Annotated in this window: 55 protein-coding genes (2 of these 55 running past the window's edge); 31 read left to right on the top strand and 24 right to left on the bottom strand. The window is 56.2% G+C overall.

Features of this window, described 5'->3' with window-relative positions; translation table 11 throughout:
- On the bottom strand, window positions 1-405 hold the start of the coding sequence (gene nosZ / locus Q8O73_RS19830; RefSeq protein WP_305559942.1) for a TAT-dependent nitrous-oxide reductase. 1,548 nt of this gene lie to the left of the window's left edge; only the first 405 of its 1,953 coding nucleotides appear in the window; it begins with the start codon at window positions 403-405; its stop codon lies beyond the left edge, outside the window.
- Window positions 398-2,554, bottom strand: coding sequence for a NosR/NirI family protein (locus Q8O73_RS19825; RefSeq protein ID WP_305559941.1), 2,157 nt, complete (start codon window positions 2,552-2,554; stop codon window positions 398-400). The genes nosZ and Q8O73_RS19825 overlap by 8 nt, the downstream gene beginning before the upstream one ends.
- Here Q8O73_RS19825 and Q8O73_RS19820 point away from each other — a divergent pair.
- Window positions 2,553-2,933: a hypothetical protein gene (locus tag Q8O73_RS19820; RefSeq protein ID WP_305559940.1), complete on the top strand. Its 381-nt coding sequence runs from the start codon at window positions 2,553-2,555 to the stop codon at window positions 2,931-2,933. The two genes, Q8O73_RS19825 and Q8O73_RS19820, sit on opposite strands and share 2 nt — an antisense overlap.
- 181 nt (window positions 2,934-3,114) lie before the next feature.
- Here Q8O73_RS19820 and Q8O73_RS19815 read toward each other — a convergent pair whose 3' ends face one another.
- Entirely contained in the window at window positions 3,115-3,414 is a 300-nt protein-coding gene (locus Q8O73_RS19815; protein WP_305559939.1) for a hypothetical protein, read from the bottom strand.
- Window positions 3,415-3,876: 462 nt separating this feature from the next.
- Here Q8O73_RS19815 and Q8O73_RS19810 point away from each other — a divergent pair, with 462 nt between their 5' ends.
- From Q8O73_RS19810 to Q8O73_RS19800, 3 genes are all read left to right on the top strand, one after another.
- Window positions 3,877-4,902 (top strand): SPFH domain-containing protein, encoded by a 1,026-nt coding sequence (locus tag Q8O73_RS19810; protein ID WP_305559938.1) that lies wholly within the window; start codon window positions 3,877-3,879, stop codon window positions 4,900-4,902.
- 21 nt (window positions 4,903-4,923) lie between these two features.
- Entirely contained in the window at window positions 4,924-5,382 is a 459-nt protein-coding gene (locus tag Q8O73_RS19805; protein WP_305559937.1) for an NfeD family protein, read from the top strand.
- A 199-nt stretch (window positions 5,383-5,581) separates the two neighbouring features.
- Entirely contained in the window at window positions 5,582-7,285 is a 1,704-nt protein-coding gene (locus Q8O73_RS19800) for a methyl-accepting chemotaxis protein (protein ID WP_305559936.1), read from the top strand.
- A gap of 54 nt (window positions 7,286-7,339) precedes the next feature.
- Here Q8O73_RS19800 and Q8O73_RS19795 read toward each other — a convergent pair whose 3' ends face one another.
- Genes Q8O73_RS19795 through Q8O73_RS19780 form a run of 4 tightly spaced genes read right to left on the bottom strand, consistent with a single transcriptional unit; the run spans window position 7,340 to window position 8,982 of the window.
- Entirely contained in the window at window positions 7,340-7,537 is a 198-nt protein-coding gene (locus Q8O73_RS19795; protein ID WP_305559935.1) for a type II toxin-antitoxin system RelE/ParE family toxin, read from the bottom strand.
- 33 nt (window positions 7,538-7,570) lie between these two features.
- Window positions 7,571-7,843 (bottom strand): YlcI/YnfO family protein, encoded by a 273-nt coding sequence (locus Q8O73_RS19790; protein WP_305559934.1) that lies wholly within the window; start codon window positions 7,841-7,843, stop codon window positions 7,571-7,573.
- Between the two features lie 39 nt (window positions 7,844-7,882).
- Window positions 7,883-8,608: an LrgB family protein gene (locus Q8O73_RS19785; protein WP_305559933.1), complete on the bottom strand. Its 726-nt coding sequence runs from the start codon at window positions 8,606-8,608 to the stop codon at window positions 7,883-7,885.
- Window positions 8,608-8,982 carry a CidA/LrgA family protein gene (locus Q8O73_RS19780; RefSeq protein ID WP_305559932.1) on the bottom strand — a complete coding sequence of 125 codons (375 nt, stop codon included), beginning with the start codon at window positions 8,980-8,982 and terminating at the stop codon, window positions 8,608-8,610. The genes Q8O73_RS19785 and Q8O73_RS19780 overlap by 1 nt, the downstream gene beginning before the upstream one ends.
- A 293-nt stretch (window positions 8,983-9,275) precedes the next feature.
- Between Q8O73_RS19780 and Q8O73_RS19775 the strand changes: the two genes are divergently transcribed.
- Window positions 9,276-11,003: an ABC transporter ATP-binding protein gene (locus tag Q8O73_RS19775; RefSeq protein ID WP_305559931.1), complete on the top strand. Its 1,728-nt coding sequence runs from the start codon at window positions 9,276-9,278 to the stop codon at window positions 11,001-11,003.
- 11 nt (window positions 11,004-11,014) lie between these two features.
- Here the strand turns inward: Q8O73_RS19775 and Q8O73_RS19770 are convergent, their stop codons facing one another.
- From Q8O73_RS19770 to Q8O73_RS19760, 3 genes are read right to left on the bottom strand one after another with little or no spacing between them, the layout of a single operon-like run.
- Window positions 11,015-12,433 (bottom strand): efflux transporter outer membrane subunit, encoded by a 1,419-nt coding sequence (locus tag Q8O73_RS19770; protein ID WP_305559930.1) that lies wholly within the window; start codon window positions 12,431-12,433, stop codon window positions 11,015-11,017.
- A gap of 11 nt (window positions 12,434-12,444) precedes the next feature.
- Window positions 12,445-14,403, bottom strand: coding sequence for a MacB family efflux pump subunit (locus Q8O73_RS19765; protein ID WP_305559929.1), 1,959 nt, complete (start codon window positions 14,401-14,403; stop codon window positions 12,445-12,447).
- Window positions 14,403-15,593: an efflux RND transporter periplasmic adaptor subunit gene (locus Q8O73_RS19760; RefSeq protein WP_305559928.1), complete on the bottom strand. Its 1,191-nt coding sequence runs from the start codon at window positions 15,591-15,593 to the stop codon at window positions 14,403-14,405. Before Q8O73_RS19760 ends, Q8O73_RS19765 begins: the two co-directional genes overlap by 1 nt.
- A gap of 189 nt (window positions 15,594-15,782) precedes the next feature.
- Between Q8O73_RS19760 and Q8O73_RS19755 the strand changes: the two genes are divergently transcribed.
- The 13 genes from Q8O73_RS19755 (at window position 15,783) to Q8O73_RS19695 (ending at window position 28,007) form a co-directional block, all read left to right on the top strand.
- The gene (locus Q8O73_RS19755) at window positions 15,783-16,475 is read left to right on the top strand and encodes a response regulator transcription factor (RefSeq protein WP_305559927.1); all 693 of its coding nucleotides are present in this window, start codon (window positions 15,783-15,785) and stop codon (window positions 16,473-16,475) included.
- On the top strand, window positions 16,472-17,821 hold the full coding sequence (locus tag Q8O73_RS19750) for an ATP-binding protein (protein ID WP_305559926.1): 1,350 nt from the start codon (window positions 16,472-16,474) through the stop codon (window positions 17,819-17,821). The genes Q8O73_RS19755 and Q8O73_RS19750 overlap by 4 nt, the downstream gene beginning before the upstream one ends.
- A 153-nt stretch (window positions 17,822-17,974) precedes the next feature.
- Window positions 17,975-18,796 carry a flagellin gene (locus Q8O73_RS19745; RefSeq protein ID WP_305559925.1) on the top strand — a complete coding sequence of 274 codons (822 nt, stop codon included), beginning with the start codon at window positions 17,975-17,977 and terminating at the stop codon, window positions 18,794-18,796.
- Between the two features lie 69 nt (window positions 18,797-18,865).
- Window positions 18,866-20,557 (top strand): flagellar filament capping protein FliD, encoded by a 1,692-nt coding sequence (fliD, locus tag Q8O73_RS19740; RefSeq protein WP_305559924.1) that lies wholly within the window; start codon window positions 18,866-18,868, stop codon window positions 20,555-20,557.
- Complete coding sequence (locus tag Q8O73_RS19735) at window positions 20,550-21,023, top strand: flagellar protein FliS (RefSeq protein ID WP_305559923.1); 474 nt, start codon at window positions 20,550-20,552, stop codon at window positions 21,021-21,023. The genes fliD and Q8O73_RS19735 overlap by 8 nt, the downstream gene beginning before the upstream one ends.
- Window positions 21,024-21,055: 32 nt before the next feature.
- The gene (locus Q8O73_RS19730) at window positions 21,056-21,643 is read left to right on the top strand and encodes a sigma-70 family RNA polymerase sigma factor (protein WP_305559922.1); all 588 of its coding nucleotides are present in this window, start codon (window positions 21,056-21,058) and stop codon (window positions 21,641-21,643) included.
- A gap of 59 nt (window positions 21,644-21,702) precedes the next feature.
- Window positions 21,703-22,212, top strand: coding sequence for a hypothetical protein (locus Q8O73_RS19725; RefSeq protein WP_305559921.1), 510 nt, complete (start codon window positions 21,703-21,705; stop codon window positions 22,210-22,212).
- Window positions 22,209-22,736 carry a hypothetical protein gene (locus tag Q8O73_RS19720; protein ID WP_305559920.1) on the top strand — a complete coding sequence of 176 codons (528 nt, stop codon included), beginning with the start codon at window positions 22,209-22,211 and terminating at the stop codon, window positions 22,734-22,736. The genes Q8O73_RS19725 and Q8O73_RS19720 overlap by 4 nt, the downstream gene beginning before the upstream one ends.
- 156 nt (window positions 22,737-22,892) lie before the next feature.
- Complete coding sequence (locus Q8O73_RS19715; RefSeq protein ID WP_305559919.1) at window positions 22,893-23,591, top strand: flagellar hook assembly protein FlgD; 699 nt, start codon at window positions 22,893-22,895, stop codon at window positions 23,589-23,591.
- Window positions 23,592-23,608: 17 nt separating this feature from the next.
- Window positions 23,609-24,904, top strand: a complete 1,296-nt coding sequence (flgE, locus tag Q8O73_RS19710; protein WP_305559918.1) for a flagellar hook protein FlgE — start codon at window positions 23,609-23,611, stop codon at window positions 24,902-24,904.
- An 11-nt stretch (window positions 24,905-24,915) separates the two neighbouring features.
- Entirely contained in the window at window positions 24,916-25,329 is a 414-nt protein-coding gene (locus tag Q8O73_RS19705) for a hypothetical protein (RefSeq protein WP_305559917.1), read from the top strand.
- A 32-nt stretch (window positions 25,330-25,361) separates the two neighbouring features.
- Window positions 25,362-27,083, top strand: a complete 1,722-nt coding sequence (gene flgK, locus Q8O73_RS19700; RefSeq protein WP_305559916.1) for a flagellar hook-associated protein FlgK — start codon at window positions 25,362-25,364, stop codon at window positions 27,081-27,083.
- Window positions 27,084-27,095: 12 nt separating this feature from the next.
- Window positions 27,096-28,007 carry a flagellin gene (locus Q8O73_RS19695; protein ID WP_305559915.1) on the top strand — a complete coding sequence of 304 codons (912 nt, stop codon included), beginning with the start codon at window positions 27,096-27,098 and terminating at the stop codon, window positions 28,005-28,007.
- A gap of 16 nt (window positions 28,008-28,023) precedes the next feature.
- Here the strand turns inward: Q8O73_RS19695 and arsC are convergent, their stop codons facing one another.
- From arsC to Q8O73_RS19670, 5 genes are all read right to left on the bottom strand, one after another.
- Window positions 28,024-28,359: an arsenate reductase (glutaredoxin) gene (gene arsC / locus Q8O73_RS19690; RefSeq protein ID WP_305559914.1), complete on the bottom strand. Its 336-nt coding sequence runs from the start codon at window positions 28,357-28,359 to the stop codon at window positions 28,024-28,026.
- A 36-nt stretch (window positions 28,360-28,395) separates the two neighbouring features.
- Entirely contained in the window at window positions 28,396-29,370 is a 975-nt protein-coding gene (locus Q8O73_RS19685; RefSeq protein ID WP_305559913.1) for a LacI family DNA-binding transcriptional regulator, read from the bottom strand.
- Window positions 29,371-29,510: 140 nt separating this feature from the next.
- Window positions 29,511-31,007 carry a tripartite tricarboxylate transporter permease gene (locus Q8O73_RS19680; protein ID WP_305559912.1) on the bottom strand — a complete coding sequence of 499 codons (1,497 nt, stop codon included), beginning with the start codon at window positions 31,005-31,007 and terminating at the stop codon, window positions 29,511-29,513.
- 26 nt (window positions 31,008-31,033) lie between these two features.
- Window positions 31,034-31,459 (bottom strand): tripartite tricarboxylate transporter TctB family protein, encoded by a 426-nt coding sequence (locus tag Q8O73_RS19675; RefSeq protein WP_305559911.1) that lies wholly within the window; start codon window positions 31,457-31,459, stop codon window positions 31,034-31,036.
- Between the two features lie 103 nt (window positions 31,460-31,562).
- Window positions 31,563-32,609 (bottom strand): hypothetical protein, encoded by a 1,047-nt coding sequence (locus Q8O73_RS19670; RefSeq protein WP_305559910.1) that lies wholly within the window; start codon window positions 32,607-32,609, stop codon window positions 31,563-31,565.
- A 320-nt stretch (window positions 32,610-32,929) separates the two neighbouring features.
- Between Q8O73_RS19670 and araD the strand changes: the two genes are divergently transcribed.
- Genes araD through Q8O73_RS19655 form a run of 3 tightly spaced genes read left to right on the top strand, consistent with a single transcriptional unit; the run spans window position 32,930 to window position 36,351 of the window.
- Window positions 32,930-34,663, top strand: coding sequence for an L-arabinonate dehydratase (gene araD / locus Q8O73_RS19665; protein ID WP_305559909.1), 1,734 nt, complete (start codon window positions 32,930-32,932; stop codon window positions 34,661-34,663).
- A gap of 21 nt (window positions 34,664-34,684) precedes the next feature.
- Window positions 34,685-35,623 (top strand): dihydrodipicolinate synthase family protein, encoded by a 939-nt coding sequence (locus Q8O73_RS19660; RefSeq protein WP_305559908.1) that lies wholly within the window; start codon window positions 34,685-34,687, stop codon window positions 35,621-35,623.
- Between the two features lie 2 nt (window positions 35,624-35,625).
- A complete protein-coding gene (locus tag Q8O73_RS19655; RefSeq protein ID WP_305559907.1) occupies window positions 35,626-36,351 on the top strand; it encodes a ribonuclease activity regulator RraA in 726 nt (241 codons plus the stop codon).
- Between the two features lie 31 nt (window positions 36,352-36,382).
- On the opposite strand, the gene Q8O73_RS19650 is transcribed toward Q8O73_RS19655, so the two are convergent.
- Entirely contained in the window at window positions 36,383-37,063 is a 681-nt protein-coding gene (locus tag Q8O73_RS19650) for a regulatory protein RecX (RefSeq protein WP_305559906.1), read from the bottom strand.
- Window positions 37,064-37,135: 72 nt separating this feature from the next.
- On the opposite strand from Q8O73_RS19650, the gene Q8O73_RS19645 reads away from it, so the two are divergent.
- From Q8O73_RS19645 to Q8O73_RS19625, 5 genes are all read left to right on the top strand, one after another.
- On the top strand, window positions 37,136-37,930 hold the full coding sequence (locus tag Q8O73_RS19645) for an ABC transporter permease (protein WP_305559905.1): 795 nt from the start codon (window positions 37,136-37,138) through the stop codon (window positions 37,928-37,930).
- A gap of 220 nt (window positions 37,931-38,150) precedes the next feature.
- Window positions 38,151-39,308: an aspartate aminotransferase family protein gene (locus Q8O73_RS19640; RefSeq protein ID WP_305560001.1), complete on the top strand. Its 1,158-nt coding sequence runs from the start codon at window positions 38,151-38,153 to the stop codon at window positions 39,306-39,308.
- 10 nt (window positions 39,309-39,318) lie between these two features.
- The gene (gene argF, locus Q8O73_RS19635) at window positions 39,319-40,242 is read left to right on the top strand and encodes an ornithine carbamoyltransferase (protein ID WP_305559904.1); all 924 of its coding nucleotides are present in this window, start codon (window positions 39,319-39,321) and stop codon (window positions 40,240-40,242) included.
- Window positions 40,243-40,360: 118 nt separating this feature from the next.
- Complete coding sequence (locus tag Q8O73_RS19630; RefSeq protein ID WP_305559903.1) at window positions 40,361-41,335, top strand: Hsp33 family molecular chaperone HslO; 975 nt, start codon at window positions 40,361-40,363, stop codon at window positions 41,333-41,335.
- A gap of 112 nt (window positions 41,336-41,447) precedes the next feature.
- Complete coding sequence (locus tag Q8O73_RS19625; protein WP_305559902.1) at window positions 41,448-42,035, top strand: hypothetical protein; 588 nt, start codon at window positions 41,448-41,450, stop codon at window positions 42,033-42,035.
- 78 nt (window positions 42,036-42,113) lie between these two features.
- On the opposite strand, the gene Q8O73_RS19620 is transcribed toward Q8O73_RS19625, so the two are convergent.
- The 3 genes from Q8O73_RS19620 to acs form a co-directional block, all read right to left on the bottom strand.
- On the bottom strand, window positions 42,114-42,968 hold the full coding sequence (locus Q8O73_RS19620) for a universal stress protein (RefSeq protein ID WP_305559901.1): 855 nt from the start codon (window positions 42,966-42,968) through the stop codon (window positions 42,114-42,116).
- 13 nt (window positions 42,969-42,981) lie between these two features.
- Window positions 42,982-44,472 carry a SulP family inorganic anion transporter gene (locus tag Q8O73_RS19615; RefSeq protein WP_305559900.1) on the bottom strand — a complete coding sequence of 497 codons (1,491 nt, stop codon included), beginning with the start codon at window positions 44,470-44,472 and terminating at the stop codon, window positions 42,982-42,984.
- 357 nt (window positions 44,473-44,829) lie between these two features.
- Window positions 44,830-46,773 (bottom strand): acetate--CoA ligase, encoded by a 1,944-nt coding sequence (gene acs / locus Q8O73_RS19610; RefSeq protein ID WP_305559899.1) that lies wholly within the window; start codon window positions 46,771-46,773, stop codon window positions 44,830-44,832.
- Between the two features lie 477 nt (window positions 46,774-47,250).
- Between acs and rmuC the strand changes: the two genes are divergently transcribed.
- The 4 genes from rmuC (at window position 47,251) to Q8O73_RS19590 (ending at window position 50,908) form a co-directional block, all read left to right on the top strand.
- Window positions 47,251-48,810, top strand: coding sequence for a DNA recombination protein RmuC (gene rmuC / locus Q8O73_RS19605; RefSeq protein WP_305559898.1), 1,560 nt, complete (start codon window positions 47,251-47,253; stop codon window positions 48,808-48,810).
- Between the two features lie 104 nt (window positions 48,811-48,914).
- Complete coding sequence (gene def / locus Q8O73_RS19600; protein WP_305559897.1) at window positions 48,915-49,433, top strand: peptide deformylase; 519 nt, start codon at window positions 48,915-48,917, stop codon at window positions 49,431-49,433.
- A gap of 39 nt (window positions 49,434-49,472) precedes the next feature.
- Window positions 49,473-50,405 carry a methionyl-tRNA formyltransferase gene (gene fmt / locus Q8O73_RS19595; RefSeq protein WP_305559896.1) on the top strand — a complete coding sequence of 311 codons (933 nt, stop codon included), beginning with the start codon at window positions 49,473-49,475 and terminating at the stop codon, window positions 50,403-50,405.
- Window positions 50,402-50,908, top strand: a complete 507-nt coding sequence (locus Q8O73_RS19590; RefSeq protein WP_305559895.1) for a GNAT family N-acetyltransferase — start codon at window positions 50,402-50,404, stop codon at window positions 50,906-50,908. The genes fmt and Q8O73_RS19590 overlap by 4 nt, the downstream gene beginning before the upstream one ends.
- Here the strand turns inward: Q8O73_RS19590 and Q8O73_RS19585 are convergent.
- The gene (locus Q8O73_RS19585) at window positions 50,905-51,888 is read right to left on the bottom strand and encodes a LysR family transcriptional regulator (protein WP_305559894.1); all 984 of its coding nucleotides are present in this window, start codon (window positions 51,886-51,888) and stop codon (window positions 50,905-50,907) included. The two genes, Q8O73_RS19590 and Q8O73_RS19585, sit on opposite strands and share 4 nt — an antisense overlap.
- A 139-nt stretch (window positions 51,889-52,027) precedes the next feature.
- On the opposite strand from Q8O73_RS19585, the gene Q8O73_RS19580 reads away from it, so the two are divergent.
- Entirely contained in the window at window positions 52,028-52,219 is a 192-nt protein-coding gene (locus tag Q8O73_RS19580) for a hypothetical protein (protein ID WP_305559893.1), read from the top strand.
- Window positions 52,220-52,360: 141 nt separating this feature from the next.
- Here the strand turns inward: Q8O73_RS19580 and Q8O73_RS19575 are convergent, their stop codons facing one another.
- From Q8O73_RS19575 to Q8O73_RS19560, 4 genes are all read right to left on the bottom strand, one after another.
- Window positions 52,361-53,608, bottom strand: coding sequence for an MFS transporter (locus tag Q8O73_RS19575; RefSeq protein ID WP_305559892.1), 1,248 nt, complete (start codon window positions 53,606-53,608; stop codon window positions 52,361-52,363).
- Window positions 53,609-53,698: 90 nt separating this feature from the next.
- Window positions 53,699-54,058: a DUF1850 domain-containing protein gene (locus Q8O73_RS19570; protein ID WP_305559891.1), complete on the bottom strand. Its 360-nt coding sequence runs from the start codon at window positions 54,056-54,058 to the stop codon at window positions 53,699-53,701.
- 6 nt (window positions 54,059-54,064) lie between these two features.
- Window positions 54,065-56,173: a TRAP transporter permease gene (locus Q8O73_RS19565; protein WP_305559890.1), complete on the bottom strand. Its 2,109-nt coding sequence runs from the start codon at window positions 56,171-56,173 to the stop codon at window positions 54,065-54,067.
- 107 nt (window positions 56,174-56,280) lie between these two features.
- Window positions 56,281-57,039, bottom strand: the 3' portion of a protein-coding gene (locus Q8O73_RS19560) for a TAXI family TRAP transporter solute-binding subunit (protein ID WP_305559889.1). 192 nt of this gene lie beyond the right edge of the window; only the last 759 of its 951 coding nucleotides appear in the window; the start codon falls outside the window, past its right edge; the stop codon is at window positions 56,281-56,283.

Below are 57,039 nucleotides of genomic sequence, written 5' to 3'. Positions count from 1 at the left end.
TTTGCCATTGGCGGCCAGAAAGTTCCGGGTTCTGTCCGACATGTTTTCGGTCAGAATCTTGAGGCTTTCGTTGGTTTGCCCCCAACCGGTTGCCGAACAGCGGTTAAATACCGGAACGCGCATCAGTTCGCGCATCGACGGGATGCCCAGAATGCGCATTTCGCCACATTGGCCCGACGACCAGAAACCGTAATATTCATCCAGTTCGCCCGGTGCGAGATGCGCATTGGCGGTGGTGGTTGCGGCATTTGCGCCGCTGGTGGCGGCAAGGGTTGCAACACCGGTTGCACCGCCAACCATTGCCATGCGGGTCGCACCGGCCGCGCCGACGAGGGCAGCCCCGCTTGCCGCAGCACTGAGAAGATCGCGGCGACTGATGCCGGATTTGGGTGTCGTGTCAGACATTTCTATTCTCCTTGGGATTGGGATTTTTGGTCATGAACCGCTCCAGCGCTTCTGTTGCGCCTTTGGAACCGGCCAGGAGATTTTCCTGCCGTTTGAGCTTTTTGATGACGACCGGGCATTTGTGTTCGGATTGATACAGCACCTGACAATGAAGGCAGTAGAGACACTCGTTGGGGTTGATTTCTCCTGTTGGGTGGATGGCCTGCACCATGCATTCGTGGGCACAGGTCTGGCAGGGGCTGCCGCATTCCCGGTATCGTTTGAGCCAGTCAAACATCCGGATGCGCGCCGGAATCGCCAGTGCAGCGCCCAGCGGGCAGAGATATCGGCAGAAAAACCGTTCGACGAACAGCCCGATGCCCAGCAACACCAGCGCATAGAGGACAAAGGGCCAGGCGCGGTCGAATTTCAGGACAATGGCGGTTTTGAAGGGTTCGACCTCGGCCAGTTTTTCGGCCTGATCGACCGAGGCCAGCATGGTGCCGAGCAGACCCAAAAAGATGATGTATTTCACCGCCCACAAGCGTTCATGAAGACCCCAGGGCAGGGTCCATTGCGGCACGCGGAAAAATTTGGCGATGCGGTTGGTCAGTTCCTGAAGGGCACCAAACGGGCACAGCCAGCCACAATAGGCTCCGCGTCCCCAGAAAATCAGGGCAGCCGCAATCGCAAACCACAGGATGAAGGTCAGCGGGTCCAGCAGGAAGGCTTCCCAGGTGAAGCCGGAGATCAACGAACTGCCCAGTGCCATCAGATTGACGACAGAGAGTTGCGCATTGGCGTACCAGCCCAGAAAAACCAGCGTGACCGACAGATAGCCAATCCGGAACCAGAAGGTGACGGCGGCGGAACGTGTCAGAAAACCCTGAAAGAAAAAGGCGGCGGTCAGGACGGCCAGCATGATGGCAAGACCGGCGATTTCCAGCGTCTTGTCACGCCAGATGCGTTGCCACAGGGCGGTTTTGGCGGCCTGTTCATCGCTATCAATTTCGGCAGTAACCGGGGCAAGGGAGGGTGCCGGGGCCATCTGGCGCAGATATTGCGCCGGGGCCTGCCACCCCATGTCAAAGGTGGTGTAAACCCGTTCGATGGCACCGACATCACGCTGAACCAAAAGCTGTAACCGCCACGGTTCGGTTGGATCAAAACCGGCATCGGCGGGAATTTTGAACAGATCCATTTCGGACAGTTCGGGCACACCATCGGCGAAGATATCCCCGACCCGGCGGTGGTTGCGGTCGCGGAACCGTACCGACATGTCGCCCTGAATAAGCTGGATGCGGTCAAACAGCCCGCCGCGCACATAGCCTGATCCCTTGAAGGAATATTGTCCGCGTCCGGCCACCAGAATGGCGTGTTCGCCGTCTTTCAGCCATGTGCGCAGATTGGCATTGCCGCGATCACCCAGCACGGCCTCGCCAATTGCCGGGATGCTGACAAGGGTGGCATACATGTCGATAAAATTATCATCGGGTGTGCCGTCAATGGGCCGTTCGGCGGCGCGGGGGTCGGCCATGGCGGCAAAGGCGTTGTTGACCTGTCCGATATCCAGCGACATGCGCCGGATGGTTCCGTCCCCGACCAGTGTCAGCCAGTCCGACGCCGCCTTGGCATCGGGGTTGATGTCAAAGGTCGGACCTGTGGCGGCCTGTGCCACAGATAACCCGCCAAGGCCAAGGGCGCGGGCCACCCGCAGGCCGGACCGGATGATCGAATCGTCAATCACCATGATGGTGACGGTCGCGCCGGAAATGATGTTCAGTTCGTGGCTTGAACCATCCACCGCTGTTATCAGGTCAAACCCGACATAGCCTTCGGTCAGGGCGGCGATTTTGGCGTCGGGAATGCCGATCAGGACAATCGGTTCGGAATGCTTGACCAGTTTGACGCCAATGATTTTGGCATCGGCATCAACCGCCATCATGACATGGATCGGTTTGCCGGAATAACCGGTGGTGCCGACAAAATCAGAGGTGATAAAGGCCCAGCCGATGGTCTCACCATCCCGCAACACAGGGGCAACCGGGACATCCTTGCTGATCGGGCCATAGCTGTCCGCGCCCGCCACCAAGGACGCGGCAGGCATTTCAGTCAGAAAACGGGAAAGATGGGGCTGTGTTTGCGCCGATGCGGCCAAGGGCAGCAGCATGAAAAGCAATGCTGCCAGAAAGGGCCGGAGAAAATCCCTGAGCGGGATTATGTCAGAAATTTTGGGCGCGCAGATATACGGGGGCGTCATGGTGTCAGGCCTTTTGCGGGAACGGTGGCGCACGGGCGCTTGCCAGCGAGAAATGACGCTGGCTTACAAGATCGGTCTGTCCGGTACGGGCAGGGCTAAAGACAGGTTGCTTGCGCCAAAGCACAACATCAGCCGGGGTCAGATAAAATGTGCCGGTTTGCAAACAATCAGGGCAAAGCGGACAGCCGCAGTCTTGTTGCGGGTCGCTGAGAACTCCTTGCGCATCGACAAGGATTTTTGCCGGTTCGCCATTGGCCGTGCAGATGATGATTTCGGTAAGGGGCGCTGAACCATGCAGGCCGGATGCCTGCACTTTTCCCGCCGCCATATTGCCGCCGATCAGCGACAAGGCGATTAGAATCGAGAAAAGGGGGCGAAGCCTGTTTTTACACATGGCCGCACCATGCGCCTGCCGTAGCATGTTGCGATTGATATTGATCAAATTACTGAAAAATCAATATTTTAGATCGTTATGTTTTTTGATTCTCAACCTGAGATGATGTCGGCGAAACCCTTGAAAAAGGTCGGGATTTCCTGACGCGATAAATTATTTTCCGATTTTTGAAAAAAGTTCTCGATTTGTTCTTTTCGCCGTGGCATAAGAGAAAAATCAACGGGACAAATCCGCCCGGACCGAAACCCGCAAGGCTTGATGCTTTGCGGGTTTTTGCGTTTGGCGCCAGATGAAAGAGATGATGATGCAGCGATACAGAGACAGACAAGGCGGCGGGCGACCCCGCAAGACGATAACCGGCAGGTGGAAAAGCCATTACGGTGGTCCTTTGCAGGTCCGCTAACCCGGCCATTTGTCAGGACGCCCGAGATGCGTCTTGTGGGTGGCTTGCCGGACCGGAATCTCTCCTGACAGTTTCGGGCAGCATCCGGTTTTGTCGGGCGCTGCGAGAGCGGGTGGTGGGTCCGATGGCGGGCTTGTTGGTGAGGCTGCGGAGGCCCGGCGTCTGTCCTGAGTCCCGTTCCCGCATTTGTGGGCACGGGCTTTCACGGCCGTTATTTTCCGCTGTCCCCGGAAGGCCGGAAGCCGGAACCGCAAGGGGGAAGTGCGCCTTGAGGGCCGCCCGGCCCAATGTCATCCAATGTCACCCGACGCCACCCTGCCCCGATCAAAGAGAGGGCAGGTCGCAGTGCCATAAGGGCCTGGCGGATAAACACGTTGCTGTTTTTGAGGTAAATCTTTAGTTTCGTTTTGAAACAACCAAAGAAAAACGGGGTACATGATGCAGTGGCTGACGTCTGATTTTTCGATATTTACCGGTTTTATCGTTGTCCTTGCGCTTTTTCTTGTTTTTCTTGGCGTCAAGATTGTACCGCAGGGGTATCAGTACACCGTGGAACGGTTCGGGCGGTTTACGCGCTGCCTTAGTCCCGGCTTGCATATCATCGTGCCGTTTATCGACCGCATCGGTCGCGAAATGAACATGATGGAAAGTGTTCTGGACGTGCCGTCACAAGAAGTCATTACCGCCGACAATGCGATGGTGACGGTTGATGGTGTGGTGTTTTTTCAGGTGATTGATGCGGCACGCGCCGCCTATGAGGTCAACCGGCTGGAATTTGCCATTCTCAATCTGTCGATGACCAATGTGCGCACCGTGGTCGGGTCGATGGATCTGGATCAGTTGCTGTCGCAACGCGATACCATCAATGACCGTTTGTTGAATGTGGTGGATGCGGCGACCGATGCGTGGGGGGTGAAAGTGACCCGCGTTGAGATCAAGGATATCACGCCGCCACGTGATCTGGTCGATGCGATGGGCCGCCAGATGAAGGCGGAACGTGAAAAACGCGCCCAGATTCTGGAAGCGCAGGGATCGCGCGAAGCCGCCATCCTGCGGGCCGAAGGCGAAAAACAATCGAAAATTCTGGAGGCCGAAGGCCGCCGCGAAGCTGCCTTTCGCGATGCAGAAGCCCGCGAACGCGAAGCCCAGGCCGAAGCCGAGGCAACCCTTGTGGTGTCCAAGGCAATTGCCGAAGGCGACATCAATGCCATCAATTACTTTGTCGCCCAGAAATATGTCGATTCCCTGATGCATATCGGGTCCAGCCCCAACAGCAAGCTGGTCTTCATGCCGCTGGAGGCATCGGGCGTTGTCAGTTCAATCGGCGGGGTTGCCGAATTGCTGCGCAATCTGGGTACGACGGATGCCGGGAAAGCGCCGGTGGCAAGGGCATCGACCGCCAAAAGCAGTGCGGCCAAATCTTCGGCCCCGAAAGCCGGACCGTGGGATGCCAAAGACTGAGCCTGACGGAGGAGCCGCGCCGTGGAATTTTTGACCGAAACAAGTGTGACCTTCTGGCACTGGTGGATTTTTGCCGTTGTTTTGCTGGTGCTGGAATTGCTGGCGCCGGGGGTCTTTTTCCTGTGGATTGCCGTGGCGGCCGGGATCACCGGATTGGTCAGCCTGATCCTTCCGGGCATGGCGATTGAATTTCAGTTTCTGATTTTTGCGGTTTTTGCCGTGGTTGTGACCGTCGCCGGGCGCAAATGGTTTGCCAGCCGTCAGAACACCACCGATCACCCGCATTTGAACCAGCGCGGCCAGCATTTGTTTGGTCGTGTTGTCAGCCTTGTTGACGCCACGCAAAATGCCGAGGCCCGTATTCATCTCGATGGCACGATCTGGCGGGTCAATACGGGGATCGATCTGCCTGCGGGGCATAAAATCCGCATCACGGCAATAGACGGAACGATATTGCAGGCCGAACCCGTCCGGGATTGAAGTCCTCTTTGCGGCCCGGATTATGCCGAAAGTGTTCTTCTTTCAAAAGAATACAAACAAAGAACTTGAATTGATTTTTTCATTTCCAAAATACAACTGTGACAATTCATCACAAGAACCATTCTAATAATACACCTGTTGGTGTATACTACCATAGTATAATCAACGGGGCGGTTTTGGGTGCTCAGGGGTAGTGGGTATGAATAAAAGTCTGATTTTCAAGGTTGCGGGCGTTGCCATTCTGGTTTTGGTTGCCGGTATTCTGATTCTGGGCGGCGTAATCATGCAGCGCATCGGGCAAGAAGTCAGCAATACCAGTTTGCAGACGCAGAAGCTGAATTTGCGGGTGGCGTCCTTGCTGATTCAGGACAGCTATCCTGACTTTCAGGTCAAAATTGCCGGTGATGGGGAAACATCGGGCCTTGTCTGGCCGGAAATTCCCGATTTGTCGTCGCATCAGCTGATTGACCGGATTGGTCTGGCGACCGGGCAAACCGCCACGGTGTTTCAATGGGAACAGGACAAACAGGATTTTGTCCGGGTTTCGACCAATATCATCAAACCCGATGGCGAACGTGCGGTTGGTACGGTTCTGGGCAATGGCAGTGCAGCCTATGCGCCGATCATGGCGGGGCAAACCTTTCGCGGTGAGGCGCTTATTCTGGGCACCGAATACATCACCCAATATTCGCCGATTTTCAATCCTGCCGGGGATGTGCAGGGCATTTTGTATGTCGGCATCAAAAAGGCCGAAGTGGTCGAAGTGTCAAACGCCATCGGCCTGCGCATCATGATTGCCGGTCTGGTGGTTGCGATTGTTGCGGCGGGCATTCTGTTTGGGGTTCTGCGCTGGCAACTGGGCCCGTTGCGGGTTTTGGGGCAGACCATTTTGCGGTTTGTGGACCGCGATTTCAAAGGCGATGTTGCCTATACCGGCCGGGTTGATGAAATCGGCATTATCGCCAATGGCCTAGTGCGCTGGAAAGAAACCGCCGACCATATGAGCAAGGCCGAAGCCGACAAATTGTCCGCCGAAAAACAGGCCGAACAGGCCCGTGTCGATCAACGCAACCGTCTGGCGACCGAACTGGAACAGTCGATTGGCCTGATCGTGTCGTCGGTGCAAAAGGCGACACAGGGGATGATGCAATCCACCCGTCAGATGCGCCAGTCGGCGGAAAATTCGATCAGCCAAAGTCTGGCGGTGTCCAATGCCGCCAATGAAGCGGCGCAAAATGTGCAAACCGTTGCGGCGGCGACCGAAGAATTGTCTGCCTCGATCAATGAAATTGGCGGGCAGGTCAATGAATCGGCATCGATTGCCACGGCGGCGGTTGATGAAACCGCGCGGGCCAATGAAATGGTCAGCGGTCTTGCCGTGGCGGCAGAACGGATTGGCGAGGTGGTCAGCCTGATCAATGACATTGCCTCCCAGACCAATTTGCTGGCGCTGAATGCGACCATTGAGGCGGCCCGTGCCGGTGAAGCGGGCAAGGGATTTGCCGTGGTGGCACAGGAAGTCAAAAACCTTGCCAACCAGACAGCCAAGGCCACCGATGAAATCGCCCAGCAAATCGGTTCGATCCAGACGGAAACACGGGTGACGGTCGAGGCGATTGAAAAAGTGACCGAAACGATTTCGTCGATCAACAATATCACCAGCGGCATTTCTTCTTCGGTTGCCGAACAGGGTGCCGTGGTATCGGAAATTGCCAACAGTGCGTTACGGGCGTCAAACGGTTCGACCGATGTGGTTCAAACCATTGGTGCGGTCCATGAAGCGGCCAGCAGCGGCGGCGAAGCCGCAGGCAAGCTGGAACATGGCATGACCGATTTGTCGTCCCAGATCGAAAATCTGGAAAGCAAGGTGCGTGAATTCCTGGGGCATTTGCGCGCCGCCTGAGGTTTCCTGTCCCGCAAAAAAAACCGGCAGCGTCTGTGGCGGCTGCCGGTTTTTTCATGACAGATAATCGTCTTCGTTCTGATGGCGCAGGGCAAGGATGGTGACGGTGGCGGTGTCTTCAATTTCAAACAGGGCGACATAACCGCCGCTGCCAAATGAGATGACGAGTTCGCGCAGGAACGGATTATCCGGTGCGGCCTTGCGGCAGGCAAACGGAAATTGTGTCAGCATGTCGATGGCTCTGGCGATCATGTTGTGCGCCGGGCGTGAAGCGGACTTGATAGGTCACGGTTTTTCAGGATGTGCAGCAATCATATCGTCAAGTTCGGCCATTATGTCCGCCGGACTGACATAATGGCCGGTTTCCCGGGCCGAATCGCGCGATATCAGACCACGGGTTATGAAATCCTGTTGCAGGCGGCGGCGGGCAATGTGGCGGTGCAAGGCATCCTCGACAAAGCCCGAAAGGGTTTCCCCGTCCTGCAAGGCATTTTCGGCGGCGGCGCGCAATTCCGGTTCGACCCGGATGGCGGGAATGGTTGCGGTTTTCAGGGTCATCTCCTGTGCATTGCATTTGCGATGCATGATGCGGCAATTTTACCCGAAAAACCATCCCCACAGAAACGGGATGGTGAGGGCGGTGGCAAGGGTATTGAGGCCCATCGCCAGCCCCGAAAAGGCCCCGGCGGTCTGATTGACCTGAAAGGCCCGGGCCGTGCCGATGCCATGGGCGGCCACACCCATCGCAAAACCGCGTGCCCGCCAGTCGGTCAGGCGGGCCAGATTCATCACCATCGGCCCCATCGTCGCCCCGACAATGCCGGTTGCAATCACACAGACCGCGGTCAGGGCGGGAATGCCGCCAATCTGTTCGGCAATGCCCATCGCAACCGGGGTGGTGACCGATTTCGGGGCCAGGGATGCCAGCGTATCGGGGGCGGCCCCCAAGGCCCATGCCAGAACAATTGTACTGGCACTGGCCATCAGGGACCCGAACAACACGCCAAAGACAATCACCGGCAGGGCGCGTTTGAGGGTGTCAAGCTGTCGGAACAGGGGCACGGCAAGGGCGACGGTGGCCGGACCCAACAGGAAATGGACAAATTGCGCCCCTTCAAAATAGGTCGCATAGGGGGTGCCGGTCGCCCTGAGCAAAAAGGCAATCAGGGCGATGGCGATCACCACCGGGTTGCAGACCGGGTTGCGGTTGCTTTTTTCATACAGCCAAAAGCCCAGCGAATAGGCGACCAGCGTGAGGGTCAGCCCGGTCAGCGGTTTGGTGGACAGATAGACCCATAATTGCGTGATGTCGGCGGGTTCCATCAGGCTTGCCCCTTATCCTGTGTCGCACTATCGACCGATTGGGGCGGCAACAGTTTTGACATCAAAAAGGCGGTGGCGACCATGGTCAGCAGGGTTGAAACAATCAGGGCGGCGGCAATCGGCAGCCAGTCGCCCTTGAGACGGTCAAGTTGCGTCACCACCCCGACCCCGGCGGGCACAAACAACAGGGAAAAATGGATCAGCAGATTATCGGCGGCATCGGTCAGAACTTTGGGCGGGCGGCGTTTGACGATCAGCCCGACAAACAACAATCCCATGCCGATCACCGGGCCGGGTACGGGCAGGTGGAAAAGTTCGGAAATCACCTCGCCAAACAACTGGCAGACAAGGATGAGGGCAAATGCAGCAATCATGACAGCCTCCCGCAGGATATTTTTATGTTCCGTTCACTCTGACATATCCTGCTTTGGCTTTGACAACTTTTATCAATTCTGAAAAACGCCCATGCGGAGATGGCACAGGCGGGCCCGTAAAATTGCAAATGAGTAGCAGTTTCTTTGCCTTTGAATTTGTCAGGGCGCTGTGCTAACTGTTTGCCGGATTCTGGAACATTCGGGGTCCTCCATTTTCACGGCAGATCCGATATCCATCCGGAATGCTGCATCACCATGCAGGGCACCCCGCCTTTGGCAGTGGACAAAATCCGATGTTAAAAGAATTCTTTTCTTACTATCTGCCGCACAAAAAGCTGTTTCTGCTTGATTTCGGCTGTGCTGTTCTGTCGGGTCTGCTGTCGCTGGGTTTTCCGATTGCGGTGGCGGGTTTTGTCGATACCTTGTTGCCCAAACAGGACTGGGTGTTGATCGGGATGGCGGCAGCCGGGCTTTTGGCCGTTTATCTGATCAATACCGGGTTGATGGCGATTGTCACCTATTGGGGGCATGTTCTGGGTATCACAATTGAAACCGAGATGCGCCGCCGGGCCTTTGACCATTTGCAAAAACTGTCTTTCCGGTTTTACGACAACCAGAAAACCGGCCATCTTGTCGCCCGCGTGACCAAGGACCTGGAAGAAATCGGCGAGGTTGCCCATCACGGGCCGGAAGATGTGTTTGTTGCCGTCATGACCTTTGTCGGTGCGCTGATCCTGATGTTTGCGGTGCATATGGAACTGGCGCTGATTGCAATGACGATTGCGCCGCTGGTGATGTGGCTGATCATCCGGTTTGGCGGGAAAATGACCCGGAACTGGCAAAGCCAGTTTGGCCGGATCGGGGCCTTTAACGCGCGGATCGAGGAAAATGTCGGCGGCGTGCGCGTGGTGCGGGCCTTTGCCAATGAAGATCATGAACGCGCCCTGTTCAATGATGACAATGACAAATACCGCAAGGTCAAGTTGCAGGCCTATGGCATCATGGCGGTCAGCCTTGCGATCAATTATCTGGGCATGCGGATTGTGCAGGTGGTTATCCTTGTTGCGGGCACCTATTTCGTCATGACCGGTGAATTGTCGGTTGGCGGTTTTGTCGGGTTTTTGTTGCTGATCAATGTGTTCTATATGCCGCTTGAAAAAATCGCGGCGGTGGTGGAAACCTATCCCAAGGGGATTGCCGGGTTCAAAAGCTATCAGGCGCTGATGGGGACCGAACCCGATATTGTCGATGCACCCGATGCCCGCCCGGTTGACCATCTGGATGGCAATATTGATTTTGCCAATGTCAGTTTTGGCTATACCGCCGACCGGGCCGTGTTGCGCCAGATTGATCTTGCGATCCGGGCCGGTGAAACGGTGGCCTTTGTCGGCCCGTCCGGTGCGGGCAAGACCACGTTATGTTCGCTGGTGCCGCGGTTTTACGATGTCAGCACCGGGGCCATCCGGATTGACGGGATCGATATCCGCGACATGACCGTTACGTCGCTGCGCCGCCAGATCGGCATTGTGCAACAGGATGTTTTCCTGTTTGCCGGTACCTTGCGCGAAAATATTGCCTATGGCCGCCTTGATGCCAGCGAAGGCGACATTCTGGAAGCCGCCCGGCGGGCGCGACTTGATACGCTGATTGCCGATCTTCCGGACGGGCTGGATACGGTGATTGGTGAACGCGGCGTCAAATTGTCGGGCGGACAGAAACAGCGGGTGGCGATTGCCCGGATTTTCCTGAAAAACCCGCCGATCCTGATTCTGGACGAGGCGACATCGGCACTGGATACCGAAACCGAACGCGCCATTCAGCAATCCCTTGATGATTTGGCCAAAGGCCGCACGACTTTGGTGATTGCGCACCGCCTTGCGACCATCCGCAATGCTGACCGCATTGTGGTTGTGACCCTTGACGGGATTGTTGAAGAAGGCACGCATGATGACCTTCTGGCGGCAGGCGGGGCCTATCGCCGTTTGCATGATGCGCAGGCATTGGGCCGGTTACAGGGATAACCGGCCCGGTTTTATCCCTCCGCCGTTGGACGGGCATCGGCATTGCCGCCCAGCGCCTGATAGAGCGTGATCAGGTTGATAATCCGGTCCCGTTTATTGGCAAGCAGGGATTCTTCGGCGGTACGCCGGGTTTCCTGTGCGTCCAGCCAGGATTGCATCGACACCGCACCGGCCCGGAACCGGGTTTCATAAATCCGTTCGGCATTTTGTGCGGCGTCAAGGGCGGCTTCGAGATTGACGGACTGCCGGTCATATTGGGTTCGGGCCGACAGGGCATTTTCAACATCGGCCAAGGCCTGATACAGGGTCTGGCGATATTCGACGATGGCTTGCTGGTAATCGGATTCGGATATTTTGATGTCAAGCTGCCCCTCGTTCCAGTTCAGGAACGGCAGGGCCAGGCTGGCGCCCAGCGTTCCCAGCGGGTTTTGCAACAGGGATCGCAACTGATCGCTGCTGCTGCCCAGTTCGCCGGTCAGGCTTATGGTCGGCAACAGGCCGGTTTTCACCGCATTGAGTTCTGCAACATTTTCGCGCAACCGCAATTCGGCCGCCCGGATGTCGGGGCGGCGTCCCAGCAATTGGGCGGGCAACCCGGCGGCGATTTCGGGCAGGGCATTTTCGGGCAGGGTGGCACGGGCCACGGCCATTTCCTGTGGTGGCTGATCAAACAGGATCGACAGGGCATTGGTATTTTCGCGCAGGCTTTGTTCGATCAGGGTATAATCGGCAAGCTGGCTGTCCAGATTCTGACGGGCTTCAAACACCTCAAGCGCAGAAGACGACCCCGATTCATATTGCACATCGACCAGCGCCAAAGTCTGACGGGCATAGGCGATGCTGGCATTTGCAATATCAAGGCGCTGGCGGTCGTAAATGATCTGCCAATACAGCGTTGCCGTGGTGGCCGTCAGGGACAGGGCGGTGCTTTCGCGGTCTTCAAGGGTCGCCAATGCTTCCCATTTTGCCGCGTCATAATCATGGCCCAGCTTGCCCCACAGGTCGAGTTCGTAACTGACGGTGGCATTGGCCCCGAAATTGCGGCTGGAACTGCGCGCACCGTCGAGTTCACGTTCCAGCGATGCCGTGCTGCCGGCTGAAAGATCGGGATAGAAAGCATCCTCGGCCAGACCGGCGGTCAATTGGGCGCGGCGGACCTTGATGGTGGCGGCGGCAAGATCGTTATTGCGCGACAGGGCATCGGCAATCAGGCTGTTTAAAACCGGGTCGTTAAAATTCGACCACCAGTCCGACGATGCCACCATCGCAACCCCGGCGGTGTCCGGCGCGGTTTCGCCGTGCCAGCCGGTTGGAATGGATGTTTCCGGGGGGGTATAATCGACGGTGGACAGGCTGCTGCATGCGGCCAGTGTGATGGTTAGCGTGATGGTCATCAGGATGGTGCCGGATTTAAGCATGTTTTTGAACATCAGAAATTCCCCTATCCCCGTGACAGCGCATCGACCGGATCAAGCCGGGCGGCGTTGCGGGCCGGTAAAAAGCCGAACAGAATCCCGATCAACGAGGCGCAGGCAAAGGCACCGATGATCGATGAGGCTGAATAAACCATTGAAAATGAACTGCCGATGGCATCAAACAGCACCCCGATACCAAGGGCCATGCCAACGCCCAGCGCCCCGCCCATGATGCAGACCAGAACGGCCTCGATCAGGAATTGGCGCAGGATATCGCCCTGACGGGCCCCCACGGCCATCCGCACCCCGATTTCGCCGGTGCGTTCGGTTACCGAGACCAGCATGATATTCATCACCCCGATGCCGCCGACAATCAGCGAAATCACTGCAATCGATGAAATCAGCAGGGTCATGGTGCTGGTGGTTTTCTGGATGGTTTCGCGAATGGTGTCGGTATTGACGGTAAAGAAATCTTTCTGCCCGTGGCGAAGGGTCAGCAATGCGTTGATTTTTTGCTGGGCCAGAGATGTTTCAACGGCGTCATCAATGCGCACGGTGATGCTGTTCAGGTAATTCTGGCCCAGAATGCGGGTCAGGGCGGTGGAATAGGGCACCCAGATATTGAGGCTGTCATTATTGCCAAAGGTGCTGTTTTTGGGTTCGGTCACACCGATGATGCGGACCGGGACGGTGCCGAGAAAAATCACCTGACCAACCGGATTGCGGCCATCGGCAAACAGTTTCTGGCGGGTATTGTCATCAATGACGGCATCCTGACTGCGCAGATCGACGGCACGTTGATTGAACCACATGCCCGCGGCAATTTCATATCCGCGCACCCGGTCGTAATCGGTGCCCACGCCCGAGACATTGGCATCGACCTCGATATTGCCAAACCGCAGGGTCAGGGTACTGGAAACCGACGGGGTGACGCTATCGACATAATACTGGCTGGCAAGGGCGGCGGCGTCGGCGGCGGTCAGGGTGCGGATCTGGCTGGCGTCCCGGTCGCCAAAATCCTTGCCGCGCATGACATCAATCGTATTGGTGGCAATCGAACTGATATCGGACAGGACCTTGTCCTGCGATCCCTGTCCAAGGGCGACGACCGATACCACCGATGCAATCCCGATGATAATGCCCAGCATGGTCAGGAAGGTGCGCAGACGATGGGCATTCATCGCCACCAGCGCCATTTTCAAGGCTTCGCCAAAACGGTCGAATTCGGCCCGCAGACGAAAGCCGGGTTGCCCGGCCTTGTGGGCAAGTTTGCGCGGGGGTGTTTGTTCGGAGGATGCCGGTTGTCGTTCATCGCGGATGATTTCGCCATCGCGAATTTCAATGATGCGCTGCGCATGGGCGGCAACATCATGATCATGGGTCACCAGAATAACGGTGTGGCCGTCCTGATGCAGATCGCGCAACAGCTTTAACGTCTGGGCGCCGCTTTGACTGTCCAGCGCACCGGTGGGTTCGTCGGCCAGAATGACATCGCCGCCATTCATCAGGGCGCGGGCGATGCTGACCCGTTGCTGTTGTCCGCCCGAAAGCTGGCCGGGGCGGTGATGGATGCGGTCGCCCAGACCCACACGGGTCAGGATATCCATCGCCCGGTCGCGGCGGGTTTCGGTATCGTGACCGGCATAAATCGCCGGAACCTCGACATTGCCCAGCGCGGTCAGGTCCGAGAGCAGGTGATAGCGCTGAAAGATAAAGCCGAAATATTCCCGACGCAGGGCGGCAAGGTCATCGGCGGCAAGATCGCCGGTCAGGGTGCCATTGATACGGTATTCCCCGGCGGTCGGGCGGTCCAGACAGCCCAGAATATTCATCAGGGTTGATTTGCCCGATCCCGATGCACCGATGATGGCGACCATTTCACCGCGTTCGATGGTCAGATTGACGCCTTTCAGCACGGCAATCTGTTCATCGCCTGCCGGATAATGACGCCACAAATTGCGGATATCGATAAGGGGGGCGCTCATCAGAACATTGCTCCGGGCTGGCGGCGGGCGGCCGGGTCATCGGGGGCAACTGTGCCGCCGGTGGTGGCACCCACCACGATCAGGTCGTCTTCATTCAGGCCATCAATGATTTGCGCGTCGATATTTGTGTTCAGCCCCACCGTGACGGGGCGGTTTTCCGGTTGGCCGTTTGCGCCGATCACCTGCACATAATATTGCCCGTCGGCATCCGTCCCGTTCAGGGTGCTGGACGGGACGATCAGGGCATTGGTGGCTTCGTTCAGTTTGATGGTGACTTCGGCGGTCATCCAGATGCGCAGGCGGCGGTCCGGATTGGCGATGTCAAACAGGCCATTATAATAAACGGCGTCGTCATCGGTGTTGTCATCGTCATCATCGATGCCTTTGGGGGCCGGTTCGATGGCGCGCAGGATGGCGTTGTAGCGGGTGTCGGAATCGCCAAGGATGGTAAAGGAAACCGGTTGTCCTTCATGAACGCGGATGACATCGGCCTCGGAAATTTCGGCTTCGACGGTCATGATATCAAGTTGTGCCAGCTTGATGATGGTCGGGGCTTCCTGACTGGCATTGACGGTCTGGCCTTCCTTGACCGGGATTGAGACCACGGTGCCGTCCATCGGGGCTTTGATCTGGGTATATTCAAGGTCGATCCGGGCGGTATCGACGGCGATTTCGGCCTGATCAATCTGGGCGTTCAGGGCCTCGATTTCGGCTTTGGTGATGGCCAGATTGGCTTGCGCCGTTTCAAAATCTTCCTGGGGCGAGGCATCCAGGGCGCGCATTTTCTTTTGCCGCGCATAGACCTGTTCGGCCTGCCGGGCCTCGGCCTGTTTGGCGGCCAGTTGCGCCCTGATATTGGTGAGGGCGGCCTCGGCATCGCGCAGGGCATTTTGCTGGGTTGCCGGATCGATTTCGGCAATCAGATCGCCCTGAAGGATTGTGTCGCCCGGTTTCACATGCAGGGCCTTGATCTGCCCCGATACCTGTGCGCCGACACTGACCAGTTGTGATGCGGTAATCGTGCCGCTGGCAAGGACCGTGTCGGCAAGGTCGCCGACACGGGGTTTTGCGGTGATATAGCCGGTTTTGGCCTCGGTCGGGAACAGCCATGCCTGCGCCATCCAGCCCGCCACGATCAGGGCAAGGGCAAGAAGCAACAGGTTGCGGATCGTCTTGTGCGTTTTTTCCATCGGACTTTCATATCCCAGGTCAACAGATCGGCGATTACGCGCCGGTGATGAACCCTAGATAACAGTCGCAATGTAAAAGCGGGGTCAGGCCGGTGAAAAGGTTGTGTAAGGAATGTGTAAAACTGCGGCAGGGTGGCTTTTCGCCGCGATTTTCCGCGTTATGATAGCCCGGCAAACGGAGAATGGAACGTGACACGGATCCTGTTGATTGATGATGATGCCGAACTGGGCGCGATGCTGGCCGAATATCTTGACGGCGAGGGATTTGCGGTCAGTGTCGTTTATAATGGTCAGGACGGCATCCGCCATGCCCTGTCGGGCGATTATGCGGCGGTGTTGCTGGATATCATGATGCCCGGCATTGGCGGGATCGAGGTTTTGCGTCAGGTGCGCGGGCAAAGCATGATCCCGGTGATCATGCTGACGGCCAAGGGCGATGATGTGGACCGGGTGGTCGGGTTGGAACTGGGCGCGGATGATTATATTCCCAAACCCTATTATCCGCGTGAACTGGTTGCCCGGTTGCGTGCGGTGTTGCGCCGGGTTGAAAAACCCGCAGCGGGCATCGGCAACGAGGATGATCTGATACAGGGGCCATTGCGCCTTAATCCGGCACGCCGCAGCGTTTATTTCGGCGATACGGAAATGGATATGACCGTTTCCGAATTCAATCTTCTGGAAATCCTGATCCGGGCGCAGACGCGGGTTTTGTCGAAAAACGAATTGTCGATGAAGGTTCTTGGTCGCCCGCGTGAGGTCTATGACCGCTCCATCGATGTCCATATGAGCAATTTACGCCAGAAACTGCATCAGGTCAGCGGCGATGCCGGTCTGATCGAAACGGTGCGCGGGTTTGGCTATCGTTTGAGGCAGGACATATGAGAGGACGTCTTTTCTGGAAAATCCTGATCGGCTTTGGCCTGACCTTTATCGCCATTGCCCAGGGGGTGTGGTTGTTGTTCCAGTTTTATGGTCAGCCGCCAGTACCTTATGCCATCGGGTATCTGCTCGATGTTGCGCCCGGTTATACCCGGACGGCGGCAATGACGGCAGAAACGCGCGGTGCCATCGGCCTGCAACAACTGATTGCCACATGGCCCGATGCCGAACGCAAACGGATTTCGGTCGAGCCGGTCGATCTGGTCAGGACCCTGTCGGAGCGACCGACCATCGATGCGTTGAAGGCACAGGGCGAAATTGTGCGCGATGTCATAACCCCGTCAGGGGATGTGATCCGCATCCGGTTTGATGTGCGCGATATTGTTGCGGGGATTCCTGATCGCCACAAGTTCAATATCCCGCAACCGATGCTGATTGCCGGTGTGGTGGGCGGGTTGGTGTTTAGCGCCCTTTTGGCGTGGTATCTGACCCGGCCGATTTTGCAATTGCGGGCCGGGTTTCAGCAATTGGCGGCGGGGGACATGGCATGCCGTCTGGGCCCGGTGATGGGGCGCAGGCGTGATGAAATTGCCGATCTGGCGCGGGATTTCGATGTGATGGCCGGGCGGTTGCAGCAATTGATCGCGGTCCGCGACCGGTTGCTGAATGATGTGTCGCATGAATTGCGGTCGCCTTTGGCGCGGATGCAACTGGCCGTCGGGCTGGCACGGCAGAAACCGGAAAAAATCCCGGCGACGCTGGACCGGATCGAAAAGGAAACGGCGCGTCTGGATGAACTGGTTGGTGAACTTCTGACCCTGTCGCGGGTCGAAAGCGGGGTCGCCCATCATCAGAATTTTATGGATATCGACAGCCTTTTGGGGCGGGTCGTCAGCGATGCCCGGTTCGAGGCCGAAGCATCGGGCATCATTGTGACCACCTGCAATCTGGTGGCGTTGCGGTCCCATAACGGCAATGCGCCGATGGTATCGGGAAATGCCGAATTGTTGCGGCGGGCCTTTGAAAATATCATCCGCAATGCGTTGCGCCATTCCAAAGACGGACAGGAAGTTGCCATCAGCCTTGCGGCGGATTTTGATCGCCATTCCCTTGCGGTGACGATTGCCGATCAGGGGCCGGGCATTGCGCCAGACCGCATGGAAAATATCTTTGATCCCTTTGTGCGCGGTGACGGCGAGGGGGCAGGGGCCGGTTTTGGGCTGGGGCTGGCGATTGCCCGGCGGGCGATTGCGGCGCATGGCGGCAACATCACGATGCAAAACCGTGCGCAAGGCGGTCTGGAAGTGACCATTACCCTGCCTTTTACCGAGCATAGGGCCGGGGATTGAGCGCCCCGGTTCCGGGGGCATGACGGCGATGTTCCTTATTGCGAAAAAAAATGCGCCAGTTTTTGCGGCTTCGCCCGTGGATATTTGTACCGGCCGATTTAGCGGTCGGCTGGCAGGTATGTCAGTCACAAAGTCCATATAGGAGGCAGGGTTATGCCCAGTATCAACACCAATATTTCGGCGTCACTTGCGGTATCGAACCTTAACAAGACGACGGATGAAATGACGTCTGTTCTGACAGCAATGTCGAGCGGGAAATCAATCAACTCGGCATCGGATGATGCGGCCGGTCTTGCCGTTTATACCTCGATGTCTGTGGATGCGGCGGCATGGGAACAGGCCGGTAACAATGCCGATGTTGCGACCGCCATTCTTGAAACCGCCGATGGCGGTCTTGGCGAAACGGCAGACGTTCTTGAACGGATGTACGAACTGGCATCCCAGGCGGCATCGGGTTCGGTGACGGATACCGAGCGTGCCTATCTTGAGGCGGAATTCACCGAACTTCAGACCCAGCTTGATTCCATCGTTGAATCAACGACGTATTTCGATACGGCCTTGCTGGATGGTGCCTATGCCGAAAGCTTTCTGGTTGCGGCATCCAACACGGCCAATTCCTCCATTGCAGTGACCCTTGCGACGGATGCAACGGCGGCCGGTCTTGCGCTGGATGCATCGACCATTGCCACCTCGGCGGATGCGACCACGGCACTGGCGGCAATCGAAGCCGCGGTGACAACGGTTTCGGAAGCCCGTGCAAATGTCGGTGCGCTGATGTCGCGTTTCGATTTTGCAAACGGCGTTATCGATACCGCCCAGACCAACCTTGAAGCCGCGATGGGCGTCTATATGGATGCCGACATTGCCCAGCTGAGCGCCGAACAGACCGAACTGGGCGTGAAAATGGATTCGGCCATTCAGGCCCTGTCTGTTTCCAACGAGAATCTCGAAAAACTCAGCCGTCTGATGAACTGACCCTGACCGGGGCCGCCCGGTTGCGGGCGGCCCCGGATTGATCTGTATGGAAAGGCAGGGAGGGACGAAATGTCGACTGTTAATTCATCTACATCGACGAGCTATATCACGTCGTCCTATACTTCTGGCCTGACCGATCTTGATACGGCGCAACTGGTCGAGGACGCCTATAACATCAAGATGGAAGCCGCCGATGTTATCGAAGTGGAAATCGATGACATTGAATTGCAGATTGCTGCCTATAACGACCTGCTTGATCTTCTCGAAACGCTTTCGGATGCGTCCGAAGCCCTGACATCCGAAGCAGAACTTGATTCTTCGCGTGATGATGTCTGGGTCGGGAAATCGGCCTATCTGACATCATCGGATGCCAATACCGATGCGGCCGATATTGTCGGGGTAATGGTCGAGGATACAACCGCGACCGGCAGCTATACAATCGAAGTTCTTCAGACGGCAACCGCCCACAAGATTGGCGGTGATACCTCTGCTGACAAGGATAGTGCGGCCGGGATTGAGGGGACGCTCAATCTTGTGGCCGGGGATGATTATACCGCCACCGATATTGACGTTACATCGGATATGTCGCTGGACGATATTGCGGATGCCATCAATGACCAGTCTTCGGCAACCGGGGTCAAGGCCACGATCCTCAAGGTTTCCGATGATCAATACATGCTGGTTTTATCGGCGACGGCGACGGGTGAAAATATCACCTTTGACAGCGACGGGGCCGATACGGCAGTGGCGCAAGCCTTGGGATTTGTTGATGAGGCCGGGGCCTATGCCAATGAACTGGTCGAGGCGGAACCGGCAATTCTGAATATTGATGGTGTCGAGATTACGCGCAAAAGCAACACCGTTGACGATGTTATCGACGGGGTGACGCTTTATCTTTATGCCGAAGAAGAAGGCACGCAGATCACCCTTGATATCGAGCAGGATGCCAGTTCGGCCTATTCGGCGATTGAGGCGTTTGTCGATGCCTATAACGACCTGCGCAGCTTTTTTCTGACCCATCAGGCCTATACGGCGGGTGAGGGCGCGGATGAGGATGCGGTTTTGTTCGGGGACAGCCTTTTGTCGTCGCTGACCCGCGATGTCTATAGCGCCCTTCGTTTTTCAGAAGACAGTAACACCTATCAAAGTCTGGCGGCGATTGGCATCACCCTTGATAGCAGCAATTATCTCGTGATCGACAGCACGGTTCTGGAAGAAGCCATGGTGTCGGATTTTGACAGTGTGGCGGCGTTGTTTTCAATGGAATCCGATACCGGGTCGGATGATCTTCTGATTTTTGACTCGGATGGTTCTTATACCGGCACTTTCACCGTCAATGTCACAGTGGATGCCGATGGCACCCTGACATCTGCCGATGTCGGCGGCGATGACAGCCTGTTTACGATTGACGGCAACAAGATCATCGGGGCGAGCGGCACGGCGTATGAGGGGCTGACGCTGTTTTATGGCGGCGATACCAGCCAAAGCATTGATGTGACCATTTCATCGGGGCTGGCCTTCAAGATGATGAACAGCCTGGAATCCTATACCAATACATCGGACGGTTTCATTCAAACGCGCATTGACCGGCTGGAAGAACAGACGACCCGCCTGAATGAAGATGTTACCGAAATCACCGAAAAGGCAGACGCATACGCCGCCGATCTGGTCGAGCGTTATGCGGCGATTGAAACAAAATTGTACCAACTGGAACTTTTGCGGACACAACTTGAAGCTTTGTGGGGAAATGACGATGACTAGACCTGAAAAAGCACATGTTACCCATGCGAACCATTATGCCAATGCGTCTTCGCGTTATAATCAGGCATTGCGGACAATTTCCCCGGTCATGATGATGATTACGGTGATTACGCAAATCCGCCAGAATTTGAAACAGGCGGCCCATCACCGGGCGGCCAAAAAATTTGATCTTGAACAGCAGGAAAAAAGCACGGCGCTGGGCAAAATTCGCGGGTTGCGGGCGGTGGTTTCGTTTGAAAATGCCCCGGAACTGTCGCGGGATCTGTATGCCTTTTATACCCGCCTGCTGCGATTGCTGTCTTCGGGGGGGCGGGCAACCCCGATTGAAAACAGATATATTCTGGCCGATCAACAGCTTGAGGCGCTGGCCGCAGAGTGGAAAAGGGTCGCGGCAGAAAGTAAAAATGTTCCTTCCGCCGTTCCGCCGTCCCATACTGGAAAACAGTTACTGAATCAGGTCTTGTGAGGGCCATGTTGGACGCAGGCATCGATCATAATATGACAATCGACATACGGATGTCCGGTACCGTTGATGCCAGCGCTGATTTAAACAGCCTTGACGACGAGATGCTGGTTGCACGGGTCGTTGCCAGCGACAAGGCGGCCTATCGGGTGCTGGTCGAACGTTATTATCGCGGTATTCAGGGCATTGCCCGGCGCATGGGGCTGGGCAATGGCGATGCCGAAGATGTCGCACAGGATGTTTTTGTCCGGGTCTGGTTGCATCGCGAAAGATGGCGGCCCGAAGGGGCGAAATTCAAAACATGGTTATACCGGGTGGCGGTCAACCGGGTTATTGATTTCAAACGACGTCCGCAGCCGGTTGAGGGATGCGACATCGAAGCCGAACCCGATGATGCGATGTCGCCGGTTGAAAAACTGGCGCAGCATGAAGAATTCCAGCGGTTGCGCAGTGCCGTTCGCAATTTGTCCGACCAACAACAAATTGCCATTAACCTGTTTTATGATCGGGAACTTTCCAATGCCGAGGCGGCCGAAATCATGGGGGTTTCCCTCAATGCGATGGAATCCCTTTTGAAAAGGGCGCGACAGCGATTGAGGGAAGAATTGAAGAATATGCGTTAAACGAGTAGTTTCAATCATGTTCGGACAGGTAGGTCCGTCCTAAAAAAAAGCGGTGACCAGTGAATATCAAGGAATTTGAAGACTTGCTGGATCAACATGGATGGGACATTGCGTCCTGGCCGGAGCCGTTTCGCCAAGAGGCCAACAAATTCGTTGCGCAAAATGACGAAGCCGCCGAATTGATCCACAATTTGCAGATGTTGGAAGATGCGATTTCCGCCGATCCCCTGCCAATGGGCAGGCATCGGGCCATTGACAACATCTTTGCTGAAATCGACGCACAGGAAAAATTATCCTCTCCTCCTGCATCGAAGCCCTGGCACAAGCGGCTGGGGGGTGTTTTATCATCCTATCGCCTTCCTTATGCTGCGCCGGTATTTGGCATGGCGATGTGTGTGTTGTTCGGGTTTGTGTTTGGCGTGGTTTTTACCGCCGATCAGGACATGGACAGTTCGGCAGATGCCGGGGAACTGCCGGTAATGAAAATTGTCGATCAGCATCTTTATGATGTGGAAACAATTCTGCCGGGTGATCCGGCCTTGGCAAACAAACGGGGCAGGAGGCCATGATGGTGTTTGATGACCGGCGCAAAACCAGTACATCGCGCAAGCTGCTTTATGCATCACTTGCCCTGAACCTGTTTGTCGGTGGGGCGATTGCCGGAAATTTCATTGCCGGAAGCAATAATATTCTGCCCTTTGGCAGCAATGATGCAAATTCCGCGCAGGAATTTCGCGGTCCTGAAGGCCCACCGGCCCCGACGGAAATGCTCAATCGTTTGCGGGAAAGATTATCGCCGGAAGGGCAGGTGATTTTTGATGCCGAAATGCAGGGCCTGATCGCGGAACTGGGCCCGAAGCGCGAAGTCGGCGAGCGGTTCCGGATAATGGGTCAGGTTTTGCTCAGCGATGATCCGACCGAACAGGATATCCGGGCGGCTTTTGCCGATGTCGAAAACCATATTACCGGTGAAATACAGCGGGTTATCCAACAGCTTGCCAATGTTGCGGTGAAACTGTCACCCGAGGATCGCTATCAGCTTGCGATCAATACGCCGCCACCACCTTTGCCGAAATACCGGATTGATAATTAAAGGGCGCTTTTGCGCCCTTTTTTATCTGTTTGGTCAGGGGCTCTACCCTGAAATTCGGAAAATCCAAAAAAATCGCATCCGTTGCGCCAGCTTTTGCCTGGTCAGCCGTGAAATGAACAATCGGGTTTTTTAACCGTTCATTTCACGGAGGCGATGATGAGTTACCTCAGCGGCCTGACATATGACAGCCTTACGTCTGCCACGTCATCGTCTTCGACGGGCAGCACAACGACAAGCAGCGACGATACGACCTCGACCTACGAGACCTATATGACGTTGTTGCTGACCCAGTTGCAAAATCAGGATCCCACCGATCCCGAAGATACGTCGGAAATCACCAGCCAGCTTGTTTCCTTTCAGCAGCTTGAACTGTCTGAACAGAATAATGCCCTGCTTTCGGATTTGTCCACGTCGCTGCTGGCCTTGCAGGGGGTGGTCGATGATTCCGCCGCCCAGGCCTATCTTGGCACCGATATTGTCGCGATTGGCGATACCGCACCTTATGAAGACGGTGAGGCGGAATGGTATTTCGTCCTTGAGGACGATGCCCAGTCCGTCACCCTGCAAGTTTCCGATGACGATGGCAATGTGGTCTATGAAACCACCACCACCGGGGCCGAAGGCAGCAATAATTTTGTCTGGGACGGGGTGACCAGCGACGGCACGACGGTAACGTCGGGGACTTATACCCTGTCGGTCAGTGCGACGGATGATGATGGCAATGCCGTTTCCTCGGAAATCCTGATGACGGGCACCGTTTCGGCAATCGACCTGACGGGCGATGAAGCCGTTCTTTATGTCAATGGTGTCGATGTCGGCATGTCCGATGTCCAGGGCACCAAAACCGTTTCCTGAGATGAAGGATTAGGGTCATGAGCCTTTCAAGCGCACTTAATTCGGCCGTTCTGGGTCTGTCGGCCCAATCGACGTCGCTGGGCGTTATTTCCGGCAATATCAGCAATAGCGGCACCACCGGCTACAAGTCGGGTTCGACGGCATTTTCCTCGCTGGTGACTACGCCCGGTTCGACCACCCAGGGTTATTCAAACGGTGTGACGACCACAACCCTGTCCAATATCAGTGCGCAGGGCCTGATCGAGTCGGATTCTTCATCGACCAGTCTGGCGATTTCCGGGGATGGTTTTTTTGTCGTTACGGCGGCCAACGGGGATGTCTATTACACCCGTGCCGGTGATTTTGAAACCGATGCCAACGGGGTGCTGGTGAACAGTTCCGGCTATTACCTGATGGGATATGAACTCGACGCCAATGGCGACCCTGTCGGCGGTACGGTGCCAACCAGTACCGCCGCGCTGACGACCATTGATCTTGATGAAATGACCGGCATGGCCGAAGCAACAACCGAGGTCGGCATGGTGGCCAATTTGCCTGCCGATGCTGAAATCGGGGATGATTTTTCGGTTGAAGTTGAAATTTTTGACTCGCTGGGAACCAGCCATACGGTCACCTATACTTACACCAAAACTGCGGTCAATGAGTGGGAGCTTGAATATGGCGACCCGGTTCTGACATCGGACGGAACAACCGTGACCGGCACATCGTCGGGCGGGCCGTTGACCATTACCTTTGACGGGGATGGCAATCTGTCGGCCATCACCGATGCCGGGGGGACGGATGTTACCGCGAATTCGACCCTGACGATCAGCGGATGGACGACCGGTGCGAATGACAGCACGATCACCAATGATCTGGGCACCGCAGGCGATACCGACGGTTTGCAGCAAGCGGCGTCAAAAGACAGTGACGGTGACATGACGCTGTATTCTGTCTCAAAAAATGGCAGCAATTACAGCGAAGTTGAATCGGTCACCATTTCATCGGAAGGCGTGATTTCGGTGACATTTGAAAATGGCGAATCGCGTCCGATCTATCAGCTTGTTCTGGCGGATTTCTCGAATGCCGATGGCCTGATTTCCTATAGCGATACGATCTACAAGGAAAGCAACACCTCGGGGAGTTATGTGCTCAATACCCCCGGTGATGGCGGAACCGGCGATATTTCGGCCTATTCGCTTGAAAGTTCCACCGTCGATACCACCACCGAATTTTCCAAAATGATCATCGCGCAGCAGGCCTATTCGGCGGCGGCACAGGTGGTTTCGACCACCGACGATATGTATCAGACCTTGATTTCGGCCATGAACTAGGGGAACGGGACATGACACAGGCACAAACCAGAGAACCTGAAACTGCTGCCGCAATTCTCAAACGTCTTGATACCTTGCTGGATGTTGAATGGCGGATTCTCGATCTGGCGCAATATCATCTGTTGGCCGATATCACGGCAGAAAAGAACGAATTGCAAAAGCAGCTTCAGATCCGGATGCGCAATGACCGGATTGTCGATACCGTCCGCACACCGGATGTCGAAATTGCCGAAATGCAGATGATCCGCGACTTGCAGGCAAAATTGCACCGGAACAATGTCCGCCTGATGGCCAAACGCGATGCCTGTTTGCAACGTCTTCGGGCGGGCTGGATGGCAACGCGACCCGAAAGTTCGATTGGCTATGATCGCGACGGGGATCTGGTCAATTCCTTTTCGCAGATGATCCTCAATCTTAAACTTTAAGCCCCTTAACTGTCTTTCGGAAAGCAGACATCATGTCGATCCGTGCCGCACAATCTGCTGCGTTAAGTTCGCTTCAGGCAAGCCAGTCCGGCATTGCCGTGTCGTCGAACAATATCGCCAATGCGTCGGTTGACGGTTACACCGCCAAAAGCCAGACCCTGACCACCAATGTCAGTTCGGGGGCAACAACCGGTGTCAGCGTCAGTGCGACCGGATCAACGGTGGACACCTATCTGCTGAAATCGATCAATGCGGCGGCCAGTGATGCCGGTTATGCGGAGGTCTTCACCGATCCTTTGGCAATGGTGGCCAATGCGCTGGGAACGGTGGGCGAGGATGATGCCCTGACAACCCTGATTTCCGATCTGGAAACGTCCATTGCCTCGCTGGCGGCCAGTCCGGAAAGCCAGTCGGCGGCGGCGGTGGCGCTGGCCGATGCCGGGGATATTGCCAACAGTCTGAATACCCTGTCGGAAACCGTTCAGGATCAACGCGCCCAGGCCGATCAAACCATTGAGGAAACCGTCGATCAGATCAATTCACTGTTGCATCAGATCCAATCCTATAACGATCAGTTGACCGGCGTTGCCAGCGGGTCAATGAGCGAAAGCGAACTGACCGATGCCCGCAATCAGGCGATCCAGAATCTTTCGGAACTTGCCGACGTGACTTATTTCACGAATTCCAACAACCAGACCCAGATTTATCTGGGCGGGACTTTGGTGGTTGGAAGCCAGGTTCAGGAACTGGAATATGACGCGACGGCACTGGTGACGGAAGACACTGTATTTGGCGACATTACGGTGAATGGCACATCAATAACCGATCAGATTTCCGGGGGGCAACTGGGCGGTTTGATTGATCTGCGCGATGAAACCCTGCCGGCTATTCAGGATGAGTTGAACAATCTTGCCGTCACCCTGGCCGACAGCATCAATGCGATTACCAATCTTGGGACCAGTTATCCGGGGGCGTCCGAACTGACATCGGCGGCAAGTCTGGCGGCGACCGATGCGTTTGCGGGCACCGGCACGGTGCGGCTGGTTGCAACGGATGACAGCGGGACGGCACAGGAAATTCTGGAAATTGACCTGTCAACCATTGCGACGGTTCAGGACCTGATGGACGAGATCAACGGGTCGGCCAATATGACCGCCACCCTGAATGCCGACGGCACCCTGACCATCGCCAGCAGCAATGATGATTACGGTATTTCGATTGTAAATATGGATGCCGTCGTGGGGGCGGATCAACAGGGATTTTCCGATTATTTCGGATTGAACGACATGTTTTCAGGCACATCGGCAGGCACGATTTCCGTTAATGCCGCATGGCTTGCAGACCCCGGCCTGATGCCGACCGGATCGGGATCGGATGATGCGGCACTTGCGGTCGGGGACAGTGTCATTTCATCGGGCAGTGCGGATGTGGCCGAAGCCCTTGCCGGGTTGTTTGATGAAAATATCGGTTTTGATGCGGCAGGCGGGCTGGGCAGCACGACGACCAGCCTGTCGGATTATGCGTCTGAAATCCTGTCGGATATTGCCCGGCAGGCATCGGATGTTGAAACAAAGGCAAGTGTTGCCACCAGCGCCTTTGGCGAACTGGTGGAAAGTTTCAGCAACCAGTATGGCGTCAATGTCGATGAAGAAGCCCTGTCGCTCAGCAATCTTGAAAGTGCCTATGAGGCGGCAGCGGCGATCCTTGAAATTACCCAGTCCATGATGGACACATTGTTGGAAATGGTCAGGTAAGCAGGTGATATCATGAGAGTTTCCACCGCCGCAGTACAGCAATCCCTGCTGACGCAGATGCGCAGTGTTCAGACACAGCTTAATCAGGCCTCGACACAATCGGTTACCGGCATGAAATCGGACAATTATACCGGTGTCGCCGATACATCCTATGTTCTGGCAAACCTGTCGGCGGAAATATCCGAAGCCGCAGCATACACAAAGGTTGCCGAAACCGTGCAGGGCCGTGTTGATATGTATTACGACACGCTAAACAGCATGGTGGATATTCTTGGCGACATGATGGCCAATATTTCGGCGGCGATCAGCAGCGGTTCGGACACGGCCTATGGCATTACCGACGAGGCGCAAACCGCCCTGGACAGTTTTGCGGCCCTTCTCAATACCGAATATGAAGACCGGTATCTTTATGCGGGCAGTGCAACCAACGCCGCCCCGGTTTCGGTTGATCCGGCCGATTATGCGGCGATTACGTCGCCCTCAACAACCGATACGTCGTATTACACGGGCAATAGTGACGTTGCATCGGCCAAAATCGCGGATGGCACAAAAATCGAATATGGCCTGACGGCGGATATGGAACCGTTTGAACAGGCGTTGCGGGCCTTGAATCTTGTCGTCAATGCCTCCAGCAGCCCGGTTGATGAAGCCGCCCTGAACGAGGCCTATGGCCTGCTTGAAACGGCGGTTATCGGGATTGGCGATATGCAAACCCAAATGTCTACCACCTCCAATCAATTGGACACCGTCATCGACATGCATACCGATTTTCAACTGACCGCCGAGGGCATTGTGTCGGGGATGGCCGAAGTGGATGTGGCCGAAGCCCTGGTATCGCTGGAAACCCTGTCGATCCAGCTTGAAGCATCCTATTCCGCCGTCGCCAAGGTGCAGGGACTGTCGCTGTTTGATTATCTGAGCTAACCGGCGATTTTCCGGTTTACAGAATCGCCAGAACATTTTCAGGCGGGCGGCCAAGGGCCGCCTTGTTGCCATTGACGACAATCGGCCGTTCGATGGCGCGGGGATGGGCGGCAAGGGCGGCGATCAGGGCATCACCTGAAAGCCCGTCAATGCCTTCTTCGCGGGCTTCCTTGCGGCGCAGGATATCTTCGGGCTGTTTGCCCAGTTTACGCAGGATATCGGCAAGGTCGGCTGCGGATGGCGGGGTGGCAAGATAATCAATCACGGTCGGGGAAATCCCCTGTTCCCGGATCAGGTCCAGGGTCTGGCGCGATTTGGAACAGCGCGGATTGTGATAGATTGTCACCGTCATCGGGGTTTCCTTTCGGGATGTTGCGACATTAAAGGATCAGGCTGAGTCCCGGGCGATAATTTCAAAGCCGACATCAATGCATCGTATGTTGGCATCATTACCATTCATCCGCGACAGCAGGGCATCTGCGGCGCGCGCCCCAAGTATTTCACGATCAACATGGACGGTTGTGATGGGTGGCAATGTGTGGGCCGAGAAATCCTGATCGCCAAAACCGATAACGGCGATGTCTTGCGGGACATTCAGGTGGCGCGACTGTGCTTCAATTATGATGCCGTGCGCCAGCAAATCCGAACTGCAAAAAATAACACCCTTGTCGAAACCCTGAGCGACCAGCCGGGCAAGCGCTTCGCGGCCACGACTGATCGAAGCCGCGCTATCCAGACAGATTTCAGGCACGTCTGTTTTGGTCAGTTCGGAAAACCGGGCGCAAAAGGCATCCTTGCGGCGCAAGGCGCGTTCGTCGTTGGCAGCCACAGCCGCAGCGCGGTGATAACCGCGCATCCGGGCAAAATCCGCAACATCATGCCCGGCTTTTATGTGCGAAAATCCGATGCAGATATCGACCGGTGTGTCGGTAATATCCCATATTTCGACCACGGGAATGCCTGCACTTAACAACATGCGTCGCGTCCCGGCGGAATGATGGATTCCGGTTAGAAGCAGGCCATCGGGACGACGGCTGAGCAGGGCGGCGACAATCGCCTGTTCTTCTTCCTGCGAAAAGCCGGTTTCCGACATCAGGACATGATAACCCGACGCCCGGATCACATCGATGAAATGTTTCATCAATCCAGAATAAACGATGTTGGTGATGGAGGGTACAAGGGCGGCAACCAAATGGCTGCGCCGGGATGCCAGTGCCCCGGCCACAAGATTGGGCACATAACCGGTAACGGCAATGGCGTCCTGAATACGTTTCAGCGTTTGCGGTGAAACCTTTTTGGGGTTGTTGAGCGCGCGCGATACCGTCACCTGCGAGACACCGGCAAGGCGCCCTACCGTTTCCATCGTAATGGTCCCGCCGGTTTGGTCTTTTCTGGTGTCGGGATCGCGATGTTTGGGTGCTTTGGGCACGGCAGAATTCTCGTTGTGGCAGGGTATTGACAGTTATTACCCTACGCCATGGGGTGGGGCAATAACTGTCATATTCAGGCCTGTCCGTGTCCTTTGTTTCGCCGCGAAAGGGCGATCGAAAAAGCGATGGACATGATGATCAGCAGCCACAACACACCGGCAATCCAGCTTTTGGTAAAGAAGATCGACAATGTGCCAAAGGATTCGAGGCTTTTGACAAAATATATTTCTGCCGACGGGCCGAGAATGAAGCCAATGATGAAGGGGGCAATTTCAAGCCGGATTTTATGGGCGAGGTACCCAAACACCCCAAAGATCAGCAAGGTCCAGACATCAAACATGATGCCGTAATTGATGGTATAGGCACCGACCACACACATCATCAGGATCACGGGAAACAGCACATGTTTGGGGACGCTGACGACTTTGACCAGATGGCGGATGGCAAACATCATGATCAGAAACATGACGATATTGGCGGCCAGCATTGCAATGATGATGACATCCCATGTCACCGGATTATTGCCGATGAACAACGGGCCAACCTGAATCCCTTGCAGGGTAAAAGCACCGATCAGGATGGCGGTGGTCGAATCCCCGGGAATGCCAAGTGACAGCAGCGGCACCAGTGCCCCGCCGGTCAGGCCGTTATTGGCGCTTTCCGATGCAATAACCCCGGACGGTGCGCCTTTTCCGAATTCTTCGGGATTTTTTGAAAAATGCTTTTCCTGACTATAGGAAAGGATCGATGCCGCACTGCCGCCGACGCCGGGCAGGATACCGACAAAGGTGCCAATCAGCGACGAACGGCACAAATTGACAGACTGCCCCCTGAAAACCGAAAATTTGAAGGGTTTGCCCTTTGGCAATTTGACGCCGGACAATCCCTGTCCGGCGGGCATGCCGTGTTCGGCCTCGATCAGGATCGCCGAAAGACCAAAAATGCCAATCAGGACCGGCAGTAATGAAAAGCCGCTATCGAGATAGGGCACCATGAAATCAAACAGCAGCCGGTATTCGCCATTGCCACCGTCGGAGATGTCGTAAGTTCCGATCAGGCTGATGAAAATACCCAGAATCCCGCTGAAAATACCGACAAGCATATTGCTGCTCAGTGCGGCCATCACGGTGAGGGCGAAAAAGATGATCAGGAATTTTTCGACATAGGAAAATTTGATGGCAAAATCTGCCAGCGTCGGAGCGAAAAAATACAGGATGGCAAGGCTGATCAACCCACCGACCAGAGATGAAACAATGCCGATTTTAAGGGCGTTTTCGCCCTCGCCGCGCAAGGTCATCGGATAACCGTCGAATGTGGTCGTCAACGATGATGGCGTGCCGGGAATGTTGATCAGAATTGCCGGAACAAGGCCGCCCGATATGCCACCGACATAAAGACCCAATAGCAGGGCCAGACCATTTTCAAGGCCCAGAGAATAGGTCAGGGGCAGGCAGACGGCAACTGCCATCGTTGCCGTCATTCCCGGAATGGCACCAAAAATGATGCCGATCACAGTGCCGACGACAATCAGGATGAAAAACAGCGGAGTCAGGATGTCGAAAAGTTCCATGACGTGACTTTCGCAACAATGCGCGCTCAGGGCAGCGACAGGTTGAATATTTCAGACAGGATAAACCAGACCAGACTGGGCGCGATCAGCGCATTCAGCGTGACAATCGTCAGGTGCCTGCGGTCACGTTTGTGCAGATACAAAGCACCAAGACCAAACAGATAGACGATAGAACAGATGTAAAATCCAAGGCCGGTATTGGGATACAAATTGCCAACCGCGGGCATTGCGATAAAATAAATCACCGTGGCAATCAGGGTACCAAAGAACCGCATGTGATCGATACCGGCGGGCCATGTCGGTGTTGCACCAACAGCCGAAACAATGACGCGCCAGTTTGTTGCGGCGATCGCTACCAGCAAAATCACCAATACAGCCGCAATCAGGGTCGGGAAAACAAGGTGGGATGTATCGAAATCAATCGAGACATCCAGCAGCGAGGAAAAAGACATGGGACGATCTCCGTTTTCGCTTTGACGGACCGACAAAGGGAAACAGGGCGGGCCGCCAGAGAATGCGGCCCGATTATGCTATAACCGGGCCGCATGAGAGAGGTTATTGGGCGGAGATCGCATCAATGATCTGACGGTAATCGTCCCGTTTTGCCTTTAGATAGGTTGCTGCTTCGGCAGAAGGTTTGAAATCCGGAATAAAGAAAGAAGCTTTCTGTGTTTCCTGAATTTTGCCTGCGGCAAAGATTTCGGCAAGGGCGGTGTCGATCTGTTCAACGATCGCCGGGTCCATGTCCTTGTTATACAGGAAAAAGAATTCCTTATCGAAGACGAAATCCTCTGCGCCATCCATTGTGACACTGACATTCGGGGTGACATAGGCCAGCATTTCATCGCGCGGCGTATCGCCCAGTCCTTCGGGATTGGCCTGTGCAATGGTTTCCTTGGCGGCGGTTAGCCAGACAAACCGCATGGCTTTCTGATCGTCTTGCGGCAGTCGGGTGAATTGTTCGTTGGCTTGTACAGATCCGTTGATTACCTCGGCCTGTCCGTCAAACAACACCTGATTTTTATCAGCCTGCGAGCCGGTATTGACGGCGACGATGTTTTCTTCGGCCCCTGGATGGGCGATGCGGACTGCATTTTTAAGGGCCGAGAATCCGATTTCCGAAACACCGCCAGGCTGGATGGCAACGCGGATGCGTTGACCGGCACTGGCCGCTGCGATGATGTCTTCCATCGACTGAAACGGTCCATTTTTCGCCACGAGATAGGCATTTCCGGGATTGATCGCAACGGTCGGACCGACTTTGTAGGTTTCAAAAATGTCATCGTAACCCCGAACACCATACAGATGACCAAGATAGGACTGATCGTGGAAAATCATAATGGTCGAGCCGCGCGAATCCCGGTTCAGGGCCTTGAAGGCTTCGCTGACACCCACGGCGTCCACTTTTATGTTGATATCAAGATGTTCGGCCAGTGCTTCGGCCACAATCGCACTGTTTTGATAGGTATCACCACCCGTTGATGTCGAGCCAATGACAAGACGGACATTGCCCGGCAGTTCCTGTGCACTGGAAAGGGTCGGCGTTGCAACAAGTGCGGCAAAACTCGCCGCAGCGGCAAGGGTTTTGAAAAATCCGGTCATTATTTCCTCCCTAATGACATGTTTTATATCGGTGTTTGCCCCTGCACCGCAGACCCGATCAAGAAGGGGTATCTGCCGTGATGCATGCGATTTGATTTGTGAGTTTGTTCTTGGGGCAGTTTTTATGTATGCGCATACATAAATTTATGACATCTTGATTTTATCTTGTCAACACAAGCGATAAAAATTTAAAAAAATGGCAAAAAATATGATATTTAACTTGTAATAAAATATCATAAGTGGTGTATGTTTGCGCATACCTTTTGGCAGAGAGGAGCCGATGGCGTGCACATCAGGGAGAGACGATCTTGAGCCGACAAATGAAAAAAAACGTCGATGATTTGCGTAGTGCGCGCTGGTTTGCGCCCGATGATTTGCGCAGTTTCGGCCATCGTTCGCGATTGATGCAGATGGGCCTTGATCCTCAGGATTGGGAAGGCCGCCCGGTGATTGGTGTTTTGAACACCTGGTCGGAACTTAATCCCTGCCACGCCCATTTCCGCGAACGGGCCGCCGATGTCAAAAAAGGGGTGCATCAGGCGGGTGGTTTCCCGGTCGAACTGCCGGCGATTTCGGTGGATGAAACATTCACCAAGCCGACATCGATGCTGTATCGCAATCTTTTGGCGATGGAGACCGAGGAAATGATCCGGTCCCATCCGCTGGACGGGGTGGTGTTGATGGGCGGGTGCGATAAAACCACGCCGGGGCTGGTGATGGGGGCCTTGTCGGCCGGGGTGCCGATGATTTATCTGCCTGCCGGGCCGATGTTGCGCGGCAATTATGCCGGTAAAATTCTGGGGTCCGGGTCGGATGCCTGGAAATACTGGGACGAACGCCGGGCCGGAAATATCAGCGATGCGGAATGGCTGGGGGTTGAAGGCGGTATTGCGCGGTCCTATGGCACCTGCATGACCATGGGCACCGCATCCACCATGACCGCGATTGCCGAGGCACTGGGCCTGTGCCTGCCCGGGGCATCGTCCATTCCGGCGGCCGATGCCGGGCATATGCGCATGTCAACCAATTGCGGGCGGCGCATTGTCGATATGGTGTGGGAAAATTTGACTCCGGATCTGATCGTCACCCCGGCCAGTGCGCGCAATGCGGCGATTGTGGCGATGGCGACCGGCTGTTCGACCAATGCGGTCATTCATTTGCTGGCGATGGCGAAACGCGCCGGGGTCAATCTGACGCTGGACGAACTGGACGCGCTGGGCCGGTCTACGCCGCTGATTGCCAATGTCCGGCCATCGGGCAAGGGCGATTATCTGATGGAGGATTTCTTTTATGCCGGGGGGTTACGCGCCCTGATGGCGCAACTGGGCGACCGGCTTGATCTTGCGGCCGTCACGGTGACGGGAAAATCGCTGGGCGAAACCCTTGAAGGGGCGCAGGTTTATAATGATGATGTGATCCGCCCGCTTTCGAATCCGGTGTATCATGAAGGATCGCTGGCGGTGTTGCGCGGCAATCTGTGCCCGGATGGCGCGGTGATCAAACCGGCGGCCTGCGATGAACGGTTTTGGGTGCATGAAGGCCCGGCTTTGGTCTTTGACAGTTATCCCGAGATGAAAAAAGCCGTCGATGACGAAAATCTGGATGTCACGCCCGATCATGTGATGGTGTTGCGCAATGCCGGGCCGCTGGGCGGGCCGGGGATGCCGGAATGGGGTATGTTGCCGATTCCCAAGGCTCTGATCAAACAGGGCCATCGCGATATGTTGCGCATTTCCGATGCCCGGATGTCGGGGACATCCTATGGGGCCTGTGTTCTGCATGTGGCACCAGAATCCTATATTGGCGGGCCGCTTGCGCTTTTGAAAAACGGGGACAGAGTGCGGTTGGACCTGCCAAATCGCAGGCTCGATATGCTGGTGCCCGAGGCCGAAATTGAAGCCCGCCGGGCGGCATGGAAAGCGCCCGAACCCCGGTATGAGCGCGGTTATGGCTGGTTGTTTGGCAAACATGTGACCCAGGCCAATGAAGGCTGCGATTTTGATTTCCTGTTGCCGGAATTTGGCAAGACCGCAGGCGAACCCGATATTTTTTAATCCTTTTCAGGGAATCCCGATATGACTCTTTCAAAGGCGGAATTGCGAAATGTCCTGACCGGCATTTCCGGTATTCTGGTTACCCCCTATGACGCAAAGGGCGATATCGCCCCGCGCAAACTGGAACCGATCATTGATCGCGCATTGGCGGCAGGCGTTCATTTTCCGGTTATTAATGGCAATACCGGTGAATTTTATGCCCTGACGACCGATGAAGCGGAAAATATGGTGGTGTCGGTGGCCGAGATGCTGGCGGGGCGGGCGCCGCTTCTGGCCGGGATCGGGCGCGGTGTGCGCGATGCCTGCCGTCTGGCCAAAACATCGGCCGGGGCCGGGGCGACGGCATTGATGATCCATCAGCCGCCAGACCCGTTTGTTTCGCCGCGCGGGGTGGTGGATTATATCAAGGCGGTGGCCGATGCGTCGGGCGGATTGCCGATGATGCTGTATTTGCGCAATGATGCGATTGGCACGGCGGCGATTGCCGATTTATGCGCGGTCGAGGGGGTGGCGGGCGTGAAATGGGCAACGCCAAACCCGATGAAACTGGCCGAAGCCATTGCGGCCTGTGATCCCGATATTATCTGGGTGGGCGGGCTGGCCGAAGTGTGGGCTCCGGCGTTTTATGCGGTGGGGGCACGGGGATTTACATCCGGGCTGATCAATGTTTGGCCGGAACGGTCTGTGGCGATCCATGCCGCGCTTGAAGCCGGTGACTATGCCGGGGCGCGTCGTCTGATTGCCGATATGCGGGCCTTTGAAGATGTCCGGGCCGAAGAAATGAACGGCACCAATGTCACCGGGGTCAAGGGTGCCTTGCAACTGATGGGGCAGGATTGCGGCGCGACCCGTCCGCCCTCGGCCTGGCCATTGACGGACAGACAACATGACAAACTGGCGGCCTTTATGAAGGCCAACGGCCTTTTGGCAACCACCACCCAAAATCACGCGGAGAAATAACCATGACCGATTATGTTCTGGGCGATGCGACCCGCGACAAGCTGAAAAAAGTCAGCACCGCCTCGTTGTGTACCGCCCTTTATAAACGCGGCCTGCGCAACCAGTTTATCCAGGATGTGCATCCGGTGGTTGCCAAGGCGGAAAATATGGTTGGGCAGGCCTATACCCTGCGCTATATCCCGGCCCGCGAAGACCGCAACCAGATTGAGGTGTTTCGCAATCCCGACCATCCGCAACGGGTGGCGATTGAGCAATGCCCGCCCGGCTTTGTTCTGGTGATGGACAGCCGCAAGGATGCCCGGGCGGCCTCGGCCGGGTCGATCCTTGTTACCCGTCTGGCACAGCGTGGCTGTGCCGGGATTGTCACCGATGGCGGATTTCGCGATGCCGAAGGCATTGGCAAACTCGACATGCCCGCCTATCACAACCGGCCTTCGGCCCCGACCAATCTGACCCTGCACGAGGCCTATGACCTGAATGTGCCGATCGGGTGCGGGGATGCCCCGGTGTTTCCCGGCGATGTTCTGGTCGGGGATCGTGACGGGGTGATTGTGGTGCCGGCCCATCTGGCCGATGAACTGGCCGATGAATGCACCGGCATGGAAAGTTTCGAGGATTTCGTGCTGGAAGAAGTTCTGGCAGGCAAGCCGATCATTGGCCTTTATCCGGCAACCAAAGACGAAACCAAAGCCAGTTACGAGGCCTGGCGCAAAAAGAACGGGCGATAGTTGAGCGACGGGAAACGGCCCGGATATTCCCCTAAACCCCGTCAATCATCAGAAGCAACCCGTCAAGATCATGCAGATCGGCATCGATGATCCGGGTGGCGATGTCATAGGCAAAACCCTGCCGGGCGAGGGCGGCAAGGTCGCGGTCGCGGCGTTCCGCCCGATTGTCGGTGTTGCGAAACGGGCCAAGACGGCGACGGCGGGCATAGACGGCCGCAGCGGCAAGGTTGGGGTCGATGGCGGGGTCGTTCTGATCCGGCCCGGTGGTGGCGGCCTGTCTTGCGGCATCATGCAGGCCGGACAGGGCGGTGTCGATCAGATCGGCATCAATGCCACGCGCCGCCAGATCGGCCCCGATCATGCGCAATGCCTTGCCCTTGCGCAATTGCGATCGCGCCCGGCCCAGCGCATAGGCCCGGTCATCGATAAACCCGGCGCGGGTGCAGGTATCAAGCACGTTGCGCATCCAGTCTTCGGCTTCTTGCGGGTCGGTGCCATGTTCAGCGGCCGACAGTCGGATTTTATGGCGCATCAGTTTTTCCAGCCGGGCGCGTGATGCGGTGAACCGTTCCAGATACCATGTCGCATAATTCATCAGATAATCACGGGTGACACGGCGCGGCTGTTTCGGGTCGCGTTTTCCCGGTTGTTTGCGGTCTGTTTTGGCGTTGTTTCTGGATGGTTCCATCATTTCACCGGATATCTTACTCATGTTGCCCTTGCGCCCAGAGGGTAACTGTCCCTATTTTAGCGCCAAATGTCTGTATTTTTTCGGGGATAATTTATGAAAGAGCTTGCACCGCGCTATATGGGCGCGATCAACTGGCTCGGCCTGTGGACACTTTATGCCAAGGAAGTCCGGCGGTTTTTGAATGTGCATCTGCAAACCATCGGCGCGCCGGTGGTGACAAGTTTGCTGTTTCTGGCCGTTTTTCTTCTGGCACTGGGCCGTGCGGTTGAAACTGTGAACGGGGTTGCCTTTGCAACCTTTCTGGCACCGGGCCTTGTCATGATGACCATGGCGCAGAATGCCTTTGCCAATACCTCCAGCTCGATCCTGATTTCCAAGGTGCAGGGTAATATCGTTGATGTTCTGATGCCGCCGCTGTCGGCGGGGGAACTGGTGGCGGGGTTTGCCCTGGGGGCGGTGACGCGCGGGATTATGGTCGGCATTGCAACCGCTGTTGTGATGGCGTTTTTCGTCGATATGGAAATTCATAATATCTGGGCGGTGCTGTATTTTGGCATTTCGGCATCTTTGATGCTGTCGCTGCTGGGTATTGCGGGCGGAGTCTGGTCGGAAAAATTCGATCATATTGCCGTTGTGACCAATTTCATCATCACGCCGTTATCGTTTTTGTCGGGCACATTTTACAGTGCGGAAAACCTGCCGGAAGGTGGGCGTATCCTTGCGCATTTCAACCCGTTTTTTTACATGATCGACGGGTTCCGATATGGCTTTATCGGCATCGCTGATGGCTCCATCGTGACCGGCATGATCGTGCTTCTGGTTGTCAATATTGCCTTGTGGCTATTGTGTTACCGGATGATCAAAAGCGGTTATAAACTGAAGGCGTAATGGCACGGCCATTACGATTTTGGAATTTACGGGCAGCATGCGACGCCGGATGCTGCCCGTTTTGTTTTGCACCTGCACCATATGGGGGTTTTGCCGCATTGACAGGGGGGCGGAAACTCTTGATACTCCCCGGCTTTCCGGTATTCTGCCGGTGCTGACCTTTTGGTCAGGAATGTGTTTTACCCGTAATTTGAGGAACCGAACTGTGATCACAGCCGTCATGCCGACCTATGCGCGGGCCGATCTGGCCTTTGAGAGAGGCGAAGGACCTTATCTCTATGCGCTGGACGGCCGACGATTCCTTGATTTCGGGTCCGGTATTGCGGTGAATTGCCTTGGGCATTCGCACCCGCATCTGGTTCGGGAACTGACCGATCAGGTGGCGAAGCTTTGGCATACGTCAAACCTGTATCAGATGCCCGGCCAGCAAAAACTGGCGGAACGGCTGGTGGCAAACACTTTTGCCGATACGGTGTTTTTCTGCAATTCCGGGGCGGAAGCCAACGAAGCGGGCATCAAGATGATGCGCCGGTATCAGTATGTCGCGGGCAACCGGGAAAAGAACCGCATTCTGGTGGCGACCAATGCGTTTCATGGCAGAACGCTGGGCACGCTGACCGCCGGTTACAGCGAAAAATACCGCGAGGGTTTCGGCCCGATGCCCGACGGGTTTGACCGGGTGGCCTTTGGCAATCTGAACGAATTGCGCGATGCGATTACACCCGAGACCGCCGGTATTCTTGTTGAACCGATTCAGGGTGAAGGCGGGATTTGCAAGGCCCCCGAGGGATATCTTGAAGGGCTTCGCAAGGCGGCCGACGAATATGGCCTTTTGGTGATGTTTGATGAAATACAGACCGGGATCGGCCGGACAGGCAAACTTTTTGCCTATCAATGGTCGGATATGGAACCCGATATCATTTCATCGGCCAAGGGTCTTGGCGGCGGTTTCCCGATCGGGGCATTGCTGGCCAATGAAAAGGCGGCAAGTGCCTTTTCACCGGGGATGCACGGTACGACATTCGGGGGGAATCAGCTTGCCACGCGCGCAGCCAATGCGGTGCTTGACGAAGTTCTGAAGCCCGACCTGATGGAGAATGTCCTTGCCATGAGCCAGTTTCTGCGCACCGGCCTTGAGGCGATTGGCCGCAAGCATCCGGGATTTATTGCGGAAATCCGGGGCATGGGCCTGTTGATGGGCATCAAAACCGTGCCGACCAATAGCGATGTGGTTGCCAAATTGCGCGAACTGAACCTTTTGACAGTTCCGGCAGGCGATAATGTGGTGCGGATCATACCGCCACTGAACATCACCAAAACCCATGTGGACGAGGCGCTGGCGGCGATTGACGCGGCGGCGGCTGCCCTCACATCGTAAGGAAAAGTGGATGACTGATTTTAACCATTTCCTCGATCTTGACCGGATGTCGGCGGGGGAACTGAGCGGTATTCTGGCCCTGGCGGGGCAGGAAAAAACCGGCAAGGCCCCGTTCGGGGCGAAACCGCTGGCGGGCAAGACGCTGGCGATGATTTTTGAAAAACCGTCCACCCGTACGCGGGTGTCGTTCGAGGTGGGTATGCGCCAGCTTGGCGGCGATGTCGTGATCCTTGATTCCGACAGCAGCCAGTTGGGGCGCGGGGAAACCATTGCCGATACGGCGCGGGTTTTGTCGCGTTTTGTTGATGTGATCATGATCCGCACGACCGACGAATCGAAATTGCTGGAACTGGCGCAACATGCGACCGTGCCGGTGATTAATGGCCTGACCGATCAAAGCCATCCGTGCCAGATCATGGCCGATCTGATGACGGTGCAGGAACATAAAGGCCGGATTGACGGCCTGAAATTCGCCTGGATCGGCGATGGCAACAATGTATCGACCTCGTTCATTCATGCCGCCCCGAAATTCGGCTTTGCGCTGGATCTGGCCTGCCCGGTCGGATATCGCCCGCAACAGGGCCTGATTGAAACGGCCAATGCGCAGGGCGGCAAGGTCCGCCTGACCGATATGGACAGTGCATTGTCCGGGGCCGATGTGATCATTACCGATTGCTGGGTGTCGATGGGGGATCAAGACCATGATGCCCGTATGACGGCCCTGTCGCCCTATCAGATCAACGAGGCGACGATGGCCCAGGCCAAACCCGATGCGATTTTCATGCATTGCCTGCCGGCCCATCGGAATGAAGAAGTCACCGATGCGGTGATTGACGGGCCGCAATCGGTGGTGTTTGACGAGGCGGAAAATCGCCTTCATGCGCAAAAGGGCATTCTGCTATACTGTTTTAACGGCTTGCCCACCGGGAAATAGTTCCTAAATTGGGGATCGTTATTTTGAACGGGGCGGGCAGAAATGGTCGCCCCGTTTCACGACAGCCCGCCGGGAAATAGTCCCCAAACGGGCGTCACAGCAACAAGCGGAATCCGAAATGCAGATCGCGGTCGATTTTTGTCAGCCCTTTACCCTTGAACATTCCAATATCCGGGGGCGGTTCGTGCGTCTGGGGCCGACGGTACAAACCATTATCGGGCAACATGATTACCCGCCGCTGGCCAATCATTTGCTGGCGGAAATCACCGCCCTTGCGGTGTTGTTGTCCTCGGCGCTGAAATATGACGGGCTGTTTACCCTGCAAACCTCGTCGGACGGGCCGGTCAGCATGTTGGTGGTGGATGTTGATAGCGACGGCAATGTGCGGGCCTGTTTGCGGGTTGATGAAGATCGCCTGACGGCAATGATTGCCGCCGAAGAAGGCGGGGAAGATGCCCTGCGCGGCAATGTCACCAAACTGATGGGGCATGGTCATATCGCCTTTACGGTGGATCAGGGCGACGATACCGAACGGTATCAGGGGATTGTGTCGCTGGAAGGCGAGACGCTGGAACAATGTGCCGAAGCCTATTTCCGGCAGTCCGAACAGCTTGAAACATCGTTCAAGATCATGGTGCATCGCGGGGAAACCGGCGATGACTGGTGGGTGGGCGGTGTGTTTTTGCAACGCCTGCCGGTCAGCGCATCGGGCGATGCGGCCACCCCGGAACTGGCCCTTGAAAATGATGAAAACTGGAACCGGTCGGTGGTGCTGATGCATAGTGCGACTGAAACCGAACTGGTCGATATTTCATTATCCGCCCATGATCTGATCTGGCGGTTGTTCCACGAAGAAGATCCGCGGGTGTTTGATCCGCTGCATTTGCAGTTTAAATGCCGGTGTTCCCGCGCCAAGATCGAAGGGGCGCTGAAGGTTTATCCCTTGACGGAATTGCTTGATATGCGCGAAGCCGACAGCGGCGAGGTGGCGGCAACCTGCCAGTTCTGCAAAACCCGTTATGGCTTTAACGAGGCCGATTTGCGCCTGTTGAAAGCAGAAGGGGATGCGCCGGAAGGCCCGCATATCCCTTAAGTCACAGGCATAGCCATAGCCTTGCCTTAATCGGCAGGCATGTGTTGGAATATAACCTTATCGTGTTTCGCATCAAGGCAGGAGTATCAAGGGAATGAACGGGATGAAATGGATGTCTGTGCGCAAATTGCGGGTGGTGTTGGCCGGGGTGGCGGTCGCATTTGTTGCGGCCTGTACATCGGCCCCGGCGCCGACCTATCCCGATGTGACATGGCGTCACCTTGCCCCGATCACCTTTGCCGCCGGGCCGGTTGAAAAGGTTGCGGCCTATAGTGTTGGTGGTGCCAATGAACTGGAAGGCTATCTGCCGTTCAGTCTGGGCCGCATGGCGATGAGATGGCCCGATGACCGGGTGCAGACCGCCGGAACCACCGATATTCTGCGTTATAGCGTGACCGAAGCCTCGATCACGTCATCGGCCCTGAAAACCACCAAGGGCGTGCGCGGCGTTTTTACCGATGATCAGTCCGAACGCATTGATCTGAAAATTTCGGTGAAACTTGACGTGCTTGGTGCCAATGGCACGCAAAAGGGCGAGGCGATTGCGTCTGCTGCCCGGTCGCGCACCCTTGCGCAATCGATGTCGGTTGCCGAACGCGAAAGTGCGATTTACGACGAAACCGCCGCCCTTTTGAAAGATATTGACCTTGAACTGGAACGCCAGATCAATGCCAATCTGGGCCGGTTTTTGCTGCGATAATAGCGCGGCCCCGATCGCATAAACAAAACCCCGATGGATCATCTCCACCGGGGTTTTGGCTTTTAAGGACGGGGTATTTTAGCGGAACATCATCACCGGCACATGGCAGGATCGCACCATTTCGGTGGTGGTGCTGCCGATGATCAGATTGCGGATGCGCGAATGGCCATAGGCCCCCATCACCAGCAGATCAATGCCATCAGACTCGATTTTTTCAACGATCACCGTTTCAGGCTCGCCGGGGACGATCATGCTGTCCACCTCGTATCCGGCCTTGCGCAGGGTGGCGGCGGCTTCATCAAGGCGGTCGCGCAGGCTGGCGGTTTCGCTGCCGACACTGAGCAATGAACAGGGCAGACCCTTGAACAAATGCCCCTTGGCAATGTGATTGACCGCCTTCATCGCACTGGCCCCGCCATCAAAGGCGATCAGGAATTTCTGCACCGGCTTGAAGGCGCGGGAAGACACAAAAACCGGTTTGCTGGCCGACCGGACGACCCGTTCAAGGTTCGATCCCAGATGCAGTTTGGCAAAATCGGCGGCTTCGCCCCGTTTGCCCACCAGAATCAGATCGGCATTTTTTTCAAATTCCTGAATGGCTTCGACAATGTCGCCGTGGCGCAATTTGGTGGTGACAGTGGCGACACCGGATTCTTCCAGACGGTGTTTGGCTTCTTCCAACAGGACGCGCCCCCGCGCCATTTCAACCTTGGCCGCCTTTTCATCCAGATCGACCAGTTCCTTGAGAAGGGCCGTCCGGCCCCCCAGTTGGAGATTGCCGCTAAGATCGACAGGTTCCGTGCCAACGCCGCGCCGCCCCATAACATGGATCAGTTCGACCGACGCATTCGTCTGTTTGGCGACCCAGCTTGCATGGTCGCAAACGCTTTGCGCATAGACCGATCCGTCGATCAGTGCGATCAGATGTGTCATCGGTTGTTTCCCCTTAATGCCCCATCAGGCGTTCAAACGCGCCGGGCTTGTCATGGATCGCCAGTTTATCGACGATTGTTTCGCTGGCGTCATTGAGGCCGATCAACTCGACCTCGGCCCCTTCGCGGCGGAATTTCAACACAACCATGTCAAGGGCCGCAACACTTGATATGTCCCAGATATGGGCGCGACTGACATCGATGGTGACTTTATCAAGGGCTTCCTTGAAATCGAACGATGCGGTGAAATCATCGGCAGAGGCAAAGAACACCTGACCTTCGACCAGATAGGTGCGGTGGTTGCCATTTTCGGAAACCGTACTGGAAACACGGAAAATCTGGGCGATTTTCCAGGCAAAGAAAATGCCCGACAACAAAACACCGATCAAAACGCCGATGGCAAGATTGTGGGTGGCAACCACCGTGATCACGGTTGCCAGCATCACGATGCTGGAACTGCGCGGATGGGTTTTCAGGTTTTTGATCGAGGACCAGCTGAAGGTGCCGATCGATACCATGATCATGATGGCAACAAGGGCGGCCATCGGGATGATGGCGACGATGTCGCTGAGTACAACGATCATGAATAACAGGAAAATCCCGGCGACAAAGGTCGATAAACGCCCACGTCCGCCGGATTTGACGTTGATCACCGACTGTCCGATCATTGCACAGCCCGCCATGCCGCCGATAAAACCGGTGGCGGTATTGGCAATGCCCTGGCCGATACATTCGCGGTTTTTGTTGGACGGGGTGTCGGTCAGATCATCGACGATCTGGGCGGTCATCAGGCTTTCCAGAAGACCGACAACCGCGACCGCCGCCGAATAGGGCAGAATAATCATCAGGGTTTCAAAATTGAGCGGAATATCGGGGATCAGAAACACCGGCAGGGTCGATGGCAATTCACCCATATCGCCCACCGTGCGCAGATCGGCATTGATGAACAGCGAAATCACCGTCAGGACGATGATACATACCAGCGGCGACGGGATGGCCTTGGTCAGGCGCGGAAACAGATAGATGATGGCAAGCCCGCCTGCGACCATCACATAGGTCATCCAGCCGACATTGGTCAGTTCGGGCAATTGCGCCATGAAAATCAGAATGGCAAGGGCGTTGACAAAGCCGGTCATCACCGATTTCGACACAAACCGCATGACATAGCCCAGCCGCAATATTCCCGCCCCGATCTGTAACAAACCGGCCAGAACGGTTGCGGCCAACAGATATTCCAGCCCGTGATCGCGCACCAGTGTGACCATCAAAACGGCGGTGGCCGCCGTTGCGGCGGAAATCATCCCCGGACGCCCGCCGACAATTGCCGTAATCACCGCAATCGAGAACGAGGCATACAGCCCGATCTTGGGATCAACCCCTGCGATGATCGAAAAGGCGATGGCCTCGGGGATCAGGGCGAGGGCGACGACGATCCCGGCAAGGATATCGCCACGGATATTGCCCAGCCATTCGGTCCGCAATTGCGGAAGGAAATCGGTGTTCACAGACTCTCTCCAGTCTCATAATCCGTCTGTTATCGCGCAGACAGGTTTTTGTTTGGAATTGATAAAGAAATTCAAGGGGGCGGAATACTGTTTCGTCACTGCATCGCAAAACATCGGCGCGGACATGGCAGGCCGGTCGCGGGCGTGACTCATTGAAACAGGTCTTACATCGGCCCCGTATCCCTCAGGGAATTGGCAAAATTGCTGCGTTGCAACGGCATTTATTTATCGCAATTCCAGAACCGGTACAATCGGGAATCTTGAAAAACGGGTGGAAAAGACCTGTGAGACAAAGGAAAAAGCCCCGCCGCAAGGGCGACGGGGCCTGTAAAATCGGGTCTGACGCAGAAACGGTGATTACCGGTTCTGACGGTTATCAATCAGGTCATCGACCACGCCCGGATCGGCAAGGGTCGAGGTGTCGCCCAGCTGGTCATATTCATTCGCCGCAATCTTGCGCAGGATGCGGCGCATGATTTTGCCCGACCGGGTTTTCGGCAGGCCCGGCGACCATTGCAGGTAATCGGGGCTGGCAATCGGGCCGATTTCCTTGCGCACCCATTTGATCAGTTCGGCGCGCAATTCATCGCTGGGTTCTTCGTCGGCATTCAGGGTGACATAGGCATAAATGCCCTGACCCTTGATATCGTGCGGCACGCCGACCACGGCGGCCTCGGCCACCTTGGGATGGGCGACCAGCGCACTTTCGACTTCGGCGGTGCCCATGCGATGGCCCGACACATTGATCACGTCATCGACGCGGCCGGTGATCCAGTAATAACCATCCTCGTCCCGGCGTGCGCCGTCGCCAGTGGTATAGACATTGGCGAATGTGGTGAAATAGGTCTGGATAAAGCGTTCATGGTCGCCATAAACCGTGCGCATTTCGCCGGGCCAACTGCTTTTGATCACAAGATTGCCTTCGCCCGCCCCGGTGATTTCCTTGCCTTCCTGATCAAACAGGGCCGGTTCAACGCCAAAGAACGGCAGGGTTGCCGAACCCGGTTTCAAATCGGTTGCGCCGGGCAATGGCGTAATCAGAATGCCGCCGGTTTCGGTCTGCCACCAGGTATCGACAATCGGGCATTTCCGCTTGCCGACATGTTCATGATACCATTCCCAGGCTTCGGGGTTGATCGGCTCGCCGACCGACCCAAGGATGCGCAGGGATGACAGATCGGCCTTGTTGACCCAATCGGCCCCTTCGCGCATCAGGGCGCGGATGGCGGTTGGCGCGGTATAGAAAATATTGACCTTGTGCTTTTCGCAGACTTTCCAGAAACGCGACGCATCGGGATAGCTGGGCACGCCTTCAAACATCAGGGTCGTCGCCCCGTTGGCCAGCGGGCCATAAACGATATAGCTGTGCCCGGTGACCCAGCCGACATCGGCCGTACACCAGTAAACATCACCATCATGGTAATCAAAAACATATTGATGGGTCATCGAGGCATAGACCAGATAGCCGCCCGACGTATGCAAAACGCCCTTTGGCTTGCCGGTGGAGCCGGAGGTATACAGCACGAATAGCGGGTCTTCGGCATTGACCTCGGTCGGGGGGCAATCGGGCGATGCCGCGTCGCAAACCTCGTGATACCAGACATCGCGGGCATCATTCCACGGAATGTCCTTGCCGGTATGTTTGACCACCACCAGTTTTTCAACGCTTTTGATGCCCGGATGGGCCAATGCCTCGTCCGCATTGCGTTTGAGCGGCACACCGCGCCCGCCGCGCAGACCTTCGTCGGATGTAATTACCACTCTGGCGCCGCAATCCTCAACCCGCCCGGCCAAGGCTTCGGGCGAAAAACCGCCAAAGACGATGGAATGGATCGCGCCAATGCGCGCACAGGCCAGCATCGATACCGCCGCCGCCGGGATCATCGGCAGATAAATGACAACCCGGTCCCCCTTGCGAACCCCCATTGATTTCAGGGCATTGGCAAAACGGCAGACCCGTTCATGCAGGTCTTTATAGGTGATATGTTCGGAAACCGACGGATCGTCGCCTTCAAAGATGATGGCGGTCTGGTTGCCGCGTTTGGCAAGATGCCGGTCCAGGCAGTTTGCCGCAACGTTCAGCGTGCCGTCTTCAAACCATTTGATATAGAGGTCTTTGGCGTCATAGCTGACATTTTTGACCCTGGTAAACGGTTTGATCCAGTCAATGCGTTTGCCATGTTCGCCCCAGAAGGCGTCCGGATCCTCGATCGACTGTTTATACATGGCGTCATAGGTCGCCTTGTCGATCAATGCATCCTTTGCGATGTCGTCAGAGACAGGATAAACGTTCGCAGACATATATGTGGCCTCTTGTCGTTTCCAGTTACGGGACTTGCGGGCGGTTGCTGCTGTTGTCGGGCGCAGTTTGGCCGCCGCAAAAATTCTGTTGCTTTGCATCTTGCCGGTTTCGATGGCTTTTTCAGGGTCTGGTCGCAGACTGGCGACCCCAAACCCGTCAAGCCCACCTTGATGGTCCGCTTGCCCCTATGCTAGTGCGCAGCCCGATTTGTGGGAATACAACTTAAGACGGGGGGCAAAAGCCCGCCGGGCAAAGGGCGGGGCGGGTTGGGCAGGCGTGCTGTTTCACCGCAAAATACCAAGCCGTCATAGTGACCGATTGCGCCGGTTCTGTCACGGAATTGCTGTTATTTTTTGAAGGGTTTTGCCTGTTTTCTGCGGTGTTTGCCGGGATTTTGCGATATCTGTCTGTCCCTGACTGGATTTGACGGAACAAAACAGATACAAAGAAACAGGTTTTAATGAAACGGTGGGATTATGGATCCGATTTCCTTGGCGGTTGGTGGCGGTGCGGTTCTTGTGGTGTCGCTGCTATTTTGTGTGATGATGCTGGGGCGGGCCCGCACGGCGGCACAGGCCGAAGTAGCATCGCAAACAGCGTTGCTGTCAGCACAACTTGAACAGACCGAACGCGCCCGGCGCGATCTGGCGACCGAAATTGCCGTGATGCGCGACCGCCTGTCAGAAACGGCAGAAAAACGCGCCATTGCCGAAACCACGGCGGCGCGGGTGCCGGTGCTGGAAGGGGAAATACGCGAATTGCGCATCGCCCTTGATCATTGGCGCGAAAAGGGCGCGGAACTGGAAACCGCCCTTGAAAAGGAACGCGAGGCGGCGACCGAAAAACTGGCGATGCTTGATGATGCGCGGACCAAGCTGCTTGACAGTTTCAAGGTGCTGTCATCGGACGCGCTCAAACTCAATAATGATGAATTCCTCAAACTGGCACGCGAAAATTTCTCGCGGCTTCAGGAGGGGGCAAAGGGCGATCTTGAAAAACGCCAACAGGCGATTGACGGCATGATCAAGCCGATCCGCGAACGGCTGGAAGCCTTTGACACCAAGGTCAATGATCTGGAAAATTCGCGCAAGCAGGCCTATGGCGAATTGCGTGAACAGGTCGGGCATCTGGTGCAATCGCAAACCCGTCTGACCAAGGAAACCCAGACGCTGAGTTCTGCCTTGCGGTCCAGTTCGTCGGTGTCGGGGCGGTGGGGCGAATTGCAATTGCGCCGGATTGTCGAACTGGCCGGGATGCTGAAACATTGCGATTTCGACGAACAGGTGCATTTCGCCAATGAAGACGGTGCGCACAAGCCTGACATGGTGGTGCATCTGCCTGGTGGCAAAAACATTGTGGTGGATGCCAAGGCCCCGACATCGGCCTATCTGGAAGCCATCGACGAAATCCATGACGAGGTCAAACGCGAAGCCCTGATGCAAAGTTATGTCGTCAATGTGCGCAAGGTGATTACCGAACTGTCGAAAAAAAGTTATTGGAAATCGGTTGATTCGCCGGAATTTGTCGTGTTGTTCCTGCCCGGTGAAAGCTTTTTTTCGGCGGCTTTGGAGCGCGACCCGCGCCTGATCGAGGACAGTTTCCGCGACGGGGTTATTCTGGCAACCCCGACGACGCTTTTGGGGCTGCTCAAGGCGGTGTCTTATGGCTGGCGACAGGAAGCCTTGGCCGAAAATGCCCGCGATATCAGCGAAATCGGCCAGCAATTGTTTGAACGGCTTGGCACGCTGGCCAAAAACTTTGCCTCGATGGGCAAGTCTTTGGAAAGTACGGTGAAAAACTATAACAAGACGCTGGGCACGCTGGAAGGCACGGTTCTGGTTTCAGCACGCAAGTTGAAGGAAAAACACATCGTCGCCGATGACCGCGAAATCGAACAACCGGCCCCGTCGGAAACCCATGTCCGCGAAATTACCAAAATGGAATTGCTGGGCGCGTCTGATCTGATTGCCACCACCGATGATGAAGACGAAGACGCAACAGATGACGGGGATGGGGGGGATGCAAATCAGGTCTGACGTCGCATGGCTTGACTCGTGCCGGATTGCGACTTATCTCGAAACGCGAAATTCGTTATTATGACGTTATGACCGACTGATCCCTGTACCGGAAACCTGATATCATGGCCCTGCGCGACATCCTGATTATTCCCGATCCCCGCCTCAAGCAGGAATGCGAACCGGTGGCCGTGGTCGATGATGGGGTTCGTGCCCTGCTGGATGACATGCTTGAAACCATGTATGCCGCGCCGGGCATCGGCCTTGCCGCGCCGCAAATCGGGGTGATGCAGCGCGCCATCGTGATTGACGTTGCCGATGACAAGGAAAAGCCGCAGCCCCTTAAAATGATCAATCCCGAGATCATCTGGGAATCCGAGGACGTTGCGACCTATCAGGAAGGGTGCCTGTCGATTCCCGATCAATATGCCGATATCGAACGCCCGGTCGAGGTCGGCGTGCGGTATCTCGATGAAAACGGCAAGGAACAGGAAATCGAGGCCGACGGCCTGCTGGCGACCTGTCTCCAGCACGAGATTGATCATCTCGACGGTATCCTGTTTACCGATTATCTGAGTGCGCTCAAACGCAACATGATCCTGAAAAAGGTTCAGAAGCTTCAGAAAACCAAACAGTCGGCGTAATTCCTGCCACCGATCCACCGACATGATCCGGGACCAGATATGACCAAGCTGCGCCTTGCCCTTATGGGAACCCCCGATTTCGCCCTTGTGGCGCTAAAGGCGATTGTTGCCGCCGGTCATGATGTGGTGTGCGTCTATTCCCAGCCGCCCCGGCCCAGTGGGCGCGGGCAAAAGGAAACGCCGGGCCCGGTGCATGCCTGGGCGGCGGCGCAGGGGATCATGGTGCGTACGCCGGTATCGTTGAAATCGGCCGAAGCGCAGCAGGAATTTGCCGATCTTGAACTGGATGTGGCGGTGGTGGCGGCTTATGGCCTGATCCTGCCGCGGGCTGTTCTGGATGCGCCAAAATATGGCTGTTTGAATATTCATGCCTCGCTTTTGCCGCGCTGGCGCGGGGCGGCCCCGATCCAGCGGGCCATTCTGGCCGGGGATCATGAAACCGGTGTGACCATCATGCAAATGGATGCCGGGCTCGATACCGGCGATATGATGCTGATGCGGGCCTTGCCGATCACAAACCAGACTTATGCCAGCAATTTGCATGATGGTCTGGCGGCATTGGGCGGCGAGATGATTGTCGAAGTTCTGGCGACATTGCCGGATGGCGGGGTTGCGCGAACGGTGCAACCCGAAGACGGTGTGACCTATGCCGCCAAGCTTGATAAAAGCGAGGCGAAGCTGGATTTCAACGATCCGGCGGCGGTGCTGGAACGCAAAATTCGCGCCTTTACGCCGTGGCCCGGCGCGTTTTTTGAACATGCGGGCGAACGCATCAAGGTGCAGTCTGCCGAAATTGTTCCGGGTACGGGTGGCAAACCCGGCGAAATCATGGATGACCACCTGACGATTGCCTGTGGTGATGGTCACGCCCTGCGCCCGACCCGCATCCAGCGCCCCGGCAAGGCGGTGATGGATGCCGATGCGGTGCTGCGCGGTTATGACAAATTTGCCAGGGGCGTGATTGTGCAATGACGGATGTGGTTTTGCGCCCCGCCTGCAATGCGGATGGCGAGGGCATCGGGGCGTTGATTGCGGCGGTATTTGCCGATTATCCCGGCTGCATTTATGACCGCGCCGCCGAATTCCCGGAACTGGATGCCATTGCCGATTATTTTACCGCCCGCAACGGGGCGATGTGGGTGCTGGAACGCGGTGGCATGATTGTGGGGTGCCTTGGCGTGACGGTGGATCAGCCCGGTTTGGGCGAACTGCACAAGGTTTATCTGGATCGCAATCTGCGCGGGCAGGGCCGGGCGCAGCAATTGCTGGCAACGGCATATGAATGGCTGGCGCATCATCATCCGGCCTGTTCGGATGTGATGTTGTGGACCGATACCCGATTTGCCGCCGGGCATCGCTTTTATGAAAAATGCGGTTTCGTGCGCAGCGGCCAGCAACGCCAACTCGATGATCTGAGCCATTCCGCCGAATATCATTTTACCGGATCGCTGGCGGTTTTGCGTCCGCAGGGTTAACCGTTGTCCCCGGTGGTCAGGATACCGGTTTCTGAAATCGGCGGGACGGTTTTGCGGACCGAACGGGCATCTTTCAGGCCCAGTTCCCACGGCGGAACCGGGGTGAATTTGTCGGCCAGAAAATCGACAAAGGCCCGGACCTTGGGCGATAAATGGCGTTTGTGCGGATACACCGCCGAAATCCAGGCGCGGTCATGGACAAATTCGGTCAGAACCGGTGTGAGGCGACCCGCCCGGATGTCTTCATGCACCAGATATTCGGCCAGACGCGCCATGCCCAGACCGGCCACCACGGCTTCGTGCAGCACATCGCCGTCATTGGCCGAAAATGTACCCTGTGCGCGGAATGATACATGGCCTTCGGGGGTGTCAAAATGCCAGTCATTGAAGCTTTCGCGCGATGACAGATACAGGCAGTTATGATGGACCAGATCCTGCGGCGTGCGCGGAATGCCATGTTTTTCCAGATAATCGGGCGAAGCGACAATCATGCGGCGATTGACCGCATATTTGCGCGCAATCAGCGATGAATCTTCGAGTTCGGACAGGCGAATCGCAAGGTCATAGCCATCATTGACCAGATCGACAAATTTGTCATCAAGGGTCAGTTCGATTCGCACATCGGGATACTGGTTGAGAAATTCCGGGATCAGCGGCACCACCTGATATTTGGTGAAGGCGATCGAGGCATTGATCCGCAAGGTGCCGCGCGGGGCGGCATAAAGCTGGGTGACGACTTCTTCGGCTTCTTCGATTTCGGTCAGGATGGTGCGCGCACGTTCGTAAAAGGCGCGGCCTTCTTCGGTCAGGCTGAGCTGCCGGGTGGTGCGCATCAAAAGGCGGGCGCCAAGGCGGTCTTCCAGACGGGAAATATATTTCGATACAGCCGATGGTGATAGCCGCATGGTGCGGGCAGCAGCCGAAAAGCTGCCTTCTTCAACGGCATGGACAAAGATTTCCATCTCGGCGGCGCGATCCATGAGCAATTCCCTATTTGTGACACCCATTCATAAGTAATGTGCATATTGAGGGAATTCACGCGCGCCGTAAAGAGAATTAGAGTGACTTCATCAAGAGCGGCGATGTGCCGCGTGAAACCGAAATTTAAGGAGGTCCGCTATGAGGACGTTCGCTGACATCAAGTTGCTGAAAATCGAAACCAGCGAGATCGAAGCAGGCGTACGCAAGGGCCAGCAGCTTCGTGCTGAATATGTTGGTGGTTTGCTGCGCAGCCTGTTGAAGGTTCTGAACCCGAAGGCGCGTGACCACGATGTCAAGCACCCGGCCGGTACTGTTGGCGGTGCTGCCTGATCTGAAGACCGGCGGGTTGATGCGGTGTTTTTCGCGTCCCGGCTGCGATGATTGACTTTTTCTACTGGCGTCTTCCTCCCTGGATGATGCTGTTTTCCCCGACTGACCCGGCCGCAATCGCGTGCCGGGTCATTTTTTATCTTATGACTCGCTGTGCCGTGAAATGCCGGGCGGGGTGTAAAAGCCCGGTCGTTCGGAAACCCACGACATCACCGTGACCACCGCCATCCCGGCAATGGTCAGCATCAGCATGGTTTCAATCGCCATATTGGCGGCAAACATCCAGCCATACATCGCCGGGCCAATGGCGGATGCCACCACCATGACAGCGGTCAGGGTGCTGCGGACCGATCCGATCTGATCAATGGGTACCAGTTCGGGGATGATGGCGGTGCGCAAGGTGGTGGCAAAGCCGGTGGTAATGCCGACCAGCCCCATATAAACCGGCACAATCCACGGCGACGAGACAAAGGACAACAGGGCGATGCCGATCATGGTCGGGATCAGATGCCACGGAAACAGGCGGCGGGCGCTGTATTTGTCAATCAACGGTCCGCTGCCAAAGGCACCGATCACCGAGGTCGCGGCAAACACCGTAAACCCGGCGGCAAACCACGCCAGTGGAATATCCTTGGCCGAAGAAATCAGACCCTGATGGAAAAACAGGGCCGTCATCACCAGCGGCGGGGTGGCCAACATCGGCATGCACAGCCAGATATAACGGGACCGGAACAGCGCCGGATGGCGGGTTGCGTCGGTTTGGGCGGCGGGGTCGTCGGGGGTGTTTTTACCCGGCACAGACCGATACCGGTCATTTTGCCAGACCAGCCAGATTGCCAGCGGCATCAGGACAACCAGAATGGCAACCCCTGCCCCGGCATAGGCAGCACGCCAGCCAAACAGCGCAATCAGCCCCAGAACAGTGATCGGCAGGATGGCCTCGGCCAATGGAAAGCCAAAGGCGGCAAGGGCAAGGGCGCGACCGCGATTGCGATCAAAATAACGTGCCGTGCCGGTCATTGCCACATGGGTCATCAATCCCTGCCCGGCCAGCCGCACAATGAACAACCCGGCCAGCAACATCCAGATCGACCCGGTTGCCGCCAGAACAAAACACCCGACCGACAGCAGGGTCAGGGTTGCGATGCTGTAATGCAACAGATCCACCCGGTCGATCAGCCGCCCCAGAAACGGCAGGGCCAGCGCACTGCCAATGGTGATGGCGGCATAGATATTGGCAAATTCTGTTTCATTGATCGCCAGACTGGCGGCCATGAACGGGACAAACAGCGCAATCAGAAAGGTCTGACCGAAACTGGAACCGAAACTGTGCAGAACACCAAAGCCCAAAGGCCGGGGTGCCTGTTTCAGCAGATAGAAAAATTGCATGGGAACAGCCGGAATTGTCTGATGATTTGTCGATTGTATCGATTCAACCCGTCGCCGTCCAGCCCGGCAAACAGATGAAAGATCGACAGATCAGGGGCAGGGCGACAGGGTGATGGCGTCGCCCGCATCGGCCCCCAATTCGCGGCATTTGCCGTCGGCGCATAATTGCCATCCCTGTCCGGTGGCCCCGGATGCGGCCAAGGTGACGGATGGCAAGGGCGGCAGATCGGGGTGATAAACCCACCATCCATCAATCAGGCGGGCATCGGGGGGCGGTTCCATCCCCGCCCCCGATCCCTTGATCCGGGCTTCGACAATTTCAAGCCCTTGCGGCCCGATGCGCCATTCTTCGTGCCATCCGGTATGTTCGACCGAATGCATCCACGACAGGGTAAAAGCCGTGATCGCCAGACTGATCGTTTTGCCTGCCGCCAGAATGCACAGCGCCATCGGGTTTTATGCCCCGGCCTTTGCCAGATGGCGCACCCGCATCCAGTGCATGATGGCAAAAAGACCAAACAGGCCAAACCCGATAACATCGGTAATGGTATAGGCCACCACCAGCGTAAAGGCCCCGGCCAGACAGACAAGGCGTTCGGGAATGGTCAGGCGGATATTAAGTGCCCCGATCACCGCCATGCCCCACAAGGCAATGGCAATCCCGGTTTTCAGCACGATATAGGCCACAGCAGGCCAATAGCCGATGCTTGCGGCCATCGGGCCGCCATCCTGCAACATCAGGGCGGGGGTATAGACCGCCATGAACGGAATGACAAAACCGGCGGCAGCGATTTTGATCGCCTCCATCGAGATTTTAAGGCCGCTTTCCCGCGCAATCGGCCCGGCGGCAAAACAGGCCAGCGCGACCGGCGGTGTCAGATCGGCCAGAATGCCGAAATAAAACACGAACATGTGACTGACAATCAGCGGCACACCCAGTTCCAGCAAGGCCGGACCGGCAATCGACGAGGTGATGATATAATTGGGGATCGTCGGAATGCCCATGCCCAGCACGATGCAGGTGACCATGGTCAGAACCAGCGACAAAAACAGGCTTTGATCGCCGACATGGACAATGAACTGGCCAAAGGTGTTGGCCGAACCGGTCAGGGTCATGGTGCCGATAATAATGCCGACAATTGCACAGGCGACCCCGACCGGTAGGGCGGTTTTCGCGCCTTCGGCCAAAGAATCACGGCAGATACCAAGTGTTTCCCGCCCGCCCTTGGAAAAGGCGTTCCAGGCGATCAGGGCGGCGACGGCGGCGACCACCACCATGATGCCGAATTTGAAAAAGGCGGCGGCAACAAAGCCCAGCCCGACCCAGAAAATGATCCGGATGATTTGCGACGGCAGGCCCAGGGCCACCGAACCGCCCAGAATCAGCAATACGGTCAGGGCAAGGCCGACGGTTCCTGCGAAAAGCGGCGTATAGCCGGTAAACAGCAGATAGACCAGAATCGCCAACGGCACGATCAGATACCACTGTTTTTTGATGGCGTCTTTGGCCGACGGCAATTCGGATTTTTTCATACCCGACAGGCCGTGTTTGCCGGCCTCCAGATGGACCATCCAGAAGGCCGAGGCAAAATACAGAATGGCCGGGATCAGGGCGGCCTTGACCACCTCGTAATATTCAACGCCCAGCGTTTCGGCCATGATAAAGGCCACCGCCCCCATCACCGGCGGCATCAGTTGCCCGCCCATCGAGGATGTCGATTCGACCCCGCCCGCAAAGGCGGCGCGATAGCCAAACCGTTTCATCAGCGGGATGGTGAATTGCCCGGTGGTCACGACATTGGCAACGCCCGACCCCGAAATTGTGCCCATCAGACCCGATGAAATCACCGATACCTTGGCCGGGCCGCCACGGGCATGACCGACAAGGCCCATCGACACATCGGTAAACAGTTTGATCATGCCGGCCTTTTCCAGAAAGGCCCCAAACAGGATAAACAGGAAAATAAAGGTCGAAGACACATAAATCGGAATGCCGTAAATGCCTTCGGTGCCATAGGTCATATGTTCGATGACCTGGGCAAAATCATAGCCGCGATGGTTTAGCGGCGAAGGCAAATATTCCCCAAACAGGCAATAGGCCAGAAACGCCCCGGCGATAATCGGCAAGGCCGGACCCATCAGGATATAGGCCCCGAAAAACACCCCGATCAGCGCGACAATGCCAAATGCAATATCCATCTGTGACGGATCGCCTGCACGCAGCAACAAATCGCGATATTCGATCCATTGATACCCGGCAACCGCCACCCCCGACAGGGCGATGATCCATGCCAGGGTTTTGATCGACACCGATTTTTTGCGGGCAATCGCAATCAGCGGAAACACCAGCAACAGCAAAAAGCCGACATGCACCGCCCGGGTGACCTGGCTGGCGAAATCGACAATATGGGCGGCGGTGGCAATCTGGAAAACGGAAAAGGCAAAAGCAATCCAGAACAGCAGGCGACCTTCAAAGGTCGGGCCAAAACTGTTTACAAGCGGATCGTGCAAACCCAGATCCGGTGCATCGGATGGCATCTGGTGGGTCGTTTCGTCACGCGACATGTCGGGTCCCCGGCAGAGATACGGCTTAAACACATAATATCAGGATATCAAAACAGGCACCGGTCAGGGCATCTGTCCCTGACCGGTCTGTTGAAGGGTGGTTCTGACTATCTGGTGGTGTAAAAGCGTTCCGCACCCGGATGCAGCGGAACCGGCATACCGTCCAGTGCGCTGTCGAGGCTGATGGCGCGGGCGGCACTGTGGGCGGCGGTCATTGCGGGCAGATTTTCAAACAATTGTTTGGTCATCTGATAGGCGGTTTCTTCGGGCACATCGGAATGAGTGACCAGGAAGTTGACGACAGCAACCGTGCTGACATCGGCATCCTGACCTTCATAGGTGCCTGCCGGAATGGTGGCATAGATATAAGGCGCGCCCAGTGCGGACACGACATCTTCCGGAACTTCCACAATCACGACTTCCATCGAGGTTGACAGATCCTTGAGCGAGGCAACGCCCAGACCGGCAGACTGCAAGGTGGCATCAAGCTGACGGTTTTTGATCAGTTCGACGGATTCGGCGAAGGGCAGATATTCGACCTTGCCCAGATCGTCATAGGACATGCCCGCCGCGCCAAAAATCGCACGGGCATTCAGTTCGGTACCGGATTTCGGCGCACCAACCGACAGGCTTTTGCCTTTCAGATCGGCAAGCGAGGTAATGCCGGATTCCTTGGAGGCGACAATCTGGATATAGTTCGGATAAATCGCCGCAATCCCGCGCAGCTTGTCAAGCGGGGCCTTGAAGCCGACTTCTTCGTTGCCTTCCCATGCCAGTTTCACCGAATCCCCAAGGGCAAACGCAATTTCACCCTTGCCGGCCTGCAACAGATTGAGGTTTTCAACCGATGCCTTGGTTGACTGGAC

Origin of the sequence: Thalassospira sp., from assembly GCF_030690045.1 — a bacterium.
Classification (GTDB): Bacteria; Pseudomonadota; Alphaproteobacteria; order Rhodospirillales; family Thalassospiraceae; genus Thalassospira.
The sequence above is the reverse complement of the archived record's forward strand: the minus strand, read 5'-3'. Positions and strand labels throughout refer to the sequence as shown.

What these genes read in the sequence shown, in the direction of transcription:
- Q8O73_RS19820 (WP_305559940.1), top strand. Translation starts at nt 2,553, where the DNA reads ATGAAAAGCAATGCTGCCAGAAAGGGCCGGAGAAAATCCCTGAGCGGG.
- Q8O73_RS19825 (WP_305559941.1), bottom strand. Translation starts at nt 2,554, where the DNA reads ATGCTGCTGCCCTTGGCCGCATCGGCGCAAACACAGCCCCATCTTTCC.
- Q8O73_RS19815 (WP_305559939.1), bottom strand. Translation starts at nt 3,414, where the DNA reads ATGGCTTTTCCACCTGCCGGTTATCGTCTTGCGGGGTCGCCCGCCGCC.
- Q8O73_RS19810 (WP_305559938.1), top strand. Translation starts at nt 3,877, where the DNA reads ATGATGCAGTGGCTGACGTCTGATTTTTCGATATTTACCGGTTTTATC.
- Q8O73_RS19800 (WP_305559936.1), top strand. Translation starts at nt 5,582, where the DNA reads ATGAATAAAAGTCTGATTTTCAAGGTTGCGGGCGTTGCCATTCTGGTT.
- Q8O73_RS19795 (WP_305559935.1), bottom strand. Translation starts at nt 7,537, where the DNA reads ATGATCGCCAGAGCCATCGACATGCTGACACAATTTCCGTTTGCCTGC.
- Q8O73_RS19790 (WP_305559934.1), bottom strand. Translation starts at nt 7,843, where the DNA reads ATGACCCTGAAAACCGCAACCATTCCCGCCATCCGGGTCGAACCGGAA.
- Q8O73_RS19785 (WP_305559933.1), bottom strand. Translation starts at nt 8,608, where the DNA reads ATGGAACCCGCCGACATCACGCAATTATGGGTCTATCTGTCCACCAAA.
- Q8O73_RS19780 (WP_305559932.1), bottom strand. Translation starts at nt 8,982, where the DNA reads ATGATTGCTGCATTTGCCCTCATCCTTGTCTGCCAGTTGTTTGGCGAG.
- Q8O73_RS19775 (WP_305559931.1), top strand. Translation starts at nt 9,276, where the DNA reads ATGTTAAAAGAATTCTTTTCTTACTATCTGCCGCACAAAAAGCTGTTT.
- Q8O73_RS19770 (WP_305559930.1), bottom strand. Translation starts at nt 12,433, where the DNA reads ATGTTCAAAAACATGCTTAAATCCGGCACCATCCTGATGACCATCACG.
- Q8O73_RS19765 (WP_305559929.1), bottom strand. Translation starts at nt 14,403, where the DNA reads ATGAGCGCCCCCCTTATCGATATCCGCAATTTGTGGCGTCATTATCCG.
- Q8O73_RS19760 (WP_305559928.1), bottom strand. Translation starts at nt 15,593, where the DNA reads ATGGAAAAAACGCACAAGACGATCCGCAACCTGTTGCTTCTTGCCCTT.
- Q8O73_RS19750 (WP_305559926.1), top strand. Translation starts at nt 16,472, where the DNA reads ATGAGAGGACGTCTTTTCTGGAAAATCCTGATCGGCTTTGGCCTGACC.
- Q8O73_RS19745 (WP_305559925.1), top strand. Translation starts at nt 17,975, where the DNA reads ATGCCCAGTATCAACACCAATATTTCGGCGTCACTTGCGGTATCGAAC.
- fliD (WP_305559924.1), top strand. Translation starts at nt 18,866, where the DNA reads ATGTCGACTGTTAATTCATCTACATCGACGAGCTATATCACGTCGTCC.
- Q8O73_RS19735 (WP_305559923.1), top strand. Translation starts at nt 20,550, where the DNA reads ATGACTAGACCTGAAAAAGCACATGTTACCCATGCGAACCATTATGCC.
- Q8O73_RS19730 (WP_305559922.1), top strand. Translation starts at nt 21,056, where the DNA reads ATGACAATCGACATACGGATGTCCGGTACCGTTGATGCCAGCGCTGAT.
- Q8O73_RS19720 (WP_305559920.1), top strand. Translation starts at nt 22,209, where the DNA reads ATGATGGTGTTTGATGACCGGCGCAAAACCAGTACATCGCGCAAGCTG.
- Q8O73_RS19715 (WP_305559919.1), top strand. Translation starts at nt 22,893, where the DNA reads ATGAGTTACCTCAGCGGCCTGACATATGACAGCCTTACGTCTGCCACG.
- flgE (WP_305559918.1), top strand. Translation starts at nt 23,609, where the DNA reads ATGAGCCTTTCAAGCGCACTTAATTCGGCCGTTCTGGGTCTGTCGGCC.
- Q8O73_RS19705 (WP_305559917.1), top strand. Translation starts at nt 24,916, where the DNA reads ATGACACAGGCACAAACCAGAGAACCTGAAACTGCTGCCGCAATTCTC.
- flgK (WP_305559916.1), top strand. Translation starts at nt 25,362, where the DNA reads ATGTCGATCCGTGCCGCACAATCTGCTGCGTTAAGTTCGCTTCAGGCA.
- Q8O73_RS19695 (WP_305559915.1), top strand. Translation starts at nt 27,096, where the DNA reads ATGAGAGTTTCCACCGCCGCAGTACAGCAATCCCTGCTGACGCAGATG.
- arsC (WP_305559914.1), bottom strand. Translation starts at nt 28,359, where the DNA reads ATGACGGTGACAATCTATCACAATCCGCGCTGTTCCAAATCGCGCCAG.
- Q8O73_RS19685 (WP_305559913.1), bottom strand. Translation starts at nt 29,370, where the DNA reads ATGGAAACGGTAGGGCGCCTTGCCGGTGTCTCGCAGGTGACGGTATCG.
- Q8O73_RS19680 (WP_305559912.1), bottom strand. Translation starts at nt 31,007, where the DNA reads ATGGAACTTTTCGACATCCTGACTCCGCTGTTTTTCATCCTGATTGTC.
- Q8O73_RS19675 (WP_305559911.1), bottom strand. Translation starts at nt 31,459, where the DNA reads ATGTCTTTTTCCTCGCTGCTGGATGTCTCGATTGATTTCGATACATCC.
- Q8O73_RS19670 (WP_305559910.1), bottom strand. Translation starts at nt 32,609, where the DNA reads ATGACCGGATTTTTCAAAACCCTTGCCGCTGCGGCGAGTTTTGCCGCA.
- araD (WP_305559909.1), top strand. Translation starts at nt 32,930, where the DNA reads ATGAAAAAAAACGTCGATGATTTGCGTAGTGCGCGCTGGTTTGCGCCC.
- Q8O73_RS19660 (WP_305559908.1), top strand. Translation starts at nt 34,685, where the DNA reads ATGACTCTTTCAAAGGCGGAATTGCGAAATGTCCTGACCGGCATTTCC.
- Q8O73_RS19655 (WP_305559907.1), top strand. Translation starts at nt 35,626, where the DNA reads ATGACCGATTATGTTCTGGGCGATGCGACCCGCGACAAGCTGAAAAAA.
- Q8O73_RS19650 (WP_305559906.1), bottom strand. Translation starts at nt 37,063, where the DNA reads ATGAGTAAGATATCCGGTGAAATGATGGAACCATCCAGAAACAACGCC.
- Q8O73_RS19645 (WP_305559905.1), top strand. Translation starts at nt 37,136, where the DNA reads ATGAAAGAGCTTGCACCGCGCTATATGGGCGCGATCAACTGGCTCGGC.
- Q8O73_RS19640 (WP_305560001.1), top strand. Translation starts at nt 38,151, where the DNA reads ATGCCGACCTATGCGCGGGCCGATCTGGCCTTTGAGAGAGGCGAAGGA.
- argF (WP_305559904.1), top strand. Translation starts at nt 39,319, where the DNA reads ATGACTGATTTTAACCATTTCCTCGATCTTGACCGGATGTCGGCGGGG.
- Q8O73_RS19630 (WP_305559903.1), top strand. Translation starts at nt 40,361, where the DNA reads ATGCAGATCGCGGTCGATTTTTGTCAGCCCTTTACCCTTGAACATTCC.
- Q8O73_RS19625 (WP_305559902.1), top strand. Translation starts at nt 41,448, where the DNA reads ATGTCTGTGCGCAAATTGCGGGTGGTGTTGGCCGGGGTGGCGGTCGCA.
- Q8O73_RS19620 (WP_305559901.1), bottom strand. Translation starts at nt 42,968, where the DNA reads ATGACACATCTGATCGCACTGATCGACGGATCGGTCTATGCGCAAAGC.
- acs (WP_305559899.1), bottom strand. Translation starts at nt 46,773, where the DNA reads ATGTCTGCGAACGTTTATCCTGTCTCTGACGACATCGCAAAGGATGCA.
- rmuC (WP_305559898.1), top strand. Translation starts at nt 47,251, where the DNA reads ATGGATCCGATTTCCTTGGCGGTTGGTGGCGGTGCGGTTCTTGTGGTG.
- def (WP_305559897.1), top strand. Translation starts at nt 48,915, where the DNA reads ATGGCCCTGCGCGACATCCTGATTATTCCCGATCCCCGCCTCAAGCAG.
- fmt (WP_305559896.1), top strand. Translation starts at nt 49,473, where the DNA reads ATGACCAAGCTGCGCCTTGCCCTTATGGGAACCCCCGATTTCGCCCTT.
- Q8O73_RS19590 (WP_305559895.1), top strand. Translation starts at nt 50,402, where the DNA reads ATGACGGATGTGGTTTTGCGCCCCGCCTGCAATGCGGATGGCGAGGGC.
- Q8O73_RS19585 (WP_305559894.1), bottom strand. Translation starts at nt 51,888, where the DNA reads ATGGATCGCGCCGCCGAGATGGAAATCTTTGTCCATGCCGTTGAAGAA.
- Q8O73_RS19580 (WP_305559893.1), top strand. Translation starts at nt 52,028, where the DNA reads ATGAGGACGTTCGCTGACATCAAGTTGCTGAAAATCGAAACCAGCGAG.
- Q8O73_RS19575 (WP_305559892.1), bottom strand. Translation starts at nt 53,608, where the DNA reads ATGCAATTTTTCTATCTGCTGAAACAGGCACCCCGGCCTTTGGGCTTT.
- Q8O73_RS19570 (WP_305559891.1), bottom strand. Translation starts at nt 54,058, where the DNA reads ATGGCGCTGTGCATTCTGGCGGCAGGCAAAACGATCAGTCTGGCGATC.
- Q8O73_RS19565 (WP_305559890.1), bottom strand. Translation starts at nt 56,173, where the DNA reads ATGTCGCGTGACGAAACGACCCACCAGATGCCATCCGATGCACCGGAT.